Raw genomic sequence first — 55272 nt, 5'->3', positions numbered from 1 at the left:
CGCCGCCACAGGAGCGTCAAACAAAATTTTTCCCTGTTGCAAACCAATCAGGCGATCGCAATAAGTCCGGGCAAATTCAATCGCGTGGAGACTAATGACTAGGGTTTTGCCTGTTTCCTGGCTCAATTTCCGGAGCAAATCCATGATTTCCCGGCTGTGTTCCGGATCAAGGCTAGAAATTGGCTCATCTGCCAGAATTACCAGCGGATTTTGTACCATTACCCGCGCTAGGGCAACTCGTTGCTGCTGTCCGCCTGAAAGCTGATCCGTTCTGGCATAGAGCTTTTCCGGAATTCCCACTCTTGCAAGTGCTTTGGCGGCGGTTTCTACTTCCAAGGGAAAAATTAAAGAAGCTGCCGCTTTTAAAAATGACCAGCGGCTTAAATGTCCCGCGTTAACGTTATGAATCACCCGTAAACTATCGACCAGATGAAACTGCTGATAGACTGTGCCGATTTGCTGCTGTACTTGCCGCAACCGCTGGGGAGAGAGGCGACTAAGATTGTGTCCCAATGCCCAAACCTCCCCGGAGGTGGGGAAGAGGGTGCCGTTGAGAAGGTTAATCAGCGTGCTTTTTCCCGCACCACTCGATCCCACTAAGGCTACCCGTTCTCCAGGGGAAATTTGCAGATTGATCTCACTCAAGGCACTTAGGGAATTAAATTGCTGAGACACCTGTTTCAGCTCAAAAATTGGCACGGAATCGCTCACTTAATCTTGCCGATATCTCGACCTATGGCTTCAATGTTGGCGTAGTTAGAGTTTTTTGTAGGAATAAACTTTGCGGCTCCGAATAAATCGAGAATTTCCTTTTGTTCGGGATTATTGGGGTCAAGCTTTAATAATGCCGCCTGCACTCGTTCGGTGAAATCCTCGCCGTAGCGCTCTTTGACGCGAGGGTTAATCACCCAGTGGTAGTCATAGTAAGGTGGTGTTTGCCAAATCACCTGAACCTTGTCTAGATCGATTTCCCCGGCTTCTAAGCGACTTTTCCACACCTGCTCGCTCAACGCCCCAACTTCATAGGTTCCCGCTTGTACAAATTGAATTGTGGCATCGTGGGAACTGGAAAATCCGGTAATTCCTTTGAAGTCTTCGGGTTTAACGCCTGTTTGTTGCAAGAAATATTGCGGCATCAACCGCCCAGAGGTAGACGACTCACTACCAAAGGTGAAGGTGTGTCCTTTCAAAACCTGTAAATCCTGAATGTCTTTGATGGCGGAAATACCACTATTTTTGTTGGCGATGAATACGCTTCTAAAGCGCTCGTCAATGTCTCGTTGGGCGATCGCTTCAGCACCGGGAACTTGCGATCGCGCCTGCACTCCTGTTAAGCCGCCAAACCAAACCATGTCTAAATCCCCTACCCGGAAGGCTGTAACCGCCGCTGCATAATCGGTAACGGGTTTGTACTCTACCGGAACACCTAACTCCGCTTCCAGGTAATCTGCCAGATTGCTATACAGCCGCTGTAATTTTTCTGGATCTTGGTCAGGAATAGCCCCTGTAGTAAAGGGTTGGAGAGTTTTCTCTCCACTAGAGGAGGTGGTGTTTTGTGAGGGAGTACAGGCGGTAATGGGCAATAAGAGCAGTAGCAGCAGCCCGGGGAAGAAAAATTTTCTCATTTATTAGTGATTTCTCAAAAAAGAAGCAAGGGATAAAAAGATAAAACTTAGTCAGCATTAACTCTGAGGCAACCTCCTGTTAATTTTATCCTTCAGCCTTCAGCGATCGCTCCTGCTCTAAACAGTTCACGAGGGCACCTCCGAAGCGGGAAGCCTTGTCTATGAGAGAACGGGGAAGCTTACAAATAACTGACTATCTAGTTTTTCTGAAGAGTTTGATCAAAGATAACTAAGATAAAACGTTGTCAAAAAGACAAAATAAATAATGGCTGAAGCCTATCCAGAGATAGATATTGCTCCACTAATCGATCACGCACTGCTGAATCCAACGGCAACACCAGAGCAAGTGAGAAAGTGTTGTGAAGAGGCAGACCGCTACCAGTTTGCGGCGGTGTGCGTGTATCCGGTTTATGTGAAACAAGCAGCGGAACTACTGCATGGTAAATCGCCTCAAGTTTGTACTGTGATTGGGTTTCCCGCAGGGGCAACCACTTCCGCTACCAAGCTCTATGAAGCCCAAGAGGCGGTAGAAAATGGCGCAACAGAATTAGATGTGGTGATGCATCTGGGAGGGTTGAAAGCGGGGAAAACGGATGAGTTATATCGGGAGATTGCCCAAATCTGTGAAGAAACCGGGAAACTGGTGAAAGTGATTTTGGAAACTGCCCTGCTGACAGATGCGGAAAAGCAACTGGCTGTGGAAATCTGTAAAGATGCTGGGGCACAGTTCGTGAAAACTAGCACGGGCTGGCAGGGCGGTGCAACAGTTGCTGACGTTCGCTTGCTCAAGGAACTCACTCATGGACAAATTGGCATTAAGGCATCAGGAGGTATTCGGACAATTCAGCAAGCCTTTGAGTTGGTGACGGCAGGAGCAACACGCTTAGGAACATCTCGTGGCCCTGAATTGTTGCAACAACTCGATATGCTGGAGTAGGAGTAAAAAGTTAAAAATATTACAGTTTTACTTTTGCCTGTTGCTTTCGATCATCACTCCTTCATCTCTAGTCTCAATGAGCCGAACTTACAAAGCTACTGGAATCAATCTTAAAAGTATGCCTCTAGGTGAGGCGGATAGATTGGTAACGATTTTGACGCGGGAGTGTGGCTTGATTCGAGTTGTAGCACCGGGAGCGCGGAAGCAAAACTCGAAGCTAGGGGGAAGAACTGGTTTGTTTGTGGTTAATGAGTTACTGCTGGCAAAGGGGCGATCGCTCGATAAAATTACTCAGGCGGAAACCTTGGAATCCTATCCGGGTTTGAGCCAAGATTTGGGTAAGTTGGCTGCCAGTCAGTACTTAGCAGAAATCGTTCTCTACCAAGCATTGAGCGAGCAGCCGCAAGTAGAGCTTTATGAATTGTTGAGCGAACATCTGCGGCGAATTGCCGTTTTACCAAACACAAAAAGCCTTCAGGCTTCAGGAACAGGGGTGTTTGCTCATCTTTCTCAAGGTGTCTTTCACCTACTTGCCCTAGGAGGTGTTGCTCCTCAGGTGCAAGCTTGCTGTGTCACCCAACATCCGCTCAAGCCGAATTTTCTCGACCCGGACTGGCGAGTCGGATTCAGCATGGATGCGGGCGGAACAGTCACTTTGTCAGGAAATGAGTCTGGATTGAGAGGCTTGTCTCCTATGGCTGTTAGAGAAGGACGGGTGGCAGAAGCTACCAACAGTTACCAAGTCATTCCTGCCCCCATACCCCCCAAGATTAACGTCAAACTGAATGCCGTAGAATTAGCGCTACTGCAGCAGTTAGGGGAGGCAGATTTACCGCAAATTGAGCAGGTATCAGGGGGACAGCCGTCTACCCAAAGAGGCTGGGTGACGATTGAGCGGCTCCTGCGAGATTATGCTCAGTATCAGTTCGGTCGCTCGATTCGCTCGGCAACTTTAGTCGATGCGATCGCTTTGCCCGAATGAGTGAGATCAACACAACATATAACTGATGTTTAGTAAAGATGGGTTCTATTAATCACCCGAAAATTAGCGAATGCAATTATCTGAATTTGAACGACCTATACAATATCCAGTTAACAAACAGTCTTCTGGTGTGACGGAAAAATCCCTTCCTAAAAAGCAGCCGTCGAGCGGGACTTCCCCGTCACCCGGTACAGACAAAAATTTACAACCGGACGATAAGTCCCATCGCCCACTAACTGATTTGTCAGCCAGCCTACCGGAATCACGAGGGTTTATACCGGTTCTCAAAAACCGTAACTTCCTAACCCTGTGGAGCGGTCAGGTTTTTTCCCAGCTGGCAGATAAGATTTATCTGGTGCTAATGATTGCCTTGATTGCCAGTCACTTTCAGGACGTGAACCAGACGATTAGCGGCTGGGTGTCGGCGATTATGATTGCCTTCACAATTCCGGCGGTACTGTTTGGTTCGGTTGCCGGGGTATTTGTAGACCGTTGGCCAAAAAAAGCTGTTTTGGTATCAACCAACCTCCTGCGCGGCATCTTGGTGTTCGCGGTGCCGTTTTTACTCTGGTTATCTCAAGATTTGGCACCGATTGCCGGGTTGCCTGTCGGCTTTTATCTGCTTTTGTTGATTACTTTTTTAGTTTCAACACTGACGCAATTTTTTGCCCCTGCCGAGCAGACGGTGATTCCGTTAATTGTGAAGCGACAGCACCTACTACCAGCAAATTCCCTATATACAACGACAATGATGGCGTCGTTGATTATTGGCTTCGCCGTGGGCGATCCGCTCTTAGCACTCGCCGACAAAGCGGCAGACCTTTTAGGAATTGGGTTTAATTTTGGTAAAGAGCTAATCGTTGGGGGCAGTTATGCGATCGCAGGAGTGCTGCTGCTGTTCCTAAAAACAGGCGAACAAACGAATGCTCCTGTAGGAGAAACACCCCACGTTTGGGAAGACATCCGCGATGGTATCCGCTACTTAAAAGAACATCACCGAGTTCGCAATGCTCTGGTTCAACTCGTGATTTTATTCTCTGTATTTGCCGCTCTATCCGTGCTAGCGGTGCGCTTGGCGGAAATTATTCCCGGTTTGAAGGCGTCCCAGTTCGGATTTTTACTCGCGGCTGGCGGTGTCGGAATGGCAGCCGGAGCCGCAGTTCTTGGTCACAGGGAACAGCAGTTTTCCAATACACGACTCAGTTTAATTGGGTCATGGGGGGTCGGCATTTCATTGGTAGGTCTGGCATTTTTTAATCAGCAGCTATGGATGGCATTGTTTTTCACTGCCGTACTGGGGATTTTTGCGGCTTTGGTGGGGATTCCCATGCAAACCACAATTCAGGCAGAGACTCCCGAAGAAATGCGCGGCAAGGTGTTCGGCTTGCAAAATAATGCAATTAACATTGCCTTAAGCTTGCCGTTAGCTTTAGCCGGGGTAGCGGAGACATTACTGGGATTGAAAGCCGTTTTATTAGGTTTAGCGGCATTAGCAATCGCGGGAGGGTTCTTAACCTGGTATATTTCCGGTACAGGATCAACGGTATCAACTAAAGCTGACAAATAAGAGTGAAAACATTTGCTGTTAGCTGTTGGCAAGTTGATTCAGTGGGTTTCCAGGATAGACAAAAATTCGTATATTCTATCTGACCTCGACAATTCCAACGCTAACTGCTGAACGCTAAACTTGCTAAAAGCTAAATGCATATCGCCTGGCTCGGAAAAAAATCACCGTTTTGTGGCAATGTTACCTACGGTCGTGAAGTTACAAATGCGCTCCTAGAGCGGAACAATCAAGTCAGTTTCCTGCACTTTGCTCAAGAGGAATCTGACCCCGGTACTTGGTCAGGATGTCAAGAAGTTTCTCTGCCTTTCTTGTACAAGTCTCAGATTTATACAATTCCGACCTTGAAGGCGAGTAAAGTTTTGGCGCGATCGCTCCAACGACTCAAGCCTGACGTTGTCCATGCATCCCTGACTCTTTCTCCTTTAGACTTTCTCCTGCCAGACATTTGTGAAGAGTTAAATCTTCCCTTAGTCGCTACTTTCCATCCGCCCTTTGATGGCAAGCGGCGCAATCTCAAGTCAGGAACTCAACTGTTTACTTATCAGTTGTACGCACCCTTCCTGGCGCATTACAACCGTGTGGTGATCTTCTCCCAACTGCAACGGGACTTCCTGGTGAAATTAGGTGTGCCACCAGAGCGAGTGGCAATCATTCCCAACGGAGTTGATGTGCAAAAATATTCCCCTGGTATCAACAATCTCAAAGCCCGATTTGATGCCGAACGCTTATTTGTTTACCAAGGACGCATCTCTACAGAAAAGAACGTAGAGGCCATGCTACGCGCCTGGAAGCACTCGGATATGGGCCCAAAGTGCAAGTTAGTTATTGTCGGTGATGGCCCTTTAAAGCCTTCTCTAGAGCCTTTCTACGACTCCGAGTACGGCGTCATTTGGCTGGGATTTGTTGAGGATGAACACCAACGAATTGAGATTCTTCGTGCCGCTGATGTTTTTATTTTGCCGTCGTTTTTAGAAGGGTTATCGTTGTCGTTACTAGAGGCAATGGCGTGTGGTGTTGCCTGCGTTGCCACCGATGCCGGGGCGGATGGCGAAGTCCTGGAAGATGGCGCAGGTGTGATTCTCAACACTCATCGCGTTGCCACCCAGCTACAAACCCTTTTCCCCCTCCTGCGCGATCACTGCGAATGGACAAAGTTATTGGGGAAAAAAGCCCGCTCCCGCGTTCTAGAACGCTACACCCTTAGTCGTAATATCACTCAGCTAGAAAAGCTTTACGTCGATGTATTACAGCAGCAGCAGTTGCCGTTGAGCGGTCATGCTTTATCCTAGCGGTTACAAATTTACCTAACTGGCAGGTTTTGGCGATAGAAGGCATTTGGCGATCGCTACTCTCTGTCTCGTCCTAGTTGCCGCTACTTGTACAGATGGAAGAGAACGCCTGGCAGTAGTTTAACGGTTAATTCTCAGGCATTGCCCATCCTAAGCGCGTTGGCTGCTGATAGATGCGCTTGAGGGTATTGATGTCTCTGGGAGAAATTGGCGGCGGATTCCGCACTTGGGAAAAATACAAGGCATCGGTTTCTACAGGACTATGACCCCAGATCCCCAAAGCGTGACCGAGTTCGTGACGAGCTGTGGCGGCGGTGTACTCGTTACTTTGGTCTGGGCTGAGGTGAATGGTGCAGCGATGGGACAAGACAGTGGCATTGTTTGATGTTGGGCGCAGGTAAAATTCGTAGCGTGTCTCAGCAGCACGAGCGCGAGGAATTTGAAATTTGCCGTTTTCCCGGTCAAGGGAGGCTATAAGGGGAGGACGCGATCGCCAAATTTTAATATCAGCGGCGGCGGAGTCTTCCACGACTTCTAAAGGCAGGTAGGCACTCCATGCTTCTACCGCTGGCAAGACCGCCTCAACCCACTCCTGGAAGCGCTGCTGGCTACTGGCTGACAAGGAGGCATTAACGGGGCGCTCAATGTAGAGCTTGAGGGGAAATTGCGACCAGATTAGATAGCCAACTGGGGTAGGTTGGATTTCCTCAAAGTAATCCCCTCTACTATTTGTGTCTTGCCATTGGCTGAGGTGAGGGGGCAAGGAGTGTGCTTGCAGGGTAGGCAGAAATTGAGAGGGATCGAGGCTTTGTCCGGGCTGCAGTTGCGTGAAAATGACTCCTAGGCTAGTGGCGATCGCCACAGCAATGATTATTAGCCGTCTCGCCAGCAAAGGCTTCTGACGGCGGTTTGAATAGCTTCTGGGAGACTGTTGAAAACGAATCACTTACCGTGCTGTTATTAGTTGATGTCAAAACTCTAGCTAATCTCACGGCTGAGTTTGGAATAGATGCTGAAAAAGCGAAAGCTTCCCTTTTGTCTGATGAAGGTATTGAGGAAGTTAAAGAACTGGAATAATACGCGATCGCTCTTGCAGATGCTCTCGTTAAGCATAACCATGATGTCGTCAAGGCACTGAAAGCTTGGGAACTTGCTCAACTCGCCTACGGAAACCAACTTCTAGTACAGGGTCAGATGTTGGGCGATCGCTCTCAGTTTAGCTATGCAACCGGGCGGGAGACGTGAAAATGTGGCTACCTTCAACTACGTTGAATGTCGAAGCATTGAGACATACACGACAGCTAACGATAGACGATTCCAGTTGGGTTGGTTAAGCGTAAAGAGAATGCTCCCAGCTAGTGCTACCCATCCCACAGGCCCCAGGATAAACGCAATAGTTTGACTCATGCCCATGTAAACTGCAAAAGGCAGAGTGATTCCCAGAGCATTAGTAAGGCTGCCCAGTACAGTACTTGCTAACAAATACACCCCAAAACCACTCATCCTTGCAACAGCCATTGCACTACCACCTAGTAGCAAGCCTTCAAGATGTGGGTCATCAGTCTCTTTTTTCATCTCCATGACAATCTGTTGTCGCTGCTCTGGTGAGAGTTGAGATAGCATGTTTTGAAATAATTTGGCAACAACAGCAGTTTCTATTTCTTGAGATTCCAAGTTATGCCAACTACGACCTTTTAATGTGCTAAACCAATCAATATCAATGTGGTCAGCAACATCTGTCACAACTTGCTTCCAAGAGTTATTCCAGAAAAGTTGACCAATACTTCCAGCCCTGAGATAGCGTATATGATTGCAAAGAGTTTCCGGGGAATTACCAAATGCTGAATCGGTCAGCTGGGCCATGTTCTGTCGTTGCTCTTCCGTAACCAAACTGACAATTTTATGAAACTCTTGCATGGTTGTGATTCGATCCCAATTTTAGGATAGTTTGCGAGCAGAATAAAGCGCCCCAACAACTAAATTACACAACACATTTTCTGATTGTCCATAGACAACACCAGGTTACCAAGATGGTTAGTCAACAGCGATCGCTCTCAATTTAGATGCGAAACTGGGACAGAGGCGTGAAAAAATGGCTATCCTTGACTCTGTGAGAGGGAGTGCGATCGCTCCTGGCTGTCTTACTGCTATCTTCTCTGATTCCTTCAATCTGTAAAGAATTTTCAGATACCAAAACCTTACCAACGCAGTGTTAGCTAGCTCGGACAGGACACAGATATTTGCTGACTCAGGGGGATTAGAATAATAGACGTAGCGAGGAGTTTAGCCATGAGTGTTGTTGTCCCCAACGAAATTTTAACTGCAACTCGCATGACTGAGGCTGAAATGCGTCAAGAAATCGCTGTCATGCTCTTTCAGCGTGAGAAGCTTACCCACGCTCAAGCCAGCCGTTTTGCAGGAATGCACCGTGTTGCATTTCAGCACCTACTTGCTAGTCGCCGCATTCCAGTGCATTACGGGGTGGAAGATTTTGAGCAAGACATTCAAAATCTGCGGGACATGGGCAGATTGTGATTGTTGTTAGCGATACATCACCCCTTAACAATCTTGCCGCAATAAATCAGCTTCATCTTCTCCATCAACTTTACAGAACAGTTCTTATTCCTGAAGCCGTTTATCGGGAACTAACTGATCCAAATTTTCCCATTGCAGGCGCAACCGAAGTACAAACCATTGAGTGGATTCAAACTCGTGCTGTTAGCGATCGCACTCTTGTCGAAGCACTAAGTAACGAACTTGACATTGGAGAAGCTGAGGCGATCGCCCTAGCAGTCGAGAGCCAAGCCGAGCAAGTTTTAATTGATGAGCGCCGGGGTCGGCTAGTAGCAACTAGGTTAAACCTTCGATATACAGGTATTTTGGGAATCTTGGTCGAAGCTAAAAGTCAAGGCTTGATTGCTGAGGTAAAGCCTTTATTGGATGCTTTGGTCAACGACGCTGGATTTTGGGTTGCAGAACCTCTATACAACAGCGTTTTACAGCTTGTTAATGAAATTGACGAGATTGACTCACTCTGAGTCTGGGACTAGCAGGTAGTCTGGGAGGTCTTACAGATAGGCTAGAGCCAGCCAACAGCTCGAATCAGCGGCGGGTATCCCTCTTGCTTATGGTTAGTTTGAAAACATGCCCTCGCCCTCAATAAGCGAAAACGCGCCAAGTTGCCTAGGCGCGAGAGAAGTCTGAGTTAAGCACAGTGGTGGTTACTACACCCAACCTGCACTTAAGACGATCGTCAAGCCAATAAACGTAATGGCTAGCGCCCAAGTAACGCGGTTCAGGGCTGTCTCTGCACTTTTGGTACTGGTAAAGAGCTGGGCTTGACCGCCGATACCGCCAATACCATCGCCTTTTGGGCTGTGCAGCAATACTAAAACAATTAACCCAAGAGCAGACACTGCCCAAATGATTTGGATGACTTGATTGATCGTCATAGCGAGAACATTAAATGCAGTTTAAAGGTGACTGGTGATGAGCCTAATTGAAAGCTTGCGCCTTGAGAATTAGCACTTTTCAGTTTAGCTCTTGACCAGTTTCAAGAGAATGAGATAACTATAATGCTAACAGTTAATCGCTTCCCTTGCTTACAAAGCCACTCGCACAGGAGTCCGGTTCGGTTTAACTTCAATACCTGCAGGTTCTAGCAGCGAGTGTCCCGTCATTTCTGGCGGTTGGGGCAGTTTCAAGATTTCAAGAATCGTCGGGGCAATATCCGCCAGCCGTCCATCGTTACGAAGCCGAATTTCTGTGCCGTGTCCGGGGATTTTCAAACCTTCACCTTCTATGAGGATGAAGGGTACAGGGTTGGTGGTGTGCGCTGTCCAGGGGTTACCGTCTTCATCGCGCATACATTCGGCGTTGCCGTGATCCGCCGTAATTAACGCGGCACCACCTGCTTTGTTAATGCTTTCTACCAAGCGTCCAACACAGGTATCAACGGTTCTAACGGCTTCCACGCAGGCTTCGATGTTGCCTGTATGTCCCACCATGTCGGTGTTGGCGTAGTTAATGACGATCAGGGAGTAAATACGTTTTTTGAGTGCCGCGATCGCTATATCTGTTACTTCTTCAGCAGACATGGCGGGGGCGCGGTCGTAGGTAGCCACCATCGGGCTTGATACAAGTTGACGGTCTTCCCCAGGGAAGGGCTGCTCTAAACCACCGTTGAAGAAGTAGGTGACGTGAGCATATTTCTCGGTTTCGGCGGTGCGAAACTGCCGCAGATCGTGATTGGCAATGACATCTCCGAGGATATTCGTCAAGTTTTGCGGCTCAAATGCCACCAAGACGGGTAAGCTGGGGTCATACTGGGTAAACGTTGCCAAGGTTAGAGGTTGGATTTGCTCCCGCTCAAAGCCATCAAAGTTGGGGTCAACTAAGGCTTGTGTTAGTTGCCGCGATCGATCGGGACGGAAGTTAAAGAAAATGATTCCATCTTCGGGTTCTATAGCACCGCTAGTCAGGCGGGTGGGCAAAATGAACTCGTCGGTTAGATCTATTTCGTAGGAGGCTTTGAGCAATTCGACAGCGGAACGACTATCACCGGGTGCATCTTGAGTCATCACCTCATAAGCTTTTTGAATCCGATCCCAACGGCGATCGCGATCCATGGCGTAGTAACGACCGCTGATGGTGACGATTCGTCCTATGCCTATTTTTTCCAGGTGGTCTTCAATTCTTTGAATGGCTTTAACGCCATCAACGGGCTTGGTGTCGCGACCATCTGTGATGGCGTGAATACAGACATCTCTAAGGTTTTGCGACTTGACTAAATCCAACAATCCCAAGAGATGATCGAGATGGGAATGAACTCCTCCTTCTGAACACAACCCGACTAGATGCATTTTGCCGCCCCGGACTTTGACATCCTGGCAAATTTGCAACAGAGCACTATTGCTCAAAAGGGAACCATCTTCGACAGCATCAGAAATTCGCACTAATTCTTGTGGAACAACTCGTCCGGCACCAATGTTCAAGTGACCGACTTCTGAGTTGCCCATTTGTCCTTCTGGGAGTCCTACATCTTTACCAGAAGTACGAATTAATGTACTAGGATAAGCTGCCCAGAGGCTATCCATCACGGGTGTTCCTGCGGTGGTAAGGGCGTTACCGTACGTTGCCTCGCGGTATCCCCATCCGTCTAAGATGACTAGCACCACAGGAGAAACAGGTGCTTGCGCCATAGTGTTGCCTTCTCTTTACATAAGAATTTCACCGCAATGATACCACTGGGGCTTAGATTGGCAACGAGTTTTTACCGTTGATCTGCCTTACTAGGCATTTTCGCGGAAATTTGGGGGGATCTTAAGACAGAAATATTACTATTTAGTCCACTCTATCTTCCCCCTCAGTCAGTATCGCGTTAGCTCTGTTTAGCGGTGTCTTTCTTAGCAGCTTTGGCGGCTTTTTTGGCAGCTTTGGCGGCGGAGATGGCGGCTAATCTTGCTTGCTCCTTTTCTTCAGCAATTTTCTCTAAATAATACTGATAATCACCTAGATAAACCCGAAATTCCCCCTCGCGGATTTCAACAATTTTATTGGCAACCTGGGAGATAAAGTAACGGTCGTGGGAGACGATAATCACTGTACCGTCATAGTTCTGGATCGCTTCTTCCAGCATTTCTTTTGCCGGAATGTCGAGGTGATTGGTTGGCTCGTCGAGAATCAGCAGATTAGCGGGTTGTAGCAGCATTTTAGCCAATGCTAGCCGCGCTTTCTCGCCCCCGCTAAGAGCGGCAACTTTTTTAAAGACGGTGTCGCCACTAAAGAGGAAACGACCGAGTAATGTCCGGACTTCTTGATTTTTCCAGTCTGGCACTTCGTCGTGGATCGTTTCCATAACTGTTCTGTCCAAGTTCAAAGCTTCGGCTTGATTTTGCTCGAAGTAACCTGGAATAACATTATGATTTCCTAACACAATGCTGCCTTCAGTGGGCTTTTCCATCCCCATCATCAGGTGCAGGAGAGTGGATTTTCCGCAGCCATTGGGGCCGAGAAAGGCAACGCGATCGCCTCGTTCAATCAACAAGTCTGTCCCTAAAAACAGAATCTTATCGTCGTAGGTATGCACCAAATCTTTGATAATTACTACTTCCCGTCCGCTGCGAGGTGCGGGGGGAAAGCGGAAGTGCAAGGTTTTCAGTCCCCCCGTAGGGGCTTCAATGCGTTCGATTTTGTCTAGTTGCTTCTCGCGGCTTTTTGCCTGGGTACTGCGGGTTGCACTGGCGCGGAACCGATCCACGTAGGCTTGCTGAGTAGCTAGTTCCTTTTGCTGACGTTCGTAAGCACTCAGTTGGGCGGCAGCATTTTCGGCTTTGAGTTGTAGGTAAGCCGAGTAGTTACCGAGATAGGTTGTAGAGACACCGTGTTCAGTTTCTACAATTTGGGTGCAGAGGCGATCGAGGAACTCCCGGTCGTGAGAAACGATTACCATCGGCGTTTTCAGCCCCTTGAGGTAATTTTCCAACCATTCGATGGTTTCTAAATCCAGATGGTTAGTTGGTTCGTCTAACAGCAACAAGTCGGGTTTTTGTAGCAAAATTTTGCCTAAACTCATCCGCATCTGCCAGCCACCACTAAAGGCACTGACGAGGCGATCGCCATCTTCCATTTCAAACCCCATCTCTGGCAAGATTTTCTCAATCTGTGCATCTAAGCCATAGCCATCAAGGGCTTCAAATTGACGCTGGAGTCGATCCATTTGATGAATCAGTTTGTCTAATTCTTCCGGATCGGCTGATTCCATCTCCCGATGCACCTGTGCCAAGGTTTGCTGTACCTCGTTGGCTTCTTTAAATACTGTCCAAAATTCTTCTCGAACCGTGCGTCCGGGATCAACTTCAAATTCCTGGGTGAGGTAGGCGATGTGCAAACTCGCAGGACGAATTACTTCCCCCGATGTGGGTTCCATTTCTCCGGCGATGATTTTCAGTTGGGTAGATTTTCCGGCACCGTTGACGCCGACTAAGCCGATGCGATCGCCTGGCTTAACTTCCCAATTAACATCCTTGAGAACTTCGCCTGTGGGATAAATCTTACTAATGTGTTCAAGTCGCAACATTACTATGTCTCCAAGAATTGCATCTAGGGAAGTTGAGCGTCAGACCTAGATTACAGTCGTAAATGGCTCACTATCCAAAGCTAATCGTAACAAAATTTAATGACAAATATAAAATTAGTGATTCTACTACTAAGTTCAAACCTTACTTGTATCTCCTTTTTAATAATTTTTGGTTGTTTGTAAAAAACAATCGTCTCTAGCAATTCTCCATATTGTTGACTTAGCCGCTTCATCGATCATTTTCACAACCAAACAAAAATTTGCTAAGCATTGCCATCACGTATACTAATTATTCTGTCAATTGATAACCCTAAAATTCTAGATAGTGGTAACAGTAAGTCATCCTCAACCGGAGTGCCAGCAAATATCTTTCCTAGCTGTTTTGAATATAATCGGTAAGAATCACAAAAACTGAAAAATTCTTGATCGCTTAAATCTAGTTCCTTTTGTCGATCTCGTAGTAAAGCTGCGATTGCAGCAGTTCCATATTTTGGACGACTGACAACTTTCATGTATTTTTTCATTAATGCTTCAGCTTGGGTAATATCGCCATTTATTTCATCGAGTAAATCTAAACAAGCTAACTTTAGAGCCTTGCGAAGTTTTTCATCTTCATTGAGAGCCTCAACAATTCGACTTGCATGTTTAGGCTTGCAAAACCCTACTATTTCGCCTTGATACAAAATTGGTATATAAGAGCTTTTGGGATTAGTTTCCCAGTCCAACGGTAGATTGCGTAGATTCATCCCCATCTCTCCTCTAAAAACCAAGCACAGTTTTTGCGGTTTACTCGATTATTATCTCGTTTGTTGAAAACTCAAGGAAATAGCTTTTCAAAAGCCGTTATTCAGTAAACAGTAATTGCGGTTAAATCATTTAAAAAATTCAGAAATTAATCAGCTACTATTTTATATGATTTGTTTCATCTTTGGGTGCGGCATTGATTAATTTCTTTCACCTTCATCCCCAGCCTTAAACATTTGAGAATAAAGAAAGGTTTCAAAGCAGATATCAAAATAAGTAATATCTGCCTTTAAAACTGACATCTACAGGTTTATCCAAACACGATGAACTTTAGAAAAGCTCAGACCAAAAGTGTAGAAATCATTAAAGACAACAACAATTGATTGCTCGCTGACTGCCAACTCAAAGGTACAGGAATAAAGATAGCTCATTTAGAGATTCAGGTGTAGATCCGGAATAAATCAAACTTTGTGTTGCCATGTAAAACATTTTGAATCGGTTCATAGTCAGAGCTTAGGCTCTATTTTGAGGGCTGAAGACCTCACTACAAACCTTCAAGTATTGACTTCGTCCTACTTACTGCAATCTTAGATAAGTCATGAAACATCAATCAACCGTTCACGAACGGATTTATGACGAGTATTGCCGTCAGTTCAGCAAGGTTTGCTGTGGCATGAACATTCCACCTCCCTGGGTTGTCAATGCTCTTGCTTGAGTGCTGCTTTGAGGTCAGTTAGCATCGATTACATCTACTGTCTCACCGCCAGCCACGGCGGAATGAGAACCTTTGAGGTGACAACTTGGTAAATTGCTTGTTCTGCGATTCGCTAACGTTTGGCTGGCGTTTCAGTTCGGGCAAAATTAGCAATAACTTTTAGACCACAGACAGCAATTACTTTGCTTGAGGTGTATTGGCGTTGAGCCTACTCTTCCCACCCTGTGACTAAAGATGATCAACTTTAATGACAGCATCAAGTTTCTACCGTCAGTATTCAGCCATCAGGTGGTGATGACAATAGTGAGATTTTGCTTCACTGCACCGTAAACACTCACTATCTAAACGCTCAGGAATCGCTTTTTTATGTATTTATTTAAAATATTTTCTATTAGTACTAAATCAAAGAGATAAATATACTTAATTTTATTAATTTTAGAGTGCTTTAGAAGTCTTTGCTCTAAACACTCATGCAATTCTAAATCACTAGTTTTAAGGATATGCCTAATATCTAATTTAGTATTTTTTAAGTACTTACTAATAAGAATTGCTCTGTGACAGGTGATAGGCTCTTGTTCTGCACTCCAGGGGGCGACAAGCGCTCCCTGAAGTCGGTCAGACTGCAAGCGCCTAGATGAGAGGGTTCCTGGCTATTGCCATTTCTACGGATTGTTTTAGGGTTTGAGCACGACCTTGACGCAGTTGTCCTGCTTGTTCTTGAAGATATCGTAGCCATGGGGTGCTTGATCGAGTGGCAGGCTATGAGTAATCAGAAATGATGGATCGATCTCGCCATTTTGGATACGTTCAGTTAGCGGACGCAAATACCGATGCACATGGGTTTGTCCTGTTTTCATGGTTAAGCCTTTGTTCATGAAAGCGCCCATCGGCATTTTGTCAATAAAGCCAGTATAAACACCGGGAACGGATACTGTGCCGCCTTTGCGGCAGGCAACGATCGCTTGTCGCAGAACATTGGGTCGATCTGTCTCTAAACGTGCTGCTTGCTTCACTTTGTCGTAGAAGCCTTCCAGACCCATGCCGTGTGCTTCCATACCGACGGCATCCATCACCGAATCAGGGCCACGACCCCCGGTCATTTCTTTGAGGGCTTCACCCACTTCTATTTCCTCAAAGTTGAGAACCTCTGCTTTGCCGTCTTTCGCCATCTGGAGGCGTTCGGGAACGCGGTCGATGGCGATCACACGCTCAGCACCTAGCATAAAGGCGCTGCGAATAGCAAACTGCCCCACTGGGCCGCAACCCCAGATGGCGACGGTATCTCCAGGCTGGATATCGCAGTTTTCTGCTGCCATATATCCGGTGGGGAAAATATCGGTGAGAAACACGACTTGTTCGTCTGTCAGTCCATCTGGAATTTTGAACAAGCCGACATCGGCAAAGGGAACGCGGGCATATTCAGCTTGACCGCCTGCGTAGCCTCCCGTTAGATGGGAGTAGCCGAAAAGACCTGATGGGGAATGACCCATCATTTTTTCCGCCATCCAAGCGTTGGGGTTGGAGTTATCGCATAAAGACCATAGGTCGCGGTTGCAGAAGAAGCACGATCCGCAGGAAATGGTAAAGGGGACGACTACGCGATCGCCTACGTTCACATTCTTGACGGAACTGCCCAGCTCAACAACTTCCCCCATGAATTCATGACCCAGGATGTCACCCTGTTGCATCGTGGGATTGTAGCCGTCATAAAGATGTAAATCAGAACCGCAAATTGCCGTTGACGTGATTTTAATGATCGCATCACGCGGATTAAGAATTTGGGGATCAGGTACGGTTTCGACTTCTACTTTATGAGTACCTTGCCAGCACACTGCTTTCATTGTTTTTTCCTTTTTTATTACTTTCTAATAGCTATTGGCGATTGCTCATCCCCAAGGGGATTGACCTTCGGTTGTGGCAATCTCGCCAAATCTACGCAAACCAGCTTTGTCGCCATACTGTGTTGGTTAAAACATCGGACGCCAGTATCCAGAATCTCTAGGCGAGCAGCCGGATATGAGTGCGGTGATGGTGATGTTTGTGCCTTTCAATTTATTGCGTAGCCCCTCAAAAAGGGAGTGCAGCAAAATATTGGGGCGGGTCACACATTGTTCATAACTGTTCAATCTGTAGGACTACCACGCTTATTTGCCAGGACTCGCTGCTGTCTCGCTACCAGACAATCTGCCGAGATTGTCCTTTTAACTCCTGCGATCTTAGGGAGGCAGGAGTGTGATTGCGTCTTTCCAACGAAGTATTAAGGAGATCGCCACAAAAAAAGCGAGGCGATCGCTGCACCTCGCTGACTGATATTTAATTACTTATCTACTTATTAAACCGATGTGGGGGCTGAAGTCGAAGCGGCTAGCTCCTCCAATCGCTCTTGCTGATCTTGAGAAATGCAAGATTGAATCATCGTATCAATGTCACCTTCCAAAGCGGGAGTAAGACTAAAATTTTGTCCTAAACGGTGGTCAGTGATGCGATTATCTTTGTAATTGTAGGTGCGGATTTTTTCAGAGCGAGAACCTGTACCGACTTGCGATCGCCGCATTGAAGTTACAGCGGCTTGCTGTTCCTGCAACTTCAGCTCGTACAACTTCGCCCGCAAAATCTGCATTGCACGTTCACGGTTTTGTAATTGCGATCGCTCTTCGGTACAGAAAATCCGAATTCCGGTTGGCTTATGAAACAAGTCAACGGCTGTCTCTACCTTGTTGACATTTTGTCCACCTGCACCACCAGAACGGGCTGTAGAAATTTCCAACTCTTTTGGATCGATTTCCACTTCCACCTCATCTACTTCCGGCATCACAGCGACCGTTGCAGTAGAGGTGTGAACCCGTCCGCCAGCTTCGGTTACAGGGACTCGCTGCACCCGATGCACCCCCGCCTCGAACTTCAGCTTGCTGTAAACCTGATCGCCCTGAATTTCCAGAATTGCTTCTTTAAATCCACCCATATCTGCCAGGGACTCGCTCAACAGCTTTACCCGCCAGCTCTGACCTTCGGCGTAACGAGAGTACATCCGTACTAAATCTCCAGCCCAGATACTGGCTTCATCTCCCCCAGTACCTGCCCGAATTTCTAGCATGATGTTCTTATCATCATTGGGGTCGCGGGGCAGCAGTAAAAGTTTTAGGTGTATTTCTAGCTCTTCTAGCTTATTCTCCAGTTCCTCAACTTCCAGCGCTGCCATCTCGTGCAACTCTGGATCGCTGTTAGTTTCCTTGAGGACTTGTTTGGTATTTGCCAACTCCTCTTGAGTCGCTTTCCAGACGTCATAAGTATTTACTACTTCCTCCAGAGAGGAACGGGCTTTTGCTACCCGTTGCAACTCGTCTGGATTCGTAGCAATATCTGGATCTGCCAGACGCCGCGTCAACTCATGAAAGGTTTGCTCAACCGATGTTAGTTTCTCCAGTAAGTAAGATTCAGCCATGACTTGTGCAATGCTCCAAAAGAAAAATAGTGTTTTGGCTTACAAAAATTACTATCGACCCAGCACGCCAAGTTACCGGGCGATCGCCGCACAAGTCAAGCCGCTACTTTTCTTTGGAATCTGCGTCGGTTGTCGAGGGTTCTGTGTCCAACATGCCATACTTCCGCATGAAGCGCTCCACTCGTCCTTCCGTGTCGATCATTTTCTGGGTTCCGGTGAAGAAGGGATGGTTCCCTGACCAGACATCAACGTGCATTTCTGGTTTGGTCGAACCAACGGTCATTACAACTTCGCCGTTGCAGTAGACCTTAGCGTCCGGATACCACTCCGGATGAATATCAGCTTTAGCCACGATCGCTCCTTTGATTGTTACTGTACTTAAATTCTAGCGAGGGATAGGTCGCTAGGGATTGATTTCGTGGTTGTCGATTCTTAGTTAATTATTCTCATCCCTAAAAACCAACAACCAACCCTTGATTTAGCGCTTGGAGTACTGTGGTGCTTTGCGAGCTTTGTGCAAACCATACTTCTTACGCTCTTTCGCCCGAGGATCGCGAGTTAAGTACCCTTCAATCTTCAGCGGCGGACGGTTTTCGGGATCGAGCTGGCACAAGGCTCTGGCAACACCCAACCGAACTGAGTCCGCTTGTCCAGTCAAACCGCCACCATGGGCATTGACTAGAATGTCATACTCATTTTCCAACCCTAGGGTTTCTAGAGGCGCTTTGGCAGCGGTGAGGTAGGCAGCGTTGTAGTTGAAATAATTATCGCCTGGGCGTCCATTGACAATCATCTGACCGCTACCGGGGACTAAGCGTACCCGTGCCACTGAGGCTTTGCGACGACCTGTTCCCCAGTACACGACGCGATCGTTCGTTGATTCGGTAGCTTGCATTACTTATCTCCTCCGGGAATAGTTTGAATGTTGAGTTCTTGGGGTTTTTGAGCTTCGTGGGGATGAATTGGTCCAGCGTAAACTTTCAGCTTGGTGAAGAGTTTATTACCGAGAGAATTTTTCGGTAGCATTCCCTTAACGGCTTTCTCAATAATCCGTTCGGGAATTCGGGCTTGCAGCTTGGCGAAGGTTTCCGTTTTCATTCCACCGGGACGCCCGGAGTGACGACGATACAGTTTTTGGGTACGCTTTTTGCCAGTAACTGCTACTTTTTCAGCATTGACGACAATCACAAAGTCGCCTGTATCCATGTGGGGGGTGTAGGTAGGTTTGTTTTTCCCCCGCAAAATCATGGCAATTTCACTAGCCATACGTCCTAGACGCTGATTATTGGCATCAATGACATACCAGGTAGGTTCTAGGGATGTCTGAGGAGGGAGGTAAGTCTTTTCCATTGGTCTTTTTTTACACGCGTTATCGGCTTAAGTTTAACGTTAGCGCTATTAGGGAAAGCTCCCAAGGCATTCCCGTTTTAGCTATAGGCAATATCTGCGGGGACAATAGGGGGTAACACAAAGCCTGGCTGAGTGTCGTACCAGATGTCACGGGGGAAAGGCGAGTTCGGGTAGCCTACTCGCAATAAGCACAATCCTTTGGCTGGGGCAGCATATTTGACTTCTTCTCGCCGTTGGTTCACCCAGATCTGGGTGAATTCTTCGGGCGATCGCTCTTTTGTTCCCACTTGTACCAGCATGCCCACCAAGAGGCGCACCATCCCATATAAAAATCCATTGGCTTGAATTTCCAGTTTTAGGAAGGAACCCTGGCGAGAACATTCCACCGCCTGTACCTCCACCCAAGAGTGAGTGCGGCTTGATCCAGCTCGGTGAAATGCCGCTAAATGATGGCGACCGAGCAGTGGATCTAGGGCGGATTGAATCAGCCCCTCATCTAGTGGGGCAGAGTAATAATGCCAAGTAAAAGGACGAACAAACAAGTTAGGGCGAGAGTCGGTGTAAAACAAGTAGCGGTAACGACGCCAACTGGCAGAAAAGCGGGCATGCCAGGTCAGAGGAACTGACGCTGAGGCAAGAATTAAAATGTCGTCTGGCAGTTGGCTATTGAGTACCGCCGCCCACCGTGCCGCTGGGATCGGGCTGATGTCATCAAAGTGAGCGACCTGCGCCGCTGCATGCACTCCCGTATCGGTACGACCAGCACCATACAAGGTGACTGGGCGCTGTTGCACCACCGCGAGTACAGTTTCGATGTCTTCTTGGACGCTGCGATGGGATGGTTGTCGCTGCCAACCATGAAAGTGAGTGCCCAGGTATTGGATTACCAGGGCAACTCGCTTTGAGGCTGGTGCTTGTGTTTGAGACATTCCAAGAGGGTCAATCTATTTAGACCAGTTCAATAATTGCCATTTCGGCATTATCACCCCGACGGCGTACCGTGCGGAGAATACGGGTATATCCGCCATTGCGATCGCCGTAGCGGTCTTTTGCCTGAGAAAACAGGGCACTTACCAACTGTTTGTCGTAGATGTAGCCTACTGCTCGGCGTTGTGCTGACAACGAACCATCCTTTGCCAGGGTGATCATCTGATCAACTTCTGCTCGCACTGCCTTGGCGCGAGTTTTCGTTGTCGTAATGCGACCGTGGCGGATGACTTCGGTTGCCAAGGCTCGAAGCAATGCTTTCCGCTGATCGGCGGGTTTACCGAGTTTGTGCACGCGACGTCGATGACGCATCGTGTTGTCTCCTTTATCAAATTAAACGAACAAAAATGGCAGAGATTTGGAACTTAAGGGGTTTTTGCCGCCTTTTCTTGGGGCAGGGTAATACCCAAGCGACGCTGTAAGGCTTCGATCACTTCTTCTGCAGATTTTTGACCGAAGTTTTTGATTTCCAGTAAATCCTCTTGACTGTAATCCAGCAAGTCGGCAACGGAGTTAATTTGTGCCCGTTTTAGACAGTTATAAGCCCGTACTGATAGCTGTAATTCTTCTATAGGAATTTGACTGGTGGGGTCGTCATCCGTAGGATACTCATCCTTGAGCGACTCCAGCGTGATATCCTTAAGCGGATTGAACAGATCTACTATAAGGCTGGCAGCTTGAGACAGAGCTTCTTGAGGAGCAATGCTGCCATTAGTCCAAATTTCCAAAATTAGTCGATCTTTTTCGGAAGAGCCATCCATGCGGATGTCCTCAACACTGTAGTTCACTTTGCTGACAGGCATGAACACTGAATCGATTTGGAGAAAGTCTAGTGCCGCTGCCTCATCACGCCCACCGCGTTCTACAGCTTTGTAACCTTTTCCTCTTTCGATGCGAAACTCCAGCTCTAGCCTCGCACCCTCTGCTAAAGTAGCTACATACTGACCAGGATCGACGATTTCCACTTCAGAGGGCAAGTCAAATTGAGCGGCTCTGACTGTCGCTGGCCCTGTAATCATTACTCGACCAATTTGGGGTTGAGACGAGTAACTTTTGAGGACAATTTCCTTCATATTCAGAAGAATTTCCAGAACGTCCTCTCGTACCCCTGGGATTGTAGCAAATTCGTGATTCACTCCGGCAATGCGGACGGATGTCACGGCGGCCCCTTCCAAATTGGACAGTAAAACCCGCCGCAGGGCATTCCCTACAGTTGTGCCTTGACCGCGCTCTAGAGGTTCCAGCACAAATTTGCTATATTGACTCTGATTCTTCAGAGGTTTAGACTCTACACACTCGATCTGAAATTGCGCCACGGAGTGACCTCCCTTACTGATAAAACCCAAAGTAAGCATGCTTGTTGCTTTCTTTGTAATTTGCTCGGTGAGCTGATTTTTTTTGGTATTAGACACTAAAGTTTCGAGGCTTCAGCTGGCTTTGCCTTGGAAAACATGGGGCTTTTTCCAGGGTTGATCCAGCTGACACTCCTCGAACCTCAACAAGCGCCAGTTTTGTTTAGACCCGACGCCGCTTGGGTGGACGACAGCCATTATGGGGAATTGGCGTCACATCCCGAATCAACGTAATTTCCAGCCCAGCTCCTTGGAGCGCCCGAATAGCTGTTTCTCGACCAGCACCGGGGCCGCTTACCATCACCTCAATTTGACGCATTCCCTGGTCAATGGCTCGACGAGCTGCACCATCAGCCGCCGTTTGCGCGGCAAAGGGAGTTCCTTTCTTCGCACCTTTGAAGCCACTTGAACCAGCCGATGCCCAAGAAATCACGTCTCCTTTGGTATCTGAGATTGTGACGATGGTGTTGTTAAAGGTGGACTGGATGCAAGCGACTCCATTAGGAACGTTACGTTTTTGTTTTTTTGTACCTGATTTCTTGGTTGGTCGCGCCATGTCGCTCTAAAAATTCCTGTTAGTGTGACTTACAAATGGATTACTTCTTAGCTGGTACCTTTTTCTTGCCGGCAACAGCAACACGCCGACCCCGACGGGTTCTCGCGTTGGTGCGAGTCCGCTGTCCCCGCACAGGTAGACCCATGCGATGACGACGACCGCGATAGGTACCAATTTCTACTAAGCGTTTGATGTTCATTGATTCCAACCGCCGGAGGTCGCCTTCGACCTGATAGTTGGAATCAATGTGGGCTCGCAGGGTAGCTACATCGGCATCACTTAAATCTCTGATGCGTATATCAGGATTAACGCCGGTTGCTGCCAAAATTTCTTTCGACCGCGATAGCCCAATTCCATAAATGTAGGTCAGACCAATCTCTACGCGTTTGTCGCGTGGGAGGTCTACACTGGCAATCCGTGCCACGCTTTTTTCTCCTGTTGAATAGGGTTTGTGCTACAAATGAGTGTTAAGAGTCAAAGGAAGTTATCCCTGACGCTGCTTGTGCTTAGGATTTTCGCAAATCACCATAACTCGACCGCGACGGCGAATGACGCGGCACTTTTCGCAAATTTTTCGGACGGATGCTCGAACTTTCATGCCTTCTCTGGCAACACTGCAAGCTTAATATTATAGCAATTTTGGGTATTTTTGTCAGTTAAGCAAGTTGACTTATTGAACATCAATAAGTTTTTTTGTAAGCTTACTTTTTACGCAAACGATAGGTGATCCTCCCTTTGGTTAAATCGTAGGGAGTCAGTTCCACTTTGACGCGATCGCCAGGAAGAATTTTGATATAGTTACGGCGAATCTTGCCAGAGATATGGGCAAGAACATTAAAGCCATTTTCTAAATCAACGCGAAACATTGCATTAGGCAGGGACTCTGTGACCGTGCCTTCCATTTCAATTAAATCTTGTTTAGCCAATGGGTTCAAACCTCAATTCTGCTTTTATGCTTGGGAAAAGTACTGCTAACGTTTGAGTACTTCCTGGATCGTTGGCGATTTGTCCAGGGTTCCTTAACATATTTTATCAAATATCCACAACAATCAGCGGAGCTATGTTCCGAAACGGACTGTTGGACTACCGCTGGTGAGTTGGTCTAGGGCGCTACTTGTTGCATGAGAGACTCTGTAACAGCGTCTAACGAACGATTACCATCGATTGATAACAACTGCTGGCGATCGCTATAAAAGCCAATTACAGGAGCCGTCTGTTCGTTGTAGACCTTTAAGCGGTGAGCGATCACCTCTTGCGTATCATCTGTACGCCCTTGCTTATGTCCTCGTTCCAACAATCGCTCTACTAAAACCTCCTCCGGCACCACCAGATTGATTACATAGTTGTAAGGCTGATTCAGCTCCTTAAGCAGTTGCTCCAAAAAGTCAGCTTGGGAAACAGTTCGCGGAAAACCGTCTAAAATCCAGCCCTTCTCAGCATCCGGTTGGCTCAAACGTTCCCGCACCAGTTCCTGGGTTAACTCATCAGGTACCAACGCCCCTCGGTCCATATAAGACTGAACTTGCAAACCCAAAGAGCTTTGTGCCGCCCTCGCTTGCCGGAAAATATCCCCCGTAGAAATGTGAGGAATATGCAACTGTTCAGCCAAAAGTTGCGCTTGAGTTCCCTTTCCAGCTCCTGGAGGTCCTAAAAAGATTAATTTTGTCATGAGTTTAACGATTACCAATTAGGGGCTAGCCTCTCAAAGACCACTGTTGGGACTGACCCGCTGCATATAGTCAGCAGCTAACCCCTAAGTGCCCTATTGTTTGACCATACCTTCGTAACGCTGGGAGATGACATAGGTCTGAACTTGTTTGGCGGTGTCAATGGCAACGCCTACCAAAATCAGTAAAGAAGTTGCGCCTAAACCTCTAAACGTTGTCACGTTCGTGGCACTTTCCACCGCTGTTGGTATAACGGCGACTAATCCTAAGAAAATTGCGCCCAAGAACGTCAGCCTGTTTAAAACCCGTTCTACGTAATCACTCGTTGCCCGTCCTGGCCGAATCCCAGGAATACTCGAACCCATCTTTTTCAAGTTTTGGGATAAGTCAACCGGGTTCACAATCAAAGAGGCGTAAAAATAGCTAAAGAACACAATCAATACAAGGTAGACCAAGGCATACAGCCAGGGAGCCGGACCATCTGGTCGCAGATAGGTCGAAAGCTGCACCAGAACTTGATTGACTGGAGCTAAAGGCCCTTCAGTAGCTCTGCCGGCGGTGAACCCCGCTAGGGATGCCGGAAGAATCAAAACCGCTGAGGCAAAAATGATCGGCATGACCCCCCCCTGATTCAGGCGTAGGGGTAGATAACTAGTACGTTCGCGGTAAAGGCGCTTACCCACCTGACGACGGGCGGAAATAATCGGAATGCGACGAGTTCCCTCTTGAACAAACACGATTCCGACAATCATGACGAGGAAAACCAGCAGCAAGATAATCACATTTCTTACCGTTTCCGGGCCGCCAGTTTGAGCAAGTTCAATGGTTTGACCAAGAGTACGAGGCAAAACGGCAACAATGTTGACAAAAATCAACAATGATGCACCATTACCAATTCCTCGTTCAGTGATTAGCTCCGACAACCACATGACGAACATTGAGCCAGCTGTCAGTGCTAGCGCCGTTTCAGCAACGAATAATATTCCAGGATCGACGGCATAGGGTCGTAACAACCCGAGGGTAATCCCCAAACTTTGAATGATTGCCCATACAAATGCTACATAGCGGGTAATTTGGGAAATTTTCCGCCGTCCTGCTTCTCCTTCATTTTTTTGTAAATTTTCCAGCGCCGGCAGAGCGGCTGTCAGCAACTGTAAAATGATTGAGGCGTTAATGTAGGGCAAAATTCCTAAAGCAAAAATTCCGACGGCAGAGATACCGCCCCCGGAGAAAATGTCTAGAAATCCCAGTACGGGGCTATTTTGAATATCCGCTGCAAATCTAAACCGGTCAATTCCCGGTATAGGTAAAAAGACTCCAAAGCGAGCCAAAATCAGCAGACCGATAGTGACAAGCAGCCGACCACGAAGACCGGCAGCTTGTGCCATCTGCATAAAAGTTTCTTGAGCCGTTGGGGCTTTGTCTCGACTGACGGCCATAAAGAACTACCTCTACAAAACAGGGGAGGGGGACTGGCAGCGCTTGATACGCTGGGTCTAATTAAGATGAGGGCGCATTCGCCGACTCACAACTGCCACCCGCCGCCTCGATTTTGTTCCGAGCCCCGGTTGTAAAGGCAGCCGCTTTGACGTTTAATGCCACATTCAGCTCCCCATCACCCAGCATTTTGAGCGGTCCATCATTGGTAGTAACGATTCCCGCTTCCATGAGAGAAGCTAGGGTTACTTCAGTATTGGCAGGGAGTGATGCCAGTTTACCCACATTAATCGTAGTGTACTGGCGACGGTTGATGATGGGGAAGTGCTTTAACTTGGGCAGACGCCGATACAACGGCATCTGTCCTCCTTCAAAGCCAGGACGGGTACTACGACCGGATCGTGACTTTTGACCCCGCATCCCCAAGCCAGCGCTAGCGCCTTGACCCGCAGAAATGCCCCGTCCTACACGGCGACGGCGTTTTTTAGAGCCTTTTTGAGGCACTGCATCGTTTAGTCTCATTATCTTGCACTTAAGTTAAGGAAATAGCTTGTCTTTCAGCTAGAGCCGTAGTGTTGGGGGAGGAAATTTTCTCAAAGGCTTTTGAAAGCGGTTTAGCCGTAAAGGTTCTCGACTGGAATACCGCGCTCTTCTGCCACTTCTGAAAATGTCCGCAAGGAAGCTAGGGCATTGACGGCGGCTCTAGCGTTGTTTAAGGGATTGTTAGAACCCAGTTGTTTTGCCAGGATGTTGCGAACGCCAGCAAGTTCTAGCACAGTTCGCACTGCTCCCCCAGCGATTACCCCCGTTCCGGGAGCAGCGGGTCGCATCATCACTTTTGCTCCCACAGCCGCGCCTTTAGAGGGATGGGGAATTGAGTTGGATTTGGTCAGAGGAACGTCAATGAGCTGCTTTTTGCCATCGGCAACGCCTTTACGGACAGCGCCAATTACATCGCTAGCTTTGCCGACTCCGACTCCCACTTGACCTCGCTCGTTGCCAACGACAACGATCGCGCGGAAGCTTAATTTTTTACCGCCTTTGACGACTTTGCTGACCCGGCGGATTTGAATTACCCGCTCTTGCCAGGTGGTGTCTTTTTCTTTGGCGCGGCTATTTTTTCGACGAGTTGCCATAGTTTTGTTAGTTATTAGTTGTCAGTTGTCATGTGTGAGTTGTTGCCAACGACTAACTCATGACAACACAAATTAAAAGTCTAAGCCTGCTTCCCGAGCTGCTTCTGCCAGCGATTGCACGCGACCGTGGTAGAGGTTTCCCCCGCGATCAAAGACCACTTGGGAGATGCCTTTTGCTAGTGCTCGTTCAGCAATTAACCTGCCAATTTCAGCAGACGCATCACAGGTTGCGCCTGAGGTTGACTCTGATTTGAAGTCTTTTTCCAATGTTGAAGCAGCGGCTAAGGTTTGCTGCTGAGTGTCATCAATCACTTGTGCATAAATATGCTGATTGGAACGAAAGACAGATAATCTCGGTCGTTCGGTGGTGCCCTCAACTTTCCGACGCACCCGCTGATGCCTGCGCCGTACTGATTCTTTACGCGTAAGTTTCATCGGTTACTTCTTACCTGCTTTACCAGCTTTACGTCTAACTACTTCTCCGGCATACCGAATGCCCTTCCCTTTATAGGGTTCAGGCGGACGGACTGCACGAATCCGGGCGGCTATGTTGCCGACAATTTCTTTGTTGATGCCGCTAACAATGACATTGGTATTGTTTTCCACTGCCACTTGAACTCCCTCTGGCGGGACGATCTCAACAGGTTTGCTATAACCAACGTTCAAAATGAGATTGCGACCTTGCACTTGTGCCCGGTAACCGACGCCCTGGATCTGTAGGCGCTTCTCAAAACCGTTGGAAACTCCTTCTACCATGTTGGCTACCAATGTTCGAGACAAGCCATGGCGCTGACGAGCCGTTCTTGACTCATCGCGCCGCAAGACTAGCACCGTTTCACCTTCTTGTTCAACGCTGACTTCAGCAGGTAAAATTCGGCTCAGTTCTCCTTTGGGCCCCTTGACCGCGACCTGTTGACCGTCGATCGTCACTGTGACTTTATTGGGAATGTCTATAGGGCGTTTGCCGATACGAGACATGTCTTCTTTGTCCTTTGTCTTTATCAGTTGTCCGTTATCTTTTGACTTATGACTACCAGATGTAGCAAAGTACCTCACCGCCAATTCCCTGACGCCGTGCTTCCCGATCGGTCATGATGCCATGGGAAGTAGAAATGATCGCAATGCCAATTCCACCCAAGACTCGGGGCAACTCCTTACGGTTGGAGTAAACTCGCAAGCCGGGTTTGCTCACCCGCTGCAAAGCGGTGATGATCGGTTGGCGGTTCTTGCCTTTGTATTTTAGGGAAAGCACTAAGGTGCGCTTGATCCCTTCGCCAGTTTCTTCAAAGTCAGCAATGAAGCCTTCGTTTTTAAGAACTTTGGCAATGCTATGAGTCATTCTAGTTGCAGGGACGTTTGTTGTTTGATGCCGCACCAGCCCTGCATTCCGGATGCGAGTCAACATATCTGCAATTGTGTCGTTTGCCGCCATTTTTTCCTCTTTCGGTGTACTGCCTTATTGCTCTCGGAAGGGCATTCCCATTTCTTTAAGTAAGGCGCGACCCTCTTCGTCAGTCTTTGCCGTTGTGATGATTGAAATGTCCATGCCCCGGATTTGATCGATGCTGTCGTAGTCTACTTCTGGGAAAATCAGTTGCTCTCGAATTCCCAAACTGTAGTTACCCCGACCATCAAAGCTTTTGGGGCTAACGCCGCGAAAGTCCCGAATCCTAGGGAGGGCTAAGTTGAGCAAGCGGTCTAAAAACGCATACATCCGTTTTGAGCGTAGGGTAACCATGACGCCAACGGGCATTCCTTCACGGATTTTGAAACCCGCGATCGCTTTTTTGGCTCGCGTTACTACAGGCTTTTGTCCTGTAATCAGCGCAATTTCAGATAAGGAAGAATCTAGTGCCTTGGCGTTTTGAGATGCTTCTCCTAAGCCCCGGTTGACCGTAATTTTAACGACTTTAGGGACTTGATGGATATTTGTATAACCAAATTGCTCTTTAAGCTTCGGGACTACTATTTCTTCGTAAGTATTTTTCAATCGTTTTGTCATGGCTGTTAGTTCCTGTTAATCCCTGGGCTTGGTCAGGGAGAGTTTAAGGGTAAGCCTCTAGGCGCTGACTTTTCTGTTTTCAAAGGTCGCCAATGACTGCACATCTGAGGCTGCTAGTCAATAATTTCACCAGTTTTTTTGAGCATTCGCACCTTACGACCCTCGTCGCTGTAGGTGTAGCAAACGCGGCTTGCCACCTTTTGCTTGGTGGAGTAGAGCATGACATTAGAGCTGTGAATAGCGGATTCAAAGGTGACAATTTGACCCGTTTCCCCCTCTTGTTGGGGTTTCACATGCTTGGTTTTGACATTCACGCCTTTGACAACGACCTTACTGAGCTTTGGCAAAGTCCGCAAAATTTCTCCAATTTTGCCTTTATCACTACCAGCGATCACCTGAACGGTATCGCCTTTTTTTACGTGCATTTTGTAGCGCTCGTTATTATTTTTCGCGCTCATCAATTTGCTTGCCATCAAAGTACCTCTGGAGCCAGGGAAACAATTTTTGTGAAGTTTTTGTCGCGTAGTTCCCGCGCCACAGGTCCGAATACGCGGGTTCCCCTTGGGTTACCGTCTGGGTTGATAATTACGGCAGCATTGTCATCAAAGCGAATGCTCATACCGCTGTCCCGACGCAGACCTTTACGGGTACGCACGATGACGGCTCGCACTACGTCTGATTTTTTGACAGCCATATTGGGGGTAGCGTCTTTGACAACGGCGATGATCACATCACCGATACTGCCGTAGCGTCGATTCCCAGCGCCCAAGACGCGGATGCACATTAGTTTACGGGCACCGCTGTTATCAGCGACATTCAGGTAAGACTCTTGTTGAATCATGGGGGGTTCTCCTGTTGAGTTGTTAGTTATTAAGTGTTGGTATTGTTCAGTTGTTAGTTCTCCAAACACTACAAACTAACAACACCTCATTAAGATTGAGCAGCGGTGGTCAGGATTTCTATGACCTTCCAGCGCTTGGTGCGACTTAAAGGGCGGGTTTCCTGAATGCGGACGCGATCGCCCATTCCACACTGATTTTCCTCATCATGCACTTTATATCGCTTGGTTCGGACGACAATTTTGCCGTATTTGGGATGAGGAGCTCGGTTTTCAATAGCGACAACGACTGTTTTGTCCATTTTGTCGCTGACAACCAAACCCACTCGTTCTTTAACTGCCATTTGGGTTTACTCCTCTTCTGTGCTTGATTGTTGGGTGCCAGCAGTTTGAGTTTGAGCATCGGCTGCCAGTTGGCGCTCTCGTTCTACTGTCATTAACTGGGCAATGCGGTGCCGCGTGTGCTTAAACTGGTGAGGTGTTTCCAGACGGCGAGTTGCCTTTTGCATCCGCAGTTGAAACAACTCACGTTTCGCGGCTAAAATTGCATCCGCCAGTTCTTGATCGCTCAAATTTCTGGCTTCTTCTATCTTTGGTAAAGGCATAACCTATACTTGTTCCCCTTCTCGGCTAATGAACTTCGTTTTAATCGGCAACTTGTTAGAAGCCAAGCGCATTGCCTCACGGGCAGTTGCTTCTGGAACACCAGCAATTTCATAGAGGATTCGACCGGGTTTGACGACGGCCACCCAAAATTCTGGAGAACCTTTACCAGAACCCATACGGGTTTCAGCCGGACGCATCGTTACTGGCTTATCCGGGAAAATCCGAATCCAGATTTTTCCACCCCGGCGGATATAACGGGTCATGGCTCGACGACCCGCTTCAATTTGACGGGAAGTAATCCAAGCTGGCTCAATGGCTTGCAGAGCGAAGTCACCAAAATTTAAGCTACTACCACGAGTGGCTAGACCCCTCATGCGGCCGCGCTGCTGTTTTCGGAATTTTGTTCTTCTGGGACTTAACATGATGAAAAAAGTTATGAAGTGTGAAGTGTGAAGTGTGAAGTGTGAAGTGTCAAATTCTGACTCTAAAGAATGACTAATGACTTGCTAATTCATGATCATCTTGGGCTATGCCCCACGGCGCTGATCAGCGCAGCCACCCTTAGGGTATACATCCTTTACACCTCAGCCTTCGATTTTCATTCGTTGGAGCGGTCTTCAAACTGTTGACGGCGTCGCTGTTGACGACGACGGGGTTGGGCATTAGTCGGGGCAGGAGCTTCCTCTTGACCCGGAATCACTTCACCTTTGAAGACCCAGACTTTGACCCCTAAAATTCCATAAATGGTTTTCGCTGTCTTGTAAGAATAGTCAATATTTGCCCGGAGGGTATGGAGGGGAACGCGTCCTTCGCGAGTCCATTCGGTACGGGCAATTTCTGCCCCGTTTAACCGACCGCTCACTTGAATTTTTATTCCTTGAACATCAGCCCGTTGCGCCCGTTGAATCGCCTGACGAACAACTCGTCGGAAGGAAACCCGACGTTCGAGTTGTTGGGCGATGTACTCAGCGATTAGAGCGGCATCCGCATCAACCCGTGCTACTTCAATGACATTAATGCGGATTTGGCGGTTGCTACCTAACTGGTCTTGCAGACCTGTCCGCAGCGACTCAATTCCACTACCACCACGTCCGACGACGACGCCAGGACGAGCTGTGTGGATTTCCAAATCAATTTGATCGGCTTTGCGCTCGATGCGAATTTCGGAAATTCCAGCGTTGCTGAGGTTCTTTTCGACGTATTGACGGATAGCGTAGTCTTCTTGCAGCAGCTCTGGGTAACGCTTGGTGTCAGCATACCAACGAGAGCGGTGCTCTTGAGTAATGCCTAGGCGAAAGCCAATTGGATGAATCTTTTGTCCCACGAGTCGTTCCTAATAAAATGTTGTTTGCATCTTCTAAAAGCTTGCCTTAGGCTTCTTCTACTTCTGGAGAAACTGCCACGGTAATGTGACAGGACGGCTTGCGAATTTGATAAGCACGACCTTGGGCTCTGGGACGAAAACGCTTCAGGGTAGGTCCCATATCCGCATAGGCTTGGGTGACATAAAGATTCGCCGGGTTTAGACCTTGGTTATGTTCGGCGTTAGCAACGGCGGAACGCAAGGTTTTCAAGACGGGTTCGCAAGCCCGATAGGGCATAAATTCCAGAATAATCAGGGCTTCCCGATAGGAGCGTCCCCGAATTTGATCGAGGACTCGCCGCACTTTATTGGGAGACATTCGGATGTAGCGCGCGATCGCTTTGACTTCTGCTGTAGTATCTACTGCCATAGTTTTCTCCTGTTTAAACTCTAGATTTTTGAGGAAACCTAAAATTCAACGTTTTAAATCTTTCCTAACGACCAGCTCGGCGATCGCTTTTTGAATGACCTCGGAATGTCCGCGTTGGAGCGAACTCTCCTAGCTTGTGCCCGACCATCTGCTCGTTGATAAAAATCGGCACATGCTGACGTCCGTTGTGGATAGCAATCGTGTGACCCACCATCTGCGGCACAATTGTTGAGGCGCGAGACCAGGTTTTGATTACCTGTTTCTCCCCTTTAGCATTGAGCACTTCGATTTTGCTGAGAAGACTATCTGCAACAAAAGGACCTTTTTTTAAAGAACGACCCATAGTAAACCTTACCTACTTGCAATAGCGATAACGGGTGCTGACTGTTTGTCTATAAAGCATTGAGCAGTGACAAACCAAACAACACAGAATATTTTTTCTAGCTTTGACGACCGCCGCGTCCTCGCTTAGACGATTTCCGACGCCGCCGTACAATCAAAGCATTGCTTTGCTTCTTCGGCTTGCGGGTTTTGGCTCCCAACGTGGGCTTACCCCAAGGCGTTACAGGTCGGCTGCGACCGATAGGAGCTTTACCTTCACCACCACCGTGGGGGTGGTCTACCGGGTTCATGACGCTACCTCTAACTTTGGGTCGGCGTCCTCTGTGACGGCTGCGACCAGCTTTTCCTAAACTCAGGTTACGATCTTCAATGTTACCCACTTGTCCGAGGGTGGCATAGCATTCCCGGCGTATCAGCCGCACTTCTCCAGATGGGAGCTTGAGGGTAACATAGTCACCTTCTTTAGCAACAACTTGAGCGGTTGCACCGGCAGAGCGCACAATCTGTCCGCCACGTCCAGGATAGAGTTCAACGTTATGGACGTTAGTACCTAGAGGAATACGGCTCAATGGTAAAGCGTTACCCGTCTCGAAAGGAGAGTCAGGCCCAGCAATAATCGTCGTACCAACTGCTAATCCAGCCGGATGCAGGATATAGCGCTTTTCTCCGTCTTGATAGTAGAGGAGCGCAATTCTGGCATTACGGTTGGGGTCGTACTCTATCGCTGCAACTCTTGCTGGGATATTACGCTTATCTCGGCGAAAGTCGATGATGCGATAAAGACGCTTATGACCGCCACCGCGACGGCGGCTGGTAATAACACCGCGATTATTGCGACCTTTGGGGCGATGGGAGGATCTAGTAAGGGATTTTTCCGGTTCGCTCTTGGTAATGTCGGCAAAGTCAGAAATTGTGCCTTGGCGAGTACCCGGCGTGTATGGTCGGTAAGAACGAATGCCCATAACTTAAAGAGAGATTTGAGGTTTAAATGCTTGCCTATTAATAAAGGGAAGTTAGCGAGGTTTTTTCCTTGAAGGACTGACTAAACTTCCGGGAAGAGGGTGATGGAGTCTCCCGGTGATAAGGTCACGATCGCTCGCTTATACTGGGGTTTATATCCCAAGAACTTCCCTACCCGACGCTGTTTGCGCGGTGGACGCAAGGTATTGACACTGATAACTTTCACATCAAACAAGCTTTGAATCGCCGCTTTAATTTCTGGCTTGGTTGCTTTCGGTACGACTTCAAACACGTACTGATTTTGTTCCAGTAGCATAGTCGCCTTTTCAGTGACAATGGGGCGAAGTACCAGATCCGCTAGCTTGCGGGGGTCTTGTTCAATCACTGTAAACCTCCTGAATTTTGGCAAGGGCTGATGAAGTTGTCACGATTTTGTCAGCATTGAGAATGTCGTAAACATTCAAGTTGGTCGCCCCGATTAACTTGAGATTCGCTACGTTACGCGCTGACAGATAAACCATTTCTTGGGATTCGCTCAGAATCAGTAGCACTTTGGCGTCCGACTCGATACCCCACCGGGTTAGCGCTTCCACTAGTTCCTTTGTTTTCGGTCTGGACAACTGATCGGCAAAGTCTTCAACCACAGTTAAGTCGGAAGCACGGCTTTGGAAGGCAGTTCTCAGTGCCAACCGACGCTCCTTGCGATTCATTTTGATGTCATATTCTCTGGGTTTGGGGCCAAAGATGACACCGCCACCACGCCATAGTGGTGAACGAATTGAACCGGCCCGTGCCCGTCCCGTACCTTTTTGCCGCCAGGGTTTGCGTCCACCTCCCCTAACTTCGGCTCGGGTTTTGGTCGAAGCCGTTCCCTGCCGGGAATTTGTCATTTGCCGGACGAGTGCTCGGTGGACAACATGAGCGGCACTATCTTCTTTTGCCACTTTTAGCTCTAGGGTCGCTTGTCCAACTTCTTCCCCTTGCCAATTTCGTACTACACAATCAACCATTCTTTCTCTCCTAAACAGCAACCTTAGCTATCTCTTCAACAGCAGTCAGCTTTTTGATTCTTCCTCGCCGTCGGTTTGACTAAGCGTCTGTTGAACCAATTGATCAGCTAACTCGTTGACTAAGTAGCTGCGTTATCTTGCTGAACGCTATTAACGTCCTACTCGATTGGTGGGGGCAATACTCAGCAGCGCCCCTGGTTTGCCGGGAACGGCACCTTTAATCAGCAGTAAGTTACGTTCAAGATCTACCCGCACCACTTCCAGCTTGCGAATTGTGGTTTGTGTGCCACCTAAACGACCGGCCATCCGTTTACCGGGGAAGACGCGACCAGGAGTTGTTCCAGGGCCTATAGAACCGGGCGCTCTGTGGTTTTTGGAACCGTGTGCCATAGGACCACGCCGGAAATTGTGACGCTTCTGGAAACCAGCAAAGCCACGACCAATACTGGTACCTGTGACATCAACAATTTGACCAGCCGTAAACATATCGGCATTGAGCGCCTGACCGAGTTCAAACTCGCCAGTGTCGCTCAACCGATACTCCTGCAGATGACGCAAGGGTGGGGCATTGGATTTTGTTAGGTGCCCCAATTCTGGCTTGGTTAATGATTTGGGCTTAACTTCTTTGTAACCAAGTTGGACAGCCGTATAGCCGTCGGTTTGCTTGGTTTTAATTTGGGTTACGGTACATGGACCTGCTTGAACGACGGTGACAGGAATGGCTCTTCCTTCTTCATCGAACACTTGGGTCATGCCGAGTTTGGTGCCGAGGATACCGACAGACACGGGCTTCTCCTTTTTAGACATACAACGAGGCAGGATATTTAGGATAACTCCTGACAATCCGCTTGCCTCTATTAACTTTGTCACGACAGTGACTAACAAGCCTACTTACCTTGATAGGCAAGAAGACTTGCTGCAGGGGAAGTCCTGCAAGACCTGTAACCAGATAAGTGTGAACCTAATTAAAGTCGGGCATTGGCTACTAGCGCTGCCTGGAACCGTTAAGACTTAAGGGCGAATCCCTCAGTATCTCAACGAGGCAAAAGTGCTGCATCTGGGTCAAAAGCTGTCTTGAATTTAGTGAGGAATTTTGAACAGATTTTTTATAAGGGCAATTAATTGTACGTATTTCTCAGCTTTAAACTTAAGAAAGGTCATAGATACCCGAATAATCAGATATTTTCCCTTAATAGAACCTGTTGATAGTAATTCCTACCTCAGCCTCACCCAACTTCAGTTGCCACAGCAACAGTCATTATGGTCACAATCGTCTACTATAAATGATCTCAATCACCTTGTCTAGTCAACGATCAAACTTAACCGTGCAAATTGGCTTGAAGGGGAGTGCTTACCCCTCTATAATTCAGGTTAACAAAACTTAAGCCAGGCGAGGAGGTAGCGGTGCCACTAGTTACAACAGGTAATGGATTTATTCGCGACTTAGAAAAATCGGGAGCGCTGGGCATCTATGCACCTTTAGAAGGAGGCTTTGAAGGACGCTATCAACGGCGTCTGCGGGCTGCGGGCTACTTTTCTTTTAGCTTCAGCGCCCGGTCGTTGGGAGATCCTGCGGCTTATTTAAAGGGTGTCCACGGAATTCGTCCGCCTCACCTTGGAAAAAAAGAGATTCGCGTTTACTACCGACCCCCAATTGTGGACTATTATCTCGAGACGATTAATCCGCAGTCGAAGGGGTTGGTTCTGTGGCTGATAGATGGTGCGGTTTTGTCGCGCCAAGAAGGAGAATATCTAGTTACCCTGACTCAGCAAGACCCCCGGGTCAAAATTGTTGTAGAAGTGGGCGGCGATCGCTTTTTCCGCTGGACTCCGCTTAAAGATGTCTTGCCAGGACTGATGTCGGCAGGTACACCTTAAAATCAACGACACGTCACTACAATTAGTGCCTTTCACCGTTATCCCCAAAGCGAAGCGCTGGAATTCTAGGTTTTAATGAACTTAGAAAGTACCAAGCTAGTTGGGGATAAGTTCATGCTGGAACAACGAGACTACACGTTAATCATTGATAAAAGTGGCAGCATGTCAGTTCGGGATCAGGTGGGGGGCAAAAGCCGTTGGGTTGCCATGCAAGAGTCCACTCTGGCTTTAGCCAGCAAGTGTGAAGAACTGGACTCTGATGGCATTACGATCTATTTATTTTCCGGTCGCTTCAAACGGTACGACAATGTAACCGCTAACAAAGTACCGCAAATTTTCAAAGAAAATGAACCCTCTGGGCGCACTGACTTGGCTGGCGTCCTGTTAGACGCTACAAATAATTACTTTCAGCGCAAAACTGCCAAGCAGACGCAAGCGAACGGAGAAACAATCTTAGTGGTTACGGATGGGGAACCCGATGACAGGAAAGCGGTGATGAAGGTAATCATCGAAGCCTCGCGACGGATAGACCGGGATGAAGAACTGGCGATTTCCTTTGTGCAAATTGGCAACGATCCCGATGCAACCAAGTTCCTCAAGATTTTGGACGATGAGCTGCAAGGGGCGGGAGCAAAGTTTGACATTGTAGACACCGTCACCATCGACGATATGGAGGAGATGACGTTGACGGAAGTATTACTTAATGCAATTACGGATTAAGGGAATGTTGCTGGAAGTTTGATGGAGGAAAGCAGGATTTCAATGCTTCTAGTCATTCTTGCAGTAAAGAGCGATCGCCTCAAAACAATAATCATGTCGTCCTAAAAGCCGCCGTTCACTGAGGTCTTGCAACATGGAATCAATCGACGACTTATTAGCGCAAGTCAAGGCAGAGTATCAAGAAGACGAAAACCCCGAACAATCAAAAAAGCAGCCTCTTTTTAAAGAGGAAGAGTTAAATACTCCACCCCCAACTTATCAGCCTCAGCCGCAGGAACAAAGTTGGATGTCGCCTATTGAAGAAAGTTTGCTGGCGCAGGTAAAAGTGGAATTTGAAGAAAAAGAGCAAGCGGAAAAAACAGCTCTACAGCAGCAAGAACAACAAGCACAACTCCGCAAAGAACAACAGATTCAAGAAGAACAACAACTCGCAAAACTGCGACAACAACGAAAACGGGAGGCGTTAACTCAGCAAGCGCAGGAGTGGCTAAAAAACTTAAATCTTCATTCGGAAGAAGGGCTGTGGTTTGAAGAGTTTTCCTACTCCTATTCTTCCAAGTTAGAAGCAGCTATTGATTACTTGCAAGCGCTACGAGAAACTAAAACCCTGAATTAGGGTATTAACAACCAGGCTCTATCTTGTGAATGGTGTTTACTTTTTGTCACTGGATGCAGTGAGATTTCGTATAGCCTGTATGAAGTAGCCATAACAATTGGCTTTTGAGCGATCCCGAATAGGAGGTTCCCTTGGTGGAAGACCGTGATTACACGTTAATTTTGGACAAAAGCGGCAGTATGTCTACTCCTGATCAGCCGGGGGGTAAAGACCGCTGGCAAACGGCGCAGGAGTCTACTTTGGCACTCGCCCGTAAATGCGAACAGTTTGACCCTGATGGCATTACGGTTTACATGTTTTCCAGCCGCTTCAAACGCTACGATAATGTGACGTCTGATAAGGTTGCCCAGATTTTTCAGGAAAACGACCCGATGGGTAGAACTGACCTTGCCAGTGTGCTGAAAGATGCCACGGATAGCTATTTCCAGCGTAAGGCAGCAGGACAAACAAAACCTAACGGTGAAACGATTTTGGTGATTACCGATGGAGAACCCGATGACCGCAAAGCTGTTATGCGAGTGATTGTTGAAGCTTCTCGGCATATGGAACGGGATGAGGAACTTGCCATTTCCCTGATTCAGGTGGGTAGCGATGCAACGGCAACTCGATTTCTCCAGGTCTTAGATGATGACTTGCAAGGTGCTGGGGCGAAGTTCGATATTATCGATACGATTACCCTCGATGACATGGAGAACCTAACGCTGGTAGAGGTACTGGTCAACGCTGTTAGTGACTAAGGGGAGAACGTTTTCTCAAATCTTGTATTTGTAAATATATAGTCACAAAGATCAATTAGCGGTGGGGAAATTTTCCTTACCGTTTTTTCGCGTTTAATGAAAGTAGCTAAAATTTCCTAGATTTAGGGGAGAGATTAGGTATAGTTCGTCACATCTGTGGGGTTCAGTGAAAATGTCTTATTGCCCTGGGGGCGAGTGTTCTCTGTTATTGAGGGTTCGGCAGTCATCCTCAGGACAGAATCGGGAATTTCACTTCCCCATTTTCTTAGCAAAGATTTAGCATGGAAGGGTGATTGATATGTACTATCCCTTACATTCTCTCAGAGAGGGTCACTGGTTCAAGCTAATCTGCGGAGCTAGTTTTCAACACCTCCCTGCTGTTCGGAATCTTACCTTGGCTTATACGCTTGCCGGGGCTGATTGTATTGATGTTGCTGCTGATCCGGTGGTAATTGCGGCGGCGAAAGACGCCCTACAAGCGGCTGGGAAATTTGCTCAGGTTGCTCAAGCGCAAGGCTTTGGCTTCCGGAGCTTACCGTGGCTGATGGTGAGCTTGAATGATGGTGAAGACCCCCACTTTCGCAAAGCCGAGTTTGATCCAGAAGCGTGTCCTACGGACTGTCCTCGCCCTTGTGAGTCGGTTTGTCCAGCACAAGCGATCGCCTTTTCGGATTCGGGCATTGCGGCTTCGGGAGTAATCGATCGCCGCTGCTACGGCTGCGGTCGTTGTATCCCTGTATGTCCTCAACAGCTAATTTTTGCTCGTTCCTATGTGTATACACCAGAGGCGATCGCTCCTCTGATTTGGCAAAGCGGTGTTGATGCTTTGGAAATTCACACCAAAGTCGGACATGAAGCAGATTTTAAACGGCTCTGGTCGAGCATCAAACCGTGGGTAGGCAAACTTAAGCTGATAGCCATTAGCTGTCCAGATGGCGAGAATCTGCTTGACTATTTGTGGACTCTGCATGAGCTGATGATGCCTCTGCCTTGTGCGTTGATTTGGCAAACCGATGGTCGTCCAATGAGCGGTGATATTGGTTCGGGAACTACTCGCGCCGCTGTCAAACTTGGTCAAAAAGTCCTCGCTGCCAATTTACCGGGATATGTACAGCTTGCTGGTGGCACCAATGATTGTACGGTTGCTAAGCTTCAGTCAGCGGGATTGCTGAAGGATCGAGAGCAGGGGCATGGGGGCGCAGGAGTGCAACAAACTATTGATACTCCTCAGAACTCTTTTTCCCATTACCAATCACTAGTGCCCAATCCCTTTATCGCTGGTGTGGCTTATGGAAGCTATGCCCGCGTTCTCTTAGCACCAGTTTTAGATGAGTTAGAAAAATTCAAGGGGGAAGATGTTGATACCAATTCGATTACAAATTCCAACCCATTGTCCCACCGTAAGCTCGAACAGGTGCCGGAGTTGCTCTGGCAGGCTGTGGCGCAGGCAAGTTCTCTAGTCAATCAATTGAAGTTATTGACACCTGTACCGCAGTCCGTACCTGATTAATAAACACGAGCTAAACAAATTTCCTGCTCATATAAACCTACTGACGATAACAGCGATCGCTGTATTTAATACAAGCATCATGGTGAATTTCGACGGTATCAACCCTTTGGATCAACAACTTTCCGATCAACTCTCACCAACCGAGGACGAAACGAACAACTCAGGGAGAATGCAGATTACAGACAATCTGCAAAAATTATTCGATATTCTGCCCGATGAGATTCGTGCTGCGGTTGAGAAACACCCCCAACGCAACAACTTAATTGAAGTCGTCATGGACTTAGGGCGCTTGCCAGAGGTGCGCTTTCAAGATCAGGCGGAGTATCTCCTGGAAGCGCCTGTTTCCCAGGAACAGCTAAACTACTGCATTGCCAGAGTTGGCAGCTTTAGCGGTGATAACCGAGCCGGGATTGAGCGAACGCTGCACCGAATCAGCGCTATTCGCAACCGTACTGGGACAATCATTGGCTTGACCTGCCGTGTCGGTCGTGCTGTTTTTGGCACGATTGCCATGATTCGCGACTTGGTAGAAACAGGTCAGTCGATTCTGATGTTGGGGCGTCCGGGTGTTGGTAAAACAACGGCTTTGCGAGAAATTGCCAGAGTCCTCGCTGACGATTTGCAGAAACGAGTGGTGATTATTGACACCTCTAACGAAATCGCGGGGGATGGAGATATTCCCCACCCAGCGATTGGTCGGGCGAGACGGATGCAAGTTGCGCGTCCAGAACTTCAGCATCAGGTGATGATTGAGGCGGTAGAAAACCACATGCCAGAAGTCATCGTCATTGATGAAATTGGTACAGAATTAGAAGCCTTGGCGGCAAGAACCATTGCCGAACGAGGAGTGCAACTGGTAGGAACTGCCCATGGTAATCGGATCGAAAACTTAATTAAAAACCCGACTTTATCCGATTTGGTGGGTGGTATTCAGGCAGTCACCTTAGGCGATGATGAAGCTAGACGCCGGGGTTCTCAGAAAACGGTATTGGAACGCAAGGCACCGCCAACGTTTGAAATTGCGGTGGAAATGCTGGAACGGCAGCGCTGGGTGGTGCACGAAAGTGTCGCTGACACCGTGGATGAGTTGCTACGCGATCGTCAGCCGAATCCGCAGGTGAGGACGGTTAATGACAACGGTAAAGTTGCCATTACTCGTGAATTTCCTAACGCCCCGGTGGCTATCCGACCGGATAGAAGCGTTGCGGCATCTGCCCCACCTAGACCGACGGGTTGGCGGGCATCAGGACAAATGCGCCCCCTAGAGCGTCAGACTCCGGTGTGGTCATCAGAGAGTAGCGATTTCGATCGGTTGCTGAATAAATCCTGGCAGCAGCAAGATGATGGGAGCGGGATGCGGTATGCCGGGCCAAATGGCGAGGACTTCCCCCTGCACATTTATCCCTATGGAGTTAGCCGTCATCAGTTAGAGCAAGTGATTCGGGTGCTGAACTTGCCTGTGGCGATTACCAAGGATATAGACAGCGCCGATGCAATTTTAGGGTTGCGATCGCATGTGAAAAACCACGGTAAGCTGCGAACGATGGCACAAGCCCGTCAGGTACCGATTCATGCGGTGAAAGCTAGCACCATCCCTCAGATTACCCGCGCTCTGCGGCGACTGTTGGATATGGATGACCCGAAGATCCCAGATGCGGCTGACATGCGCTTATTCACCCACAATGGCAGTGAAGACGAAATTGAAGCACTAGAAGAAGCGCGTCTGGCGGTAGAACAAATTGTGATTCCCAAAGGGCAACCGGTGGAATTATTGCCGCGATCGGCACAAGTGCGGAAAATGCAACACGAGTTAGTCGAACACTACCGCCTGAGATCTGACAGTTTTGGCGATGAACCCAACCGTCGCCTGCGGATTTACCCCGCCTAATCAAATGAAGAGACGCGGAGACGACTATCGCGTCTCTTTTTTTATATGAGCAGGATTATTTAAGAGGTGGCAACTTTTCAACCACCTTCTGAAGGCGCACGGCGTGCGCCCGTACCTCAATCCTCTACCTCACGAACTACCGTTCCATCTCCTCCACTGATTTAGGTACGCCAGCCGTCAGCACTTCCTGTCCCTCAGGGGTGACTAAGACATCATCTTCAATACGAATGCCAATACCGCGCCAGCGTTCATGGGGTTCCGGCTGTTCTTCTGCGGGTTTTACATTAGACCCAATATAAAGACCCGGTTCGACGGTGACAATATGACCAGATTGCAAGGTTTGCCAGTTCTCACCGTGCTTGTAGACGCCGACATCGTGGACATCTAACCCTAACCAGTGTCCGGTACGATGCATATAGTAAGGCTTGTACTTCTCTTCTTCAATCAGTTGGTCAATTTCTCCTTTGAGAATTCCCAAATCAACTAAACCTTCAACCAATACCCGCACGGCTGTGTCGTGGAATAAATTATAGGGGTTGCCGGGTTGGACTTGGGCGATTGCATGAAGTTGTGCTTCTAAAACAATCTCGTACAGCGCTTTTTGTTCCGGCGTAAATTTCTTACCAACTGGGAAGGTACGCGTAATATCAGCGTTGTAATACCCATAGGCGCAACCCGCATCGATCAGCAGCAACTCATTGTCCTGCATTTGTCGGTTGTTCTCGATGTAGTGCAGGATACAAGCATTTGCTCCCGACGCCACAATCGAAGGATATGCTGGGCCAATTGCGCCCCGTAGACGGAAAAGGTGTTCGATTTCTGCCTGAACTTCGTACTCATTACGTCCCGGCTGGGCGAAGTGTCTAGCATGGTTATGAGCTTCTACGGAAATTGCAGCGGCTTTCCGCATCATCTCCAACTCTGAGGGGCTTTTGACCAGCCGCATCGCGTGGAGAATCGGGTTAGTGGATTCAATCGCTATTGGTCCCGTACCGCGTTTGGCATAGCCCATCATCAGGCGTTGCCAGTGAGTGAGGAGAGTTTGATTGAAATCGCGATCGCGTCCCAAATGATAGTAAATGCGATCGGCATTAATTAAATATTGAGGTAGCTTCTCGTCGAGTTCCGCAATCGGATAAGCCTCATCTGCCCCATATTTTTCTTTCGCCGCTTCTACTCCCGTGCGATAGCCTGTCCAGACTTCCTTCTCCGGATCTTTCGGCTGCACAAACAGGATAAATTGATGTTCTTCATGATGCGGTGCTAATACAGCCACCGCTTCTGGTTCATTAAAACCCGTTAAATAGAAAAAATCACTATCCTGTCGAAACACATACTCAACATCATTGTGCATGACAGCCATCGGGGCGCTGCGAAACACAGCCGTTCCCGTGCCAATCTTCTCCATCAACTGCTCGCGACGAGCTTTGTACTCTGCTTGCATAGCGACCTGATTGCCTTAAATACTCCTATATAATGAACGGTTATCTAGGAAAATTGGGCATTAAAAAACGCCTCTCCACTATTCACTGCTGTTTATAAAGGGAGGCGCAGATTGATTAAAAACTGATCAGTTGTGAGTTGAAACGTTCTGACTTAAAATTCAACCCTCAAAACTTCTTTCTTTCCTTAAAACTGATAACTCATCACTTGAATCACCGAGCTATCTTGAGGCAAATCAGCAGGTCTTAAAGTCAGCGTACTGCTACTGACTCGACGCACGGGCGTTCCTTCGCTTAAGGCTAAAAACTCATCTACCGCCACAATATCACAGGCATTATCATCAGCCGCTGCTGTTCGGTAATGCGTAGGAATGGTGATTTTAGGATTAAGCACTTGCATTGCCTGTTTGGCTTCGCTAGAGTTATAGGCTTTTGGTCCACCACCTACTGGTATGAACGCTAAATCAGGACGCCCCATGAGGATCTTCTGCTCAATCTCAATTGGTGCTGCTGCCCCACCCATGTGCAAGATATCAATTCCTGCTTGTGTCCATTTCCAAGCCACATTATTACCAAAGCGCCGTCCTCCTTCGCGGTCATGAGCGCTACTGATACCTTGAAATTGGGTGCCCAGCTGATACACACCCGGTTCAAACAGGAGCTTTGGCTGTCCTGGTAATCCTTCGGCGGCCCCTTCATCAAAAAGCTGGCTACTGATTAAAACGATATCTGCCGCTACCTTTGGCGGACGATACCCAGCCGTACAACCAACGGGTCGAAAGGGATTTACCAAAACTCGCATACCACCTCCCGTAAACAAGAAGCAGGTATGACCTAGCCATTGCACTGAAAGACTATCGTTGGTTTGTGCCTGGTAAGACTGAAATCCTGAGGCCAATCCTGTCCCTGCCGCCGCGAGCAAGCTTGCTCCAGCGTAGCGTATCAACTTTCGCCGTTTCATCAAACTTTTGTCCGTTATCAGTTGTCTGTCTTGTCAGTTGTCCCTTTTGGGGGAATCGCTAAAGTGATTCCAAGAAATTTCGTAGGAGCTGTTTTCCGGAAGCCGTCAGAATACTTTCCGGATGAAATTGGACGCCTTCAATGTGAGGATAGTTCCGGTGCCTTACACCCATAATCGTGCCATCCTCAACCCAGGCGGTAATTTCCAGGACATCTGGGCAGCTATCGCGATCAATTACCAAGCTATGATACCGGGTGGCGGTAAAAGGATTGGGGAGTCCTTGGAAGACGCCGACACCTGTGTGATAAACCTCTGACGTTTTGCCATGCATCAAGACGGGTGCAAAAACAATTTTACCGCCATACACTTGACCCATACTTTGGTGACCTAAGCAGACACCAAGAATAGGCAGGGTGGAACTGAGTTGATGAATCAATTCCTGAGAAATTCCCGCATCTTCCGGACGCCCTGGGCCCGGAGAAATCACGACGCCATCGGGTTTTAGCTGCCGGATTTTCTCAATATCAATTTGGTCATTCCGGTAAACCTGAATCTCAGAGGCAACTGGCAACTCAGCACCTAGTTCTCCTAGATACTGCACCAAGTTATAAGTAAAACTGTCGTAGTTATCAATTACGATAATCAAAATTCATACTCCTGCTGTCTTCTTCTTAAATGAAAAAATTAGACACAATTAAGGTAAACAGGGGAGGAAGCAGCAATGCACAGGCAACTAATACAGCTGCTAAGGCTGAAATTAGTACGGCTCCTGCGGCACAGTCTTTCGCAATTTTAGCAAGCTCATGGTAGGACTGCTTCACCGTCAAATCAACGACCGACTCAATGGCAGTGTTCAGTAACTCCATCGCCAGTACTCCCCCAATCGTTAGCCCAATCACTGAAAGTTCTATAGGTTCTAATTGTAAAAAGACACCTAAGCCGATCGCTAAGGTGCCAATTATTATATGAATGCGAAAGTTGCGTTGGGTGATAAAGGCGTAACGGACTCCAGCCCAGGCATATTTAAAACTAACCAATAAGTTGGGAGCAATCTGCCAAGCTAAATCCCGGTCGGGTTTCCCTGCCTGATCGGAGCGCTTTGAGGTCGGCATTGAAATTTCTTGGGACATTGACGGAAATATTAACAGGTAAGAGTTGGCGATCAGTAGACCAAGCCTTTTTCAGGGAAGTTTAGCGTAGATGTTGATCATTAACATCGTAGTGATAGCAGTTATTAGACGCATGGGTGTAATCATCCTACACTGACACTGCCAGAATAGGAGGCTACTGTTTGGGAGCAGTAATACCGATAGTTTGCAGTAAAGTTTTTTGCTGGTCGAGCATCGCCTCTAAACTCTCGTCGTTTGGATGATCCCAACCTAGAAGATGAAGTAAACCGTGGGCAGCTAACCAGGCAAGTTCTGTTTGTAAGGTATGTCCTTGTTGTTGAGCTTGTTTAAGGGCTGTCTCAACAGAAATGATAATGTCGCCGAGATACAAGGGCATTGATAAACGAACTTCTTCAGAAAATTGAGGGTAGTCTACCTCTAAAGCGGCAAAGGATAATACATCGGTGGGTTGGTTTTTGTGACGGTACTGAGCGTTGAGTTCCTGAACTTCTGTATCATCGCTGAGACGAAGGCTGAGTTCATAGGCGATCGCTTCTGGTAGATCTGACTGCATGGCTTTGAGCCATTGACACAACCAGATGCGCCAGGTTTCCTCAGAAATTGGGCGATCGCCAAACTCAGAATCCCTTACTGTTGTAAAAAAACAATCCTGTACGCTGACTTCTATCTCTAAAGTCTCTGTATCTAGGGGCGGCGTCATGAGTTTTTAATGAGTTAAGTAGGCAAGTCCCACCAAAACCGCGAGCAATCCCACGGTTGTCAGGAAAAAGTGCTGTAGAGATTTGCCGCCTTTACGTACCATATTCCGCATCGCCAGTTTGATAAAACTGGGTTGTGGCTCACTGGAAGAAGTTGATTTTTCAGGGATTTTACTCGGTGAGGTGGAATTACTCATAGAAATCTGCGTTAAATCAGGGACACAAGTTACTAGTCAACTTCAATGTAACAGTTGACTTAAAAATCTCTAGGGTCAAACCAACTGATTTTCCTGGCGGAGATAGGCTTCAATGAAGCGATCAATCTCACCATTCATCACATCCGCGATCGCGGTAGTTTCCACGTTGGTGCGTAAGTCTTTTACCATCTGATAAGGATGGAAGACATAGTTGCGAATTTGGTTACCCCAAGCGGCATCTACTATATCGCCTCGAATTTCCGCAATTTCTGCTGCCCGTTGCTCTTGGGCAACTATCAACAACTTGGCTTTCAAGATAACGAGGGCTTTTTCTTTGTTTTGCAGTTGCGATCGTTCCTGGGTACAGCGCACCGCAATACCTGTGGGAATATGTACAATGCGTACAGCAGTTTCTACCTTGTTGACGTTTTGCCCACCTTTCCCGCCAGCACGAGACGTCGTAACTTCCAGATCCTTTTCCGGAATATCAAGCTCAACAGAACCATCCACATCGGGCATTATTTCCACACCAGCAAAGCTCGTCTGCCGCTTGTCATTAGCGTTAAATGGTGAAATCCTCACCAGTCGGTGTGTTCCTTTTTCAGCTTTCAGGTAGCCATAGGCATACCGCCCCATAATTTCTAGAGTTGCAGACTTGATCCCCGCTTCATCACCTTCGGAAAGTTCTGCCAAAGTTACCTTATAGCCATGACTTTCTCCCCAGCGGGTATACATCCGCAGCAACATTTCCGCCCAATCAGCCGCATCGGTGCCACCAGCGCCAGCATTAATCGTCAGTACTGCTCCCTTTGCGTCGTAAGGGCCAGATAGTAACTGCTGCAACTCCCAACGATCGAGTTCTTGATTAAGCGTGCTTAAGTTTGTTTGCGCTTCAGTTAGTAATGCCGCGTCGGCTTCTAATTCCAGTAGCTCCAGCACTGCCTTGGCGTCTTCCAAGCTGGCTTGCCACTGCTCATACTGCAAAAGATTTGTTTTTAAGTCATTGAGTGCTTGCAGCGTCTCCTGGGCCTCGGTTTGGTCGTCCCAAAAATCCGGTTGAGCTGCCTGCTGTTCCAAGTCTTGAATCTTTGCTTGCAGAGCAGGTACGTCAAAGATAGTCCTGGGTTTTACCCAGGCGCTCTGACAACGTTTCGACTTCGCGTTTAATTTCTAAGGTTTCCATGATGATTTCACTTCCTTGCGACTGTGAGCGCGTCCTAATGAATCGATCTTAACGAGAGAGAGTCTATCCTAGCGACAAAGAAGGGGTACAGCTTCGGCACCCCTTCTTAGTTGAGTTTTATAACTTTGAGTTAATCGCGACCATTCAGGGCGATGAGCAACCGCAAAATGAAGATGAACAAGTTGATGTAGGTCAGATACATCGACAAAGCCGCAGGTAAGTACTGATCATCCCGGTAAGTGCGTGGCAGGATAAAAAAATCAACCACAGCCGCACCCGCGAACAAAAAGACGCCTATACCAGAAATAGCAATTTCTAGGAAAGTAGGCGTCGTGCCGCCAAACACGGCAAACAGTAGTTGACCAACCATAACAACTAGCAGCGCAATGATGCCTAGCTGTATTGTTTTGGTCAACGCCATGCCGTCTTCCTCAGAGAGGTTTGAGCCAATTTGACGGGCGGCGACAAAGGTTACTCCACATCCAAGGGCGGCAATGCCAATGCCTTGCAGACCGACTCCCGATGAACTCAGGGCGAGAAAGACAATCCCGCTCAGGGTGTAGCCGGAGAGGAGACTATAAAGCGCCAGCAGGGGCAGTGCAACACCATTGTTTCCTTTTTCCGCAACACCACGGGCAACAAAGAAGAGTACCAGTTCGGCAATTAGCGCTCCAATGAAGGTGGGCATAAACAGCCCTGGGTACGTATTGATGACTCCTAAGCCCCCGTAGGTTCCGAGAGCAGTCAAGACTAGTCCGCCACCTACGTAGGGGAGAGCATTGGCAATGACATTAGGACCAACTAGTTCGTGACCTTTGGCTTTCCGAAAGGCTTCACGAAAGTTACTAGTATTGCTCATGAGATTTCCTTTGATAATTATTTAGTAGTTTATGAGCAGAAATTGAGGATTACTTCTATTTTGGCTGAGACTAGGACTGATTCGCTAGTCGAGAGAACCGCCAGTCTATATTGCCGCCTTGTTAGCTGCGTGTGAATCCAGCCGTCCTACAAAATTGGGTTCCCCTCTCCCATTTTTAAGACAATAGGAGGCGGGAAAAGCTCAAAGCATAAAAAGGGGTTTATGAGTCAGATTTTGCCCCAAAAAGCACAGTTTGCGTGTTTGTGCGTAGACAGATCAACTCCCCTGTGCTTATTTCCGTAGAAGAACGATGGTTTGTTCGCTGCTGTGTGAAGACAATAAGTTCCAGATAGTTCAATCATTCCGGTGACAAGCAGGGATGGGTTTCTAGTTCTGGGGCTTTTTTTAATGATGGCAACTCAGTCTTTACGTTTTCAGGGAATGGAACTTTTGATTACCTATTACCGGAACCCCTCCGTTCAATTACGTAATCAATTGGTGCAGCTCAACGCCGGATTAGTACGGAAGATTGCTCATCGGCTAAAGCAACAGTGTACGGAGCCTTACGAAGACCTAGAACAGATTGGCTATCTTGGTTTGATTCGTGCCATTGAACGTTTTGACCCCCATCAAGGCTGCGCGTTTAGTTCTTTTGCTGTTCCTTATATTCGCGGTGAAATCTTGCATTTTCTGCGCGACCAAGGCAGTGCGGTGAAGATTCCCCGACGCTGGCAAGAACTCCAACGGGAAGGTCAAAAAGTTCGCAAGCAGTTAACAGAGACCCTGGGACGCCTCCCCAAGGATGCTGAAATTGCTCAAAGTCTTCAAGTCTCTCTTCAAGAATGGCGAGACAGTAAGTTAGCGGCTCAGAATCGTTTGCCTTTGAGTTTGGATGCAACGGTCAGTCAGCAAGTCGATTATTCTTTAACTTTGGGAGACACACTCCCTGATACTTACGGACAAGCTTTGCAGCATGTAGAAGAAGACAGACAACAGTTGCAGGGAGCAATGAGTCAGCTAGAAGCAAAAACCCAAGCGGCTCTTGAGCTTGTCTATTTAGGGGAGTTGCCACGTAAGGATGCGGCAAAGCGGATTGGAGTTAGTCCGATGACGGTGACGCGACATCTGCAACGGGGAATTAATGAGTTGATGTTTCTCCTTCAGTCTCAGGCGTCTGAACCGCTGGCTAGTTAGTGATTGGTTATCTAGCCTGCTCCATTTCTTGGTCTGGTTTTAAGGCAGCAAATAGGCTTTTCCAATCAGAAGCGATCGCACTAGAATTTTCCACCTCTTTGACTTCAAAGGTGACATTGCAAGCCGTAGGTTCCTCCAATGCTTGCAGGCAAAGTTCGGCAATCTCTTCTCGGCTGACTTGACCTCTAATGTTGTCGCCTTGGGCAAAGCTCAACGCCTTACCGCCGGGTTCTTCCGTCAAAGCACAAGGTCGGACAATCGTGTAAGAAATTCCACTGTCGCGGACGCACTCTTCTCCCTTTAACTTGCAAGTCAGGATACCTCCGAGTTGGTCGTTCATCCGCACGGCGGGCGGTTCTTCTTCTAAGTTAATGCCAGGACGTCCTGGACGAGTGACGCCAGCAGAACTAATCATGATCAACTGTGGCTTTGGTGCACCGCCATAAGCGTTAATAGACTCGACTTGCAAAGCAAAGTTACCCGGCTCAAACTTCGGGTTGAGTGCCCCGTCATACTCAAATTTACTGAGCATTAATTGCACGGAGTAAATGTTTTGAACATCAAACGGCGGAGCATCTGGCAGGGTTTTGGCGCGAAAGATGGGAGTCAAGGATTCAAAAGGGATACGTATATTAATCCAGCTATCTTTTTCAGTATCAAAAGAACAGCAGTAGGAAACGCCATCCCAACGGGCTTCGGTGCGTAGGATGAATTTGTATCGCTGACCGTCACCTTTTACACGCAGTTCCATACCGTCGTATCCGGCTAAATTTAGCGGCGGTTCAAAGTTGCGAGTGCGGACGGAGACAAAGCCGCCTGAGTTCTGAGTTGATACGTTACCCGTAAATAGTGCGGCATTATCTATTAGTCGGATAGAACTCTCACTAACACCCCCCATCACCACGTCATCAACAGCACCCCAGCTTTCTTTCAGGTCGTCTGAAGGGTTTTTGAAGTCAAACAGGAGTCTATCGCTGGTGGGTTTTATGTGTTTAGCAACCGTTTGTACCAGATTTTTGATGCCTTGGTATTCCACTACTTCTGGGCTATCAACGACTTCTGGCATATAAAACTTGATGCCCTGGTAGTACTTTTCGCGGGTGGGAGTGTCGCCTTCCACAGGCTGAACACGAGTTCCCGTGCAGCAGATTACGGCACTAACGTTGAACATCAACTCTGGTGTTAGTGTCTCCGGGATAGAGATGTCTGCCTCGAACAGTTCCAGATTTTCACCTAGCATCTCCCGTCCTCTTTTGGCATCTCTGACTAAGGCACGGACTTTGTAGTTTCGTTCCAAAAGTCGCCGTACAACTCGCTTACCGACACCACCTGTTGCCCCAGCAACTAGAATTACTCCCACTCGTCTTTCTCCACCTCGGTTGACTTGTTTAGGGTTTGCACGACCTGTAAAAAGCCGTTTCAGACAGCTAATAAAAGGAATAACTTCAAAATAGGTCAGTGTATCCAAAAATCTGCCTATATCCCATTGAGAGCGATTTTTGTCTGTCATAATCGCCTTTTCAGCGTTTTTTTTAGTTTATCTAGTCACACATTGGCGAACTTCACTCTATGGCTATACAAATTTAATCAATCGCCAAGACACAAAGGGCACGCACAAAGGAAAACGAAGATAAATTCTGATAATTAAAAACGGCGTTGTAGGCTGCCTGTGCTGTGACTTTGCTAACTTGCCACAGTACCAGTTTCACAAGAACATAAGAAGGTCGCGATCGCCATAATTCATGCTCTTTCAACCTCCTGGTTTCGGGCAAAAGGTGAGCAACACCTCCTTAGGACTGATGGTGTATTACACTCAAACCGCTGCACCCTGGACAACGGAGGAAGATTTACCTCCACTCATCTTTTTACACAATTTTGGCGGCGGGGCTTCGGCTTACGAATGGTCGAAGGTTTATCCCGCTTTTGCCGCTACTCACCGGATCATTGCGCCTGACTTGATTGGCTGGGGACAATCAGCCCACCCAGTGCGGGACTATCAGGTGGATGATTATTTGATAACATTGGCGGAGTTTATTTCCCAAGCGGCTGATTCGCCAGTCCCTGTGGTAGCGTCTTCTTTAACGGGGGCGATCGCCATTCGTCTCGCTGTTGAGCGTCCAGAGTTATTTCAATCACTATTTTTGGTTTGTCCTTCAGGGTTCGCTGATTTTGGACAGGATTCGGGACGCAGGTTACCGCTAAATGTAATCAGAACTCCACTGTTGAACAGTCTGATTTACACGCTAGGAGCAACAAACGATCTGGCAGTGCGTAACTTTTTGGTGCAGTTTCTCTTCGCCAACCCAGAGCGAGTCTCTGATGAAATGGTGGCAGCTTATTTAGCATCAGCACAGCAACCGAAGGCAGAATACGCGGCGCTTGCTTTCCTTCGGGGCGACCTTTACTTTGACTTAGCATTGTATATCAGGCAGTTAACGGTGCCCACTGTAATGTTTTGGGGGGAGGAGGCACAGTTTACTAATATCAAACTTGGTCGGCGATTGGCGAGTTTGAATTCCCAAGCGATTAGGGAATTTGAGGCGATCGCGGGGACGGGGGTGCTACCGCATTTGGAGCAGCCAGAGTTAGTGATTGGGCTGTTGTGGCGTTATTTGCAGTCTGCTGGGGTTTAATTGAGGAACGAACCACATGCCTACGCAGAGGGAGAGAGAAGAGGCTAGTGAGTTCTGCCATCAATCCTTAGAGAGCGTTAAGCTAAGTTTTATGTACTCTACGTTTCTCCCTTCCCAGGTCTCGCAACTGAAGAAACCAACAGCAGTTGCGCTTGCTCAACAAATCGAGCGTCAATCAATTTTCCTTCCTCAAGTAGGACAAGCGAGCGGTTCTGTACTTTATAAAATCAAAAACTGTGGTCATGTTCCCCAATTTGAGCAATCAGAAGCGAATCAATTGATCATATCCTCGCCTTTTGTAGTTGATTTGATATGAATGCACTCTTAGCGAACAACCTGCGGAAATCCTACCGCTCTAGGGGCAAACGCTTAGAAGCTGTGCGAGATGTTTCTCTGGCGATCGCGCCAGGAGAAGTGCTGGCATTCTTGGGTCCGAACGGTGCAGGCAAAACCACGACCATTAAGATGATCGCTGGGTTGGTAAGACCGGATGCAGGACAAGTAATGATTGCGGGTGTTGATCCTCACCATAACCCCAAAGCCCTAAAGCTGTTGGGAGCGGTGCTGGAAGGCAATCGCAATCTATATTGGCGACTGACTCCGGTTGAGAATTTGGAATACTTTGGAGTTTTGAAGGGGCTGACGCACAAAGAAGCTCGCCGCCGAGGATTGGCACTTTTAGAGCAATTCGACCTTTTATCGAAACGACACGCCCCAGTACAATCCCTATCGCGAGGTATGCAGCAGAAGTTAGCGATCGCGGTTGCCTTAACTCACCAACCTCGACTGCTACTTTTAGATGAGCCAACTTTAGGGTTGGATGTTGAAGCGACTCAGAATGTCAAGGCTTTGGTGCGGGCGATCGCTCAAGAAGGTTGCGCAATTCTACTGACGACTCACCAGTTAGATATTGCCGAAGAACTTTCAGACCAAGTTGCAATTATTCAAAAAGGGGAGATCATTGCCTCATCGCCCACTCACGAATTGATTCGTCAATTTTCTGGCAATACTTACGCGATCGTCATTGAGGGCGAACTAAATCCAACACAGATTGAAAGGTTACACGCCCTTGGAGCCACCCTACAAGCCGGGCAAGTGATGTATTTGGGTAGCCCAGAAGGGCTTTATCAAGTTTTAGAGATACTTAAACCTTTACCATTGCTACAGGTGAAAAAAGGTCAAGCCGACTTAACAGAAATATTCTTGAAACTAGTGCGAGAAAAACGAGATGTTTGAATTGTTTCTGGCTGAATTTCGACGGAGTTGGATTCAGTTTATTCGTTACCCAGTGGAGGTAATTGGAGGAATCTTCATCACCACTTCCATCTTCTATGGACTATTTCTTAGTGCCAGTTATATCGCAGGACCAACTTTACAATTTGGCGATCGATTGGATGCGATCGTTGTCGGTTATGTGCTTTGGAACTTAGTTCTATTTATCATGAACGACATTGCCTTAGGGCTACAATACGAATCTCAAACTGGTACTTTAGAGCAGATTTTTCTCTCCCCATTTGGCGCACCAATCGTTTTTTTAATGCGTGCTTTGGCGAGTCTTGTGCTGCGATTAGGTTTAACTTTCAGTGTTTTGCTAATCATCATGGTACTGACTGGCAGTCGTCTGGTCTTTCCTCCAGCGATCATTCTGCCCTTGATTACAGTACTGTTAGGAGCCTATGGTCTAGCATTTGCAATGGGGTCTTTAGCTTTGTTGCTAAAGCGCGTTCAGCAGTTACTAGGTATTTTCCAGTTTGCCCTATTGTTTCTCATGGCAGTACCCACAGAAACCTGGGTTGGTTCTCTACGAGTAATAAGTTGGTTCCTACCAATGACTAGTGGTGCCGGATTGTTACGAGGTTTAATGGCACGCGGCGAAGCATTAAATCTATTGGCGTTTGCTCTAGCACTAGCTAATGGTATGGCGTATTTTGTCTTAGGTTTACTAATTTTCCAAGTTTGTGAGCGCGAAGCTAAGCGAAGGGGGATGTTGAGCGGATATTAATACGAATGTTTTGAAAGTTTGGGTAGAGTCAGTAGAGGTACCACCAATGGCTTGACACCTCATACTATGAGCTAATCTAGTCCTAGTAAGGCATGATGAGAGATTACCCTACCCCTCTTCTGTCACTCTCCGAAAAGCCTTGTGTTTTCTGAATCCTAGAGCGTAGACGGAACAAGCGATCACGCAATTTTTTCTGAGTAGAATTTCTTGGAGATACGAAATTGGTCAAAATGCGATCGCCAACCCCCGCATGGCTCAGCATACCTTGTCTTTGGGAATTACTAATCCTACGAAAAACTGGAGAGTGACAGAAGAGGGGTAAGCTGAATAATGAGCATCTTGCCATACTTCATCGTTTGGTCGAAGAGCGCAATGACGCTACTTTAGAAGAATCGTGGAATCTGTTAGTTGCTCAAGCAAATGTTGATGTCAGTCGCTCAACGGTTGATAGAACACTAAATAAATTGGATCTGACATTAAAAAAAAGACGTTCCATGCCGACGAAAAAGAAAGTGAGCGTGTCCGGCTCAAGCGTGTAGAATTTTGGCAATTGCTTCAAGGCATACTGGTTCATAATCTGATCTTTCTGGATGAATCTGGTGTTATATCTGACCTTGACCCGATTGAATGCCCGTTCAGCTAAAGGTAGTCGAGCCTATGGAAAACGACCTCAAAAGCGGGGTTAAAAATGTTTCCATCATTGGAGCCATAGGCTTGAAGGGCGTTGTAGCTAGTGCAAATATTATGGGAGCCGTTGATGGTTTAACATTTGAAGCTTTTATTGCCCAGAGATTAGCACCAAAGCTATGGAAGGGAGCTGTCGTCATTATGGACAACTGCTCAATTCATTTAGGAAAAGAGATTGAAAAATTGATTAGTCAGGTCGGTGCAAGACTCATTTATTTACCTCCCTACTCTCCTGAATTTTCTCCAATTGAAAACTTTTGGTCAAAGGTCAAGTCCATACTACGTTCCTTCGAGGCGAGGACTTATCCTGACTTAGAAAAAGCACTTGAAGAGGCATTTGAGCAAGTTTCCTTGAAAGATATTGAAAACTGGTTCACTAATTGCTGTTACTGTACCTCACCTGACTGAGAAAGGCTGTATAAGTCCTTACCGAGCCTAGAAGTTGTCTTACTCCAAAGAAGTGCCATAGAGAGTAATAAAGTTACGTCAGTGTCACAAAAAGAAAAGCCCCTTTCTGGATGAAAGGAGCTTGTGCTTTTGTTTAAAGAATATAGACCTGGCATTGAGCTATTTTCCCGTAGG

Annotated in this window: 66 protein-coding genes and 1 pseudogene (1 of these 67 only partly in view); 18 read left to right on the top strand and 49 right to left on the bottom strand. The window is 47.7% G+C overall.

All coding sequences use genetic code 11. The annotated features are described in order from the left end of the window. Together AC5JR3_RS11125 and AC5JR3_RS11120 are read right to left on the bottom strand one after the other, a co-directional pair. Window positions 1-711, bottom strand: partial view of a phosphonate ABC transporter ATP-binding protein gene (locus AC5JR3_RS11125; RefSeq protein WP_495845881.1) — the 5' portion only. The gene continues 63 nt to the left of window position 1, outside the view; 711 of the gene's 774 nt are visible here — the first part of the coding sequence; its start codon is at window positions 709-711; the stop codon falls past the left edge of the window. Continuing rightward, window positions 708-1625: a putative selenate ABC transporter substrate-binding protein gene (locus AC5JR3_RS11120; protein ID WP_495845879.1), complete on the bottom strand. Its 918-nt coding sequence runs from the start codon at window positions 1623-1625 to the stop codon at window positions 708-710. The genes AC5JR3_RS11125 and AC5JR3_RS11120 overlap by 4 nt, the downstream gene beginning before the upstream one ends. A 265-nt stretch (window positions 1626-1890) precedes the next feature. On the opposite strand from AC5JR3_RS11120, the gene deoC reads away from it, so the two are divergent. From deoC to AC5JR3_RS11100, 4 genes are all read left to right on the top strand, one after another. Next, complete coding sequence (gene deoC / locus AC5JR3_RS11115; protein WP_495845877.1) at window positions 1891-2562, top strand: deoxyribose-phosphate aldolase; 672 nt, start codon at window positions 1891-1893, stop codon at window positions 2560-2562. Between the two features lie 76 nt (window positions 2563-2638). Continuing rightward, the gene (recO, locus tag AC5JR3_RS11110) at window positions 2639-3544 is read left to right on the top strand and encodes a DNA repair protein RecO (RefSeq protein ID WP_495845875.1); all 906 of its coding nucleotides are present in this window, start codon (window positions 2639-2641) and stop codon (window positions 3542-3544) included. Window positions 3545-3614: 70 nt separating this feature from the next. Next, on the top strand, window positions 3615-5111 hold the full coding sequence (locus AC5JR3_RS11105; protein ID WP_495845873.1) for an MFS transporter: 1497 nt from the start codon (window positions 3615-3617) through the stop codon (window positions 5109-5111). Window positions 5112-5245: 134 nt separating this feature from the next. Continuing rightward, on the top strand, window positions 5246-6400 hold the full coding sequence (locus AC5JR3_RS11100) for a glycosyltransferase family 4 protein (protein WP_495845871.1): 1155 nt from the start codon (window positions 5246-5248) through the stop codon (window positions 6398-6400). 127 nt (window positions 6401-6527) lie between these two features. Here the strand turns inward: AC5JR3_RS11100 and AC5JR3_RS11095 are convergent, their stop codons facing one another. Continuing rightward, window positions 6528-7346 (bottom strand): peptidase, encoded by an 819-nt coding sequence (locus tag AC5JR3_RS11095; RefSeq protein ID WP_495845869.1) that lies wholly within the window; start codon window positions 7344-7346, stop codon window positions 6528-6530. Between the two features lie 5 nt (window positions 7347-7351). Here AC5JR3_RS11095 and AC5JR3_RS11090 point away from each other — a divergent pair, with 5 nt between their 5' ends. Next, a complete protein-coding gene (locus AC5JR3_RS11090; protein ID WP_495845867.1) occupies window positions 7352-7477 on the top strand; it encodes a hypothetical protein in 126 nt (41 codons plus the stop codon). Window positions 7478-7663: 186 nt separating this feature from the next. Here the strand turns inward: AC5JR3_RS11090 and AC5JR3_RS11085 are convergent, their stop codons facing one another. Then, on the bottom strand, window positions 7664-8317 hold the full coding sequence (locus AC5JR3_RS11085; RefSeq protein WP_495845865.1) for a hypothetical protein: 654 nt from the start codon (window positions 8315-8317) through the stop codon (window positions 7664-7666). A gap of 372 nt (window positions 8318-8689) precedes the next feature. On the opposite strand from AC5JR3_RS11085, the gene AC5JR3_RS11080 reads away from it, so the two are divergent. Both AC5JR3_RS11080 and AC5JR3_RS11075 read left to right on the top strand, forming a co-directional pair. After that, window positions 8690-8935 carry a UPF0175 family protein gene (locus tag AC5JR3_RS11080; RefSeq protein WP_495845863.1) on the top strand — a complete coding sequence of 82 codons (246 nt, stop codon included), beginning with the start codon at window positions 8690-8692 and terminating at the stop codon, window positions 8933-8935. Further along, window positions 8932-9438, top strand: a complete 507-nt coding sequence (locus tag AC5JR3_RS11075) for a PIN domain-containing protein (protein WP_495845861.1) — start codon at window positions 8932-8934, stop codon at window positions 9436-9438. The genes AC5JR3_RS11080 and AC5JR3_RS11075 overlap by 4 nt, the downstream gene beginning before the upstream one ends. 186 nt (window positions 9439-9624) lie before the next feature. On the opposite strand, the gene secG is transcribed toward AC5JR3_RS11075, so the two are convergent. The 36 genes from secG to rplC all read right to left on the bottom strand — a co-directional run bounded on the left by secG (window position 9625) and on the right by rplC (window position 35141). Next, window positions 9625-9852: a preprotein translocase subunit SecG gene (gene secG, locus AC5JR3_RS11070; RefSeq protein WP_495845859.1), complete on the bottom strand. Its 228-nt coding sequence runs from the start codon at window positions 9850-9852 to the stop codon at window positions 9625-9627. A gap of 150 nt (window positions 9853-10002) precedes the next feature. Further along, the gene (gene gpmI, locus AC5JR3_RS11065; protein WP_495845857.1) at window positions 10003-11601 is read right to left on the bottom strand and encodes a 2,3-bisphosphoglycerate-independent phosphoglycerate mutase; all 1599 of its coding nucleotides are present in this window, start codon (window positions 11599-11601) and stop codon (window positions 10003-10005) included. Window positions 11602-11780: 179 nt separating this feature from the next. Next, window positions 11781-13478: an ABC-F family ATP-binding cassette domain-containing protein gene (locus tag AC5JR3_RS11060; RefSeq protein WP_495845855.1), complete on the bottom strand. Its 1698-nt coding sequence runs from the start codon at window positions 13476-13478 to the stop codon at window positions 11781-11783. A 263-nt stretch (window positions 13479-13741) separates the two neighbouring features. Further along, a complete protein-coding gene (locus AC5JR3_RS11055) occupies window positions 13742-14224 on the bottom strand; it encodes a hypothetical protein (RefSeq protein WP_495845853.1) in 483 nt (160 codons plus the stop codon). Between the two features lie 1387 nt (window positions 14225-15611). Next, window positions 15612-16778, bottom strand: coding sequence for a zinc-dependent alcohol dehydrogenase (locus AC5JR3_RS11050; protein ID WP_495845851.1), 1167 nt, complete (start codon window positions 16776-16778; stop codon window positions 15612-15614). Window positions 16779-17269: 491 nt separating this feature from the next. Beyond that, window positions 17270-18379: a peptide chain release factor 1 gene (gene prfA / locus AC5JR3_RS11045; RefSeq protein ID WP_495845849.1), complete on the bottom strand. Its 1110-nt coding sequence runs from the start codon at window positions 18377-18379 to the stop codon at window positions 17270-17272. Window positions 18380-18482: 103 nt separating this feature from the next. Then, complete coding sequence (rpmE, locus tag AC5JR3_RS11040) at window positions 18483-18731, bottom strand: 50S ribosomal protein L31 (RefSeq protein ID WP_495845847.1); 249 nt, start codon at window positions 18729-18731, stop codon at window positions 18483-18485. A gap of 126 nt (window positions 18732-18857) precedes the next feature. After that, the gene (rpsI, locus tag AC5JR3_RS11035; RefSeq protein ID WP_495845845.1) at window positions 18858-19274 is read right to left on the bottom strand and encodes a 30S ribosomal protein S9; all 417 of its coding nucleotides are present in this window, start codon (window positions 19272-19274) and stop codon (window positions 18858-18860) included. Beyond that, window positions 19274-19729, bottom strand: coding sequence for a 50S ribosomal protein L13 (rplM, locus tag AC5JR3_RS11030; protein ID WP_495845843.1), 456 nt, complete (start codon window positions 19727-19729; stop codon window positions 19274-19276). Before rplM ends, rpsI begins: the two co-directional genes overlap by 1 nt. Before the next feature lie 77 nt (window positions 19730-19806). Next, window positions 19807-20658, bottom strand: a complete 852-nt coding sequence (gene truA, locus AC5JR3_RS11025) for a tRNA pseudouridine(38-40) synthase TruA (RefSeq protein WP_495845841.1) — start codon at window positions 20656-20658, stop codon at window positions 19807-19809. Between the two features lie 19 nt (window positions 20659-20677). Next, window positions 20678-21028 (bottom strand): 50S ribosomal protein L17, encoded by a 351-nt coding sequence (gene rplQ / locus AC5JR3_RS11020; RefSeq protein ID WP_495845839.1) that lies wholly within the window; start codon window positions 21026-21028, stop codon window positions 20678-20680. Window positions 21029-21081: 53 nt separating this feature from the next. Beyond that, complete coding sequence (locus AC5JR3_RS11015) at window positions 21082-22032, bottom strand: DNA-directed RNA polymerase subunit alpha (protein WP_495845837.1); 951 nt, start codon at window positions 22030-22032, stop codon at window positions 21082-21084. Between the two features lie 199 nt (window positions 22033-22231). After that, window positions 22232-22624 (bottom strand): 30S ribosomal protein S11, encoded by a 393-nt coding sequence (gene rpsK, locus AC5JR3_RS11010; protein WP_495845835.1) that lies wholly within the window; start codon window positions 22622-22624, stop codon window positions 22232-22234. Window positions 22625-22664: 40 nt separating this feature from the next. Then, window positions 22665-23048, bottom strand: coding sequence for a 30S ribosomal protein S13 (gene rpsM, locus AC5JR3_RS11005; protein ID WP_495845833.1), 384 nt, complete (start codon window positions 23046-23048; stop codon window positions 22665-22667). 60 nt (window positions 23049-23108) lie between these two features. Further along, window positions 23109-23222 (bottom strand): 50S ribosomal protein L36, encoded by a 114-nt coding sequence (rpmJ, locus tag AC5JR3_RS11000; protein ID WP_495845831.1) that lies wholly within the window; start codon window positions 23220-23222, stop codon window positions 23109-23111. Between the two features lie 103 nt (window positions 23223-23325). After that, window positions 23326-23550 carry a translation initiation factor IF-1 gene (gene infA / locus AC5JR3_RS10995; RefSeq protein WP_495845829.1) on the bottom strand — a complete coding sequence of 75 codons (225 nt, stop codon included), beginning with the start codon at window positions 23548-23550 and terminating at the stop codon, window positions 23326-23328. Window positions 23551-23726: 176 nt separating this feature from the next. Then, a complete protein-coding gene (locus AC5JR3_RS10990) occupies window positions 23727-24293 on the bottom strand; it encodes an adenylate kinase (RefSeq protein WP_495845827.1) in 567 nt (188 codons plus the stop codon). Window positions 24294-24386: 93 nt separating this feature from the next. After that, the gene (gene secY / locus AC5JR3_RS10985) at window positions 24387-25730 is read right to left on the bottom strand and encodes a preprotein translocase subunit SecY (RefSeq protein ID WP_495845825.1); all 1344 of its coding nucleotides are present in this window, start codon (window positions 25728-25730) and stop codon (window positions 24387-24389) included. Between the two features lie 61 nt (window positions 25731-25791). Continuing rightward, window positions 25792-26250, bottom strand: coding sequence for a 50S ribosomal protein L15 (gene rplO, locus AC5JR3_RS10980; RefSeq protein WP_495845823.1), 459 nt, complete (start codon window positions 26248-26250; stop codon window positions 25792-25794). Window positions 26251-26342: 92 nt separating this feature from the next. Continuing rightward, a complete protein-coding gene (gene rpsE, locus AC5JR3_RS10975) occupies window positions 26343-26864 on the bottom strand; it encodes a 30S ribosomal protein S5 (protein ID WP_495845821.1) in 522 nt (173 codons plus the stop codon). A gap of 72 nt (window positions 26865-26936) precedes the next feature. After that, the gene (gene rplR / locus AC5JR3_RS10970; protein ID WP_495845819.1) at window positions 26937-27299 is read right to left on the bottom strand and encodes a 50S ribosomal protein L18; all 363 of its coding nucleotides are present in this window, start codon (window positions 27297-27299) and stop codon (window positions 26937-26939) included. 3 nt (window positions 27300-27302) lie between these two features. Beyond that, complete coding sequence (gene rplF, locus AC5JR3_RS10965; protein WP_495845817.1) at window positions 27303-27842, bottom strand: 50S ribosomal protein L6; 540 nt, start codon at window positions 27840-27842, stop codon at window positions 27303-27305. A 52-nt stretch (window positions 27843-27894) separates the two neighbouring features. Next, a complete protein-coding gene (gene rpsH, locus AC5JR3_RS10960; protein WP_495845815.1) occupies window positions 27895-28296 on the bottom strand; it encodes a 30S ribosomal protein S8 in 402 nt (133 codons plus the stop codon). Between the two features lie 24 nt (window positions 28297-28320). Continuing rightward, a complete protein-coding gene (rplE, locus tag AC5JR3_RS10955) occupies window positions 28321-28866 on the bottom strand; it encodes a 50S ribosomal protein L5 (protein WP_495845813.1) in 546 nt (181 codons plus the stop codon). Between the two features lie 113 nt (window positions 28867-28979). Further along, complete coding sequence (rplX, locus tag AC5JR3_RS10950) at window positions 28980-29324, bottom strand: 50S ribosomal protein L24 (protein ID WP_495845893.1); 345 nt, start codon at window positions 29322-29324, stop codon at window positions 28980-28982. Between the two features lie 14 nt (window positions 29325-29338). After that, window positions 29339-29707: a 50S ribosomal protein L14 gene (rplN, locus tag AC5JR3_RS10945; RefSeq protein WP_495845811.1), complete on the bottom strand. Its 369-nt coding sequence runs from the start codon at window positions 29705-29707 to the stop codon at window positions 29339-29341. An 89-nt stretch (window positions 29708-29796) separates the two neighbouring features. Next, complete coding sequence (gene rpsQ, locus AC5JR3_RS10940) at window positions 29797-30048, bottom strand: 30S ribosomal protein S17 (protein ID WP_495845809.1); 252 nt, start codon at window positions 30046-30048, stop codon at window positions 29797-29799. Window positions 30049-30054: 6 nt separating this feature from the next. Beyond that, window positions 30055-30309, bottom strand: a complete 255-nt coding sequence (gene rpmC, locus AC5JR3_RS10935) for a 50S ribosomal protein L29 (RefSeq protein ID WP_495845807.1) — start codon at window positions 30307-30309, stop codon at window positions 30055-30057. A gap of 3 nt (window positions 30310-30312) precedes the next feature. Then, window positions 30313-30732 carry a 50S ribosomal protein L16 gene (gene rplP, locus AC5JR3_RS10930; RefSeq protein ID WP_495845805.1) on the bottom strand — a complete coding sequence of 140 codons (420 nt, stop codon included), beginning with the start codon at window positions 30730-30732 and terminating at the stop codon, window positions 30313-30315. Between the two features lie 176 nt (window positions 30733-30908). Beyond that, a complete protein-coding gene (rpsC, locus tag AC5JR3_RS10925) occupies window positions 30909-31634 on the bottom strand; it encodes a 30S ribosomal protein S3 (protein ID WP_495845803.1) in 726 nt (241 codons plus the stop codon). Between the two features lie 46 nt (window positions 31635-31680). After that, on the bottom strand, window positions 31681-32043 hold the full coding sequence (gene rplV, locus AC5JR3_RS10920; RefSeq protein ID WP_495845801.1) for a 50S ribosomal protein L22: 363 nt from the start codon (window positions 32041-32043) through the stop codon (window positions 31681-31683). 64 nt (window positions 32044-32107) lie between these two features. Further along, window positions 32108-32386: a 30S ribosomal protein S19 gene (gene rpsS, locus AC5JR3_RS10915; protein WP_495845799.1), complete on the bottom strand. Its 279-nt coding sequence runs from the start codon at window positions 32384-32386 to the stop codon at window positions 32108-32110. A gap of 97 nt (window positions 32387-32483) precedes the next feature. Further along, window positions 32484-33347, bottom strand: coding sequence for a 50S ribosomal protein L2 (gene rplB / locus AC5JR3_RS10910; protein ID WP_495845797.1), 864 nt, complete (start codon window positions 33345-33347; stop codon window positions 32484-32486). 80 nt (window positions 33348-33427) lie between these two features. Continuing rightward, window positions 33428-33730 carry a 50S ribosomal protein L23 gene (locus tag AC5JR3_RS10905; RefSeq protein WP_495845795.1) on the bottom strand — a complete coding sequence of 101 codons (303 nt, stop codon included), beginning with the start codon at window positions 33728-33730 and terminating at the stop codon, window positions 33428-33430. Continuing rightward, on the bottom strand, window positions 33723-34355 hold the full coding sequence (rplD, locus tag AC5JR3_RS10900) for a 50S ribosomal protein L4 (protein WP_495845793.1): 633 nt from the start codon (window positions 34353-34355) through the stop codon (window positions 33723-33725). Before rplD ends, AC5JR3_RS10905 begins: the two co-directional genes overlap by 8 nt. A gap of 150 nt (window positions 34356-34505) precedes the next feature. After that, entirely contained in the window at window positions 34506-35141 is a 636-nt protein-coding gene (gene rplC, locus AC5JR3_RS10895) for a 50S ribosomal protein L3 (protein ID WP_495845891.1), read from the bottom strand. A gap of 618 nt (window positions 35142-35759) precedes the next feature. On the opposite strand from rplC, the gene ndhN reads away from it, so the two are divergent. The 6 genes from ndhN (at window position 35760) to AC5JR3_RS10865 (ending at window position 41704) form a co-directional block, all read left to right on the top strand. Next, window positions 35760-36233, top strand: a complete 474-nt coding sequence (ndhN, locus tag AC5JR3_RS10890) for an NAD(P)H-quinone oxidoreductase subunit N (RefSeq protein WP_495845791.1) — start codon at window positions 35760-35762, stop codon at window positions 36231-36233. Between the two features lie 114 nt (window positions 36234-36347). Continuing rightward, a complete protein-coding gene (locus tag AC5JR3_RS10885) occupies window positions 36348-36953 on the top strand; it encodes a vWA domain-containing protein (protein ID WP_495845889.1) in 606 nt (201 codons plus the stop codon). A gap of 133 nt (window positions 36954-37086) precedes the next feature. Next, on the top strand, window positions 37087-37569 hold the full coding sequence (locus tag AC5JR3_RS10880; RefSeq protein ID WP_495845789.1) for a salt stress protein, Slr1339 family: 483 nt from the start codon (window positions 37087-37089) through the stop codon (window positions 37567-37569). Window positions 37570-37700: 131 nt separating this feature from the next. Further along, window positions 37701-38306 (top strand): vWA domain-containing protein, encoded by a 606-nt coding sequence (locus AC5JR3_RS10875; protein WP_495845787.1) that lies wholly within the window; start codon window positions 37701-37703, stop codon window positions 38304-38306. A 289-nt stretch (window positions 38307-38595) separates the two neighbouring features. Next, on the top strand, window positions 38596-39816 hold the full coding sequence (ldpA, locus tag AC5JR3_RS10870; RefSeq protein WP_495845785.1) for a circadian clock protein LdpA: 1221 nt from the start codon (window positions 38596-38598) through the stop codon (window positions 39814-39816). Window positions 39817-39985: 169 nt separating this feature from the next. Next, window positions 39986-41704, top strand: coding sequence for a R3H domain-containing nucleic acid-binding protein (locus tag AC5JR3_RS10865; RefSeq protein WP_495845887.1), 1719 nt, complete (start codon window positions 39986-39988; stop codon window positions 41702-41704). 136 nt (window positions 41705-41840) lie between these two features. Here AC5JR3_RS10865 and AC5JR3_RS10860 read toward each other — a convergent pair whose 3' ends face one another. From AC5JR3_RS10860 to AC5JR3_RS10825, 8 genes are all read right to left on the bottom strand, one after another. Next, entirely contained in the window at window positions 41841-43148 is a 1308-nt protein-coding gene (locus AC5JR3_RS10860; RefSeq protein WP_495845783.1) for an aminopeptidase P N-terminal domain-containing protein, read from the bottom strand. A 185-nt stretch (window positions 43149-43333) separates the two neighbouring features. After that, the gene (locus AC5JR3_RS10855; protein WP_495845781.1) at window positions 43334-44107 is read right to left on the bottom strand and encodes an MBL fold metallo-hydrolase; all 774 of its coding nucleotides are present in this window, start codon (window positions 44105-44107) and stop codon (window positions 43334-43336) included. 58 nt (window positions 44108-44165) lie between these two features. Next, entirely contained in the window at window positions 44166-44753 is a 588-nt protein-coding gene (locus tag AC5JR3_RS10850) for an anthranilate synthase component II (RefSeq protein ID WP_495845779.1), read from the bottom strand. A gap of 25 nt (window positions 44754-44778) precedes the next feature. Then, complete coding sequence (locus AC5JR3_RS10845; RefSeq protein ID WP_495845777.1) at window positions 44779-45219, bottom strand: diacylglycerol kinase family protein; 441 nt, start codon at window positions 45217-45219, stop codon at window positions 44779-44781. A 172-nt stretch (window positions 45220-45391) separates the two neighbouring features. Further along, a complete protein-coding gene (gene ybeY / locus AC5JR3_RS10840) occupies window positions 45392-45937 on the bottom strand; it encodes an rRNA maturation RNase YbeY (protein WP_495845775.1) in 546 nt (181 codons plus the stop codon). Between the two features lie 6 nt (window positions 45938-45943). Next, window positions 45944-46132, bottom strand: coding sequence for a DUF3285 domain-containing protein (locus tag AC5JR3_RS10835; RefSeq protein ID WP_495845773.1), 189 nt, complete (start codon window positions 46130-46132; stop codon window positions 45944-45946). A 75-nt stretch (window positions 46133-46207) separates the two neighbouring features. Next, window positions 46208-47315 (bottom strand): peptide chain release factor 2 gene (gene prfB, locus AC5JR3_RS10830; protein ID WP_495845771.1). Its coding sequence is split into 2 segments (ribosomal slippage): window positions 46208-47242 and window positions 47244-47315, totalling 1107 coding nucleotides; the frame shifts between segments, so codons are not numbered across the junction. A gap of 130 nt (window positions 47316-47445) precedes the next feature. Continuing rightward, window positions 47446-48174 carry a Bax inhibitor-1/YccA family protein gene (locus AC5JR3_RS10825; protein WP_495845769.1) on the bottom strand — a complete coding sequence of 243 codons (729 nt, stop codon included), beginning with the start codon at window positions 48172-48174 and terminating at the stop codon, window positions 47446-47448. 411 nt (window positions 48175-48585) lie between these two features. Here AC5JR3_RS10825 and AC5JR3_RS10820 point away from each other — a divergent pair, with 411 nt between their 5' ends. Continuing rightward, the gene (locus AC5JR3_RS10820; protein ID WP_495845885.1) at window positions 48586-49368 is read left to right on the top strand and encodes an RNA polymerase sigma factor SigF; all 783 of its coding nucleotides are present in this window, start codon (window positions 48586-48588) and stop codon (window positions 49366-49368) included. A gap of 7 nt (window positions 49369-49375) precedes the next feature. Here the strand turns inward: AC5JR3_RS10820 and AC5JR3_RS10815 are convergent, their stop codons facing one another. Continuing rightward, entirely contained in the window at window positions 49376-50878 is a 1503-nt protein-coding gene (locus AC5JR3_RS10815) for a CIA30 family protein (RefSeq protein WP_495845767.1), read from the bottom strand. Window positions 50879-51110: 232 nt separating this feature from the next. On the opposite strand from AC5JR3_RS10815, the gene AC5JR3_RS10810 reads away from it, so the two are divergent. The 4 genes and pseudogenes from AC5JR3_RS10810 to AC5JR3_RS10795 all read left to right on the top strand — a co-directional run. Further along, a complete protein-coding gene (locus tag AC5JR3_RS10810) occupies window positions 51111-52001 on the top strand; it encodes an alpha/beta fold hydrolase (protein WP_495845765.1) in 891 nt (296 codons plus the stop codon). A 312-nt stretch (window positions 52002-52313) separates the two neighbouring features. Further along, window positions 52314-53237 (top strand): ABC transporter ATP-binding protein, encoded by a 924-nt coding sequence (locus AC5JR3_RS10805; protein WP_495845763.1) that lies wholly within the window; start codon window positions 52314-52316, stop codon window positions 53235-53237. After that, the gene (locus AC5JR3_RS10800; protein WP_495845761.1) at window positions 53230-54003 is read left to right on the top strand and encodes an ABC transporter permease; all 774 of its coding nucleotides are present in this window, start codon (window positions 53230-53232) and stop codon (window positions 54001-54003) included. Before AC5JR3_RS10805 ends, AC5JR3_RS10800 begins: the two co-directional genes overlap by 8 nt. A 726-nt stretch (window positions 54004-54729) precedes the next feature. Beyond that, window positions 54730-55098 (top strand): annotated as a pseudogene (locus tag AC5JR3_RS10795) (transposase); the annotation flags it as partial. Between the last annotated feature and the right edge of the window lie 174 nt (window positions 55099-55272).

This window comes from Kastovskya adunca (assembly GCF_059505785.1).
The sequence above is the reverse complement of the archived record's forward strand: the minus strand, read 5'-3'. Positions and strand labels throughout refer to the sequence as shown.

What these genes read in the sequence shown, in the direction of transcription:
- AC5JR3_RS11120 (WP_495845879.1), bottom strand. Translation starts at nt 1,625, where the DNA reads ATGAGAAAATTTTTCTTCCCCGGGCTGCTGCTACTGCTCTTATTGCCC.
- deoC (WP_495845877.1), top strand. Translation starts at nt 1,891, where the DNA reads ATGGCTGAAGCCTATCCAGAGATAGATATTGCTCCACTAATCGATCAC.
- recO (WP_495845875.1), top strand. Translation starts at nt 2,639, where the DNA reads ATGAGCCGAACTTACAAAGCTACTGGAATCAATCTTAAAAGTATGCCT.
- AC5JR3_RS11105 (WP_495845873.1), top strand. Translation starts at nt 3,615, where the DNA reads ATGCAATTATCTGAATTTGAACGACCTATACAATATCCAGTTAACAAA.
- AC5JR3_RS11100 (WP_495845871.1), top strand. Translation starts at nt 5,246, where the DNA reads ATGCATATCGCCTGGCTCGGAAAAAAATCACCGTTTTGTGGCAATGTT.
- AC5JR3_RS11085 (WP_495845865.1), bottom strand. Translation starts at nt 8,317, where the DNA reads ATGCAAGAGTTTCATAAAATTGTCAGTTTGGTTACGGAAGAGCAACGA.
- AC5JR3_RS11080 (WP_495845863.1), top strand. Translation starts at nt 8,690, where the DNA reads ATGAGTGTTGTTGTCCCCAACGAAATTTTAACTGCAACTCGCATGACT.
- secG (WP_495845859.1), bottom strand. Translation starts at nt 9,852, where the DNA reads ATGACGATCAATCAAGTCATCCAAATCATTTGGGCAGTGTCTGCTCTT.
- gpmI (WP_495845857.1), bottom strand. Translation starts at nt 11,601, where the DNA reads ATGGCGCAAGCACCTGTTTCTCCTGTGGTGCTAGTCATCTTAGACGGA.
- AC5JR3_RS11060 (WP_495845855.1), bottom strand. Translation starts at nt 13,478, where the DNA reads ATGTTGCGACTTGAACACATTAGTAAGATTTATCCCACAGGCGAAGTT.
- AC5JR3_RS11055 (WP_495845853.1), bottom strand. Translation starts at nt 14,224, where the DNA reads ATGAATCTACGCAATCTACCGTTGGACTGGGAAACTAATCCCAAAAGC.
- AC5JR3_RS11050 (WP_495845851.1), bottom strand. Translation starts at nt 16,778, where the DNA reads ATGAAAGCAGTGTGCTGGCAAGGTACTCATAAAGTAGAAGTCGAAACC.
- prfA (WP_495845849.1), bottom strand. Translation starts at nt 18,379, where the DNA reads ATGGCTGAATCTTACTTACTGGAGAAACTAACATCGGTTGAGCAAACC.
- rpsI (WP_495845845.1), bottom strand. Translation starts at nt 19,274, where the DNA reads ATGCAAGCTACCGAATCAACGAACGATCGCGTCGTGTACTGGGGAACA.
- rplM (WP_495845843.1), bottom strand. Translation starts at nt 19,729, where the DNA reads ATGGAAAAGACTTACCTCCCTCCTCAGACATCCCTAGAACCTACCTGG.
- truA (WP_495845841.1), bottom strand. Translation starts at nt 20,658, where the DNA reads ATGTCTCAAACACAAGCACCAGCCTCAAAGCGAGTTGCCCTGGTAATC.
- rplQ (WP_495845839.1), bottom strand. Translation starts at nt 21,028, where the DNA reads ATGCGTCATCGACGTCGCGTGCACAAACTCGGTAAACCCGCCGATCAG.
- rpsK (WP_495845835.1), bottom strand. Translation starts at nt 22,624, where the DNA reads ATGGCGCGACCAACCAAGAAATCAGGTACAAAAAAACAAAAACGTAAC.
- rpmJ (WP_495845831.1), bottom strand. Translation starts at nt 23,222, where the DNA reads ATGAAAGTTCGAGCATCCGTCCGAAAAATTTGCGAAAAGTGCCGCGTC.
- AC5JR3_RS10990 (WP_495845827.1), bottom strand. Translation starts at nt 24,293, where the DNA reads ATGACAAAATTAATCTTTTTAGGACCTCCAGGAGCTGGAAAGGGAACT.
- secY (WP_495845825.1), bottom strand. Translation starts at nt 25,730, where the DNA reads ATGGCCGTCAGTCGAGACAAAGCCCCAACGGCTCAAGAAACTTTTATG.
- rplO (WP_495845823.1), bottom strand. Translation starts at nt 26,250, where the DNA reads ATGAGACTAAACGATGCAGTGCCTCAAAAAGGCTCTAAAAAACGCCGT.
- rpsE (WP_495845821.1), bottom strand. Translation starts at nt 26,864, where the DNA reads ATGGCAACTCGTCGAAAAAATAGCCGCGCCAAAGAAAAAGACACCACC.
- rplR (WP_495845819.1), bottom strand. Translation starts at nt 27,299, where the DNA reads ATGAAACTTACGCGTAAAGAATCAGTACGGCGCAGGCATCAGCGGGTG.
- rplF (WP_495845817.1), bottom strand. Translation starts at nt 27,842, where the DNA reads ATGTCTCGTATCGGCAAACGCCCTATAGACATTCCCAATAAAGTCACA.
- rpsH (WP_495845815.1), bottom strand. Translation starts at nt 28,296, where the DNA reads ATGGCGGCAAACGACACAATTGCAGATATGTTGACTCGCATCCGGAAT.
- rplE (WP_495845813.1), bottom strand. Translation starts at nt 28,866, where the DNA reads ATGACAAAACGATTGAAAAATACTTACGAAGAAATAGTAGTCCCGAAG.
- rplX (WP_495845893.1), bottom strand. Translation starts at nt 29,324, where the DNA reads ATGAGCGCGAAAAATAATAACGAGCGCTACAAAATGCACGTAAAAAAA.
- rplN (WP_495845811.1), bottom strand. Translation starts at nt 29,707, where the DNA reads ATGATTCAACAAGAGTCTTACCTGAATGTCGCTGATAACAGCGGTGCC.
- rpsQ (WP_495845809.1), bottom strand. Translation starts at nt 30,048, where the DNA reads ATGGCAGTTAAAGAACGAGTGGGTTTGGTTGTCAGCGACAAAATGGAC.
- rpmC (WP_495845807.1), bottom strand. Translation starts at nt 30,309, where the DNA reads ATGCCTTTACCAAAGATAGAAGAAGCCAGAAATTTGAGCGATCAAGAA.
- rplP (WP_495845805.1), bottom strand. Translation starts at nt 30,732, where the DNA reads ATGTTAAGTCCCAGAAGAACAAAATTCCGAAAACAGCAGCGCGGCCGC.
- rplV (WP_495845801.1), bottom strand. Translation starts at nt 32,043, where the DNA reads ATGGCAGTAGATACTACAGCAGAAGTCAAAGCGATCGCGCGCTACATC.
- rpsS (WP_495845799.1), bottom strand. Translation starts at nt 32,386, where the DNA reads ATGGGTCGTTCTTTAAAAAAAGGTCCTTTTGTTGCAGATAGTCTTCTC.
- rplB (WP_495845797.1), bottom strand. Translation starts at nt 33,347, where the DNA reads ATGGGCATTCGTTCTTACCGACCATACACGCCGGGTACTCGCCAAGGC.
- rplD (WP_495845793.1), bottom strand. Translation starts at nt 34,355, where the DNA reads ATGGTTGATTGTGTAGTACGAAATTGGCAAGGGGAAGAAGTTGGACAA.
- AC5JR3_RS10885 (WP_495845889.1), top strand. Translation starts at nt 36,348, where the DNA reads ATGCTGGAACAACGAGACTACACGTTAATCATTGATAAAAGTGGCAGC.
- AC5JR3_RS10880 (WP_495845789.1), top strand. Translation starts at nt 37,087, where the DNA reads ATGGAATCAATCGACGACTTATTAGCGCAAGTCAAGGCAGAGTATCAA.
- AC5JR3_RS10865 (WP_495845887.1), top strand. Translation starts at nt 39,986, where the DNA reads ATGCAGATTACAGACAATCTGCAAAAATTATTCGATATTCTGCCCGAT.
- AC5JR3_RS10860 (WP_495845783.1), bottom strand. Translation starts at nt 43,148, where the DNA reads ATGCAAGCAGAGTACAAAGCTCGTCGCGAGCAGTTGATGGAGAAGATT.
- AC5JR3_RS10855 (WP_495845781.1), bottom strand. Translation starts at nt 44,107, where the DNA reads ATGAAACGGCGAAAGTTGATACGCTACGCTGGAGCAAGCTTGCTCGCG.
- AC5JR3_RS10845 (WP_495845777.1), bottom strand. Translation starts at nt 45,219, where the DNA reads ATGCCGACCTCAAAGCGCTCCGATCAGGCAGGGAAACCCGACCGGGAT.
- ybeY (WP_495845775.1), bottom strand. Translation starts at nt 45,937, where the DNA reads ATGACGCCGCCCCTAGATACAGAGACTTTAGAGATAGAAGTCAGCGTA.
- AC5JR3_RS10835 (WP_495845773.1), bottom strand. Translation starts at nt 46,132, where the DNA reads ATGAGTAATTCCACCTCACCGAGTAAAATCCCTGAAAAATCAACTTCT.
- AC5JR3_RS10825 (WP_495845769.1), bottom strand. Translation starts at nt 48,174, where the DNA reads ATGAGCAATACTAGTAACTTTCGTGAAGCCTTTCGGAAAGCCAAAGGT.
- AC5JR3_RS10820 (WP_495845885.1), top strand. Translation starts at nt 48,586, where the DNA reads ATGGCAACTCAGTCTTTACGTTTTCAGGGAATGGAACTTTTGATTACC.
- AC5JR3_RS10815 (WP_495845767.1), bottom strand. Translation starts at nt 50,878, where the DNA reads ATGACAGACAAAAATCGCTCTCAATGGGATATAGGCAGATTTTTGGAT.
- AC5JR3_RS10810 (WP_495845765.1), top strand. Translation starts at nt 51,111, where the DNA reads ATGCTCTTTCAACCTCCTGGTTTCGGGCAAAAGGTGAGCAACACCTCC.
- AC5JR3_RS10805 (WP_495845763.1), top strand. Translation starts at nt 52,314, where the DNA reads ATGAATGCACTCTTAGCGAACAACCTGCGGAAATCCTACCGCTCTAGG.
- AC5JR3_RS10800 (WP_495845761.1), top strand. Translation starts at nt 53,230, where the DNA reads ATGTTTGAATTGTTTCTGGCTGAATTTCGACGGAGTTGGATTCAGTTT.